We start from the raw sequence: 57,329 nt of genomic DNA on the forward strand, positions 1-57,329 counted from the left end.
AAGAGCAGGACGCATACGGGATCGCGGCCGAGTAGGCGCGTCGCTCACCTCCCCTTCCGAATGAACAGCCGCCGCCAATGAAGAGCACTGGCGGCGGTTTTGTTTTCAAACCATCAAATTCACGGAGATCAACATGTCGGCACATCTCGCATTTCTGGCCCCAATCGGTTCCATCCTGGCATGGTCTGACGGCCAGCCACGTCCGCCTGAACGCCATCGCAAGAAACTGTCAACCTGGCAGACGAACAACAGCAGCGGCCGGCTAATCCGAAGGGATGATCAACGTGATGGCGGCCACTTCGTCCTTCCGCCCAGCTTCACTCTGCATGAAGGTGACTATGGCGGCGGCGGTGTGATCGCGATCCGCGTCCATCGCAAGTTTTCGCTGGACACCAGCCTGATGTTCACCCTCGTCAAACGCCCGCCGGTCGGCAGTTGCCGCGTCTTCGACCGTCCCGGCGACTATGCCAAGCTTGTTCACTTGGCAAGCCGTCAGGCTGCGGAGCACTGGTGGACGACCCATAGCTATCCTTCCGCCGTTCGTCAGGATGTCACAGCCGATGAAATCGCCGCCGATGTCGTGGAAGGGAGGGCCGCCGCATGATTTCGCCATACAATCAACAGGCGGAATTGCGCCGAAGGAAGACGCTCTCCGGCAAACGCGTCATCAGCTCGCGATGATCGAGCGTCAGATTACCGCCAGGATGACAGCGCTGATCCCGCAACTGGGCCGGCGCAGATCCGGCTATCGTCGTGGCAGGCCGCACGAGTCGAAGGCCTTCCTGGCCCGCTATCGTTCCAATCTTGCCGCGATGACCGCAGAGCGTCAGCCGGAGATCGACGCGCTCTCACGCAAACTCGCGCGTCAGGAGGATGCGATCGCATCATTGCGCGCGCTCTGGTCTGCGGGTCTGATCGAGCCGGACTGCAGGGAGCTGAAACGATCGGAGGTCCTGACTGTCGAACAGGGGCGGGCGGGATGACGGAGATCTGGCGCGTAGCTTGCGTGACTTCCTTTTCGGCTTCGGCATCCGGGATCAGCCTCTGGCTGTTCCGTCCTTCGGTTTCGTGCGGTCTGAACCAGCGCCCGTCCGGTTCAAGGCCGCTGTCGCGCCGCGGGGCGGCCGGTCATGCCGCTCGTCGCAAAGCAGGCACGCGGACTGCTCAGGGCTTTTGCCCCGCTTGCCCGCGCACCGGCTTTTCTCGATCTGGCCTGCCCGGACCCTGAACCGCCCGGCTTGCGCCGGTTCCTTTCGACCGCACCGAAGGACAGAACGGCCAAGGGGCCGAACGCTTCGGACAAACCGAAAAGGAAGCCATCATGGCAAAGCCCGCAACCTCTCCCCGACAAGCAGCCCGTGTCGTCCAGCTCCGCAAGGGCGCCACCATCGAAATGGTCCGCCTGACATGCCCCGATGAACCGCAGGCGCTGCGGATCGCCGAAAGCTTCGGAACCGTCATCCTCGACAGCGACGGCATCCTCGACATGCACGAACGCCTGATCGTCGAGACCGCAACCGGCCTCTCCGATGGTCTTGGTGAACGAGCGATGCAGATCCATCTCCAGCGCATCGTCGGCGCCTATGTCGGATCGGCCCATGGCGCGGGCCAATTCTACAGCAAGGCCGTCACCGAAGCACGCGATGCGACCGCCAAGAGTGCCGCCGATGCCCGCGATGAGGATCTCGACGGTCCGGTCGGATACGACAGCACCGCCCAGCGCAAGCGTGAGTTCGCAGCTGACATGGGCATCCAGGCCCATGCGCTCCGGATGGCGGCTGAAGGCGCCGTCGCAGCCTACGAACAGATTGTCGGCGAACAGTGGAAACCTTTCGACCGGCCGGTCGACAATCCCGGCCAGACACTCGACCGCAAGGCGGCCGAAGCACAGATGGACGCTCTCGGCTGAGATTGATCCGGCGGAGTATCTAGCTCCGCCTTCTCCGTGACATGGCCGCCTCAACGTGAGGCGGCCTCTTTTCGTGTCACGGTCAGAGCGAAGCTCAACGCGAATAAGGAGCAAAAGCGAAAAACGACGGAGCGCCCTATCGCAGCCCCGTCCCGTTCGTCGGTCCTGCAGGAGCCGGTGGCAAGGCGCAACGGCTTCGCCGTCCTCCACTTAGGTTTCGGCCGTTCCGGTGCACATGCCCCCTGAACACTCCTGCTTTCGGCCCTCCGCGACGGGGCCGCGATAAGCGCGGCCTCCTGAAACGGAGGTTTGATAATGAGCAGGAAAACAGCAAACACGCGGACCGACATTTACGCACGGATCACCGACAGGATTGTCGCCGATCTGGAAAAAGGCGTGAGGCCATGGGTGCAGCCGTGGAGCGCGGCCAATTTGTCCGGCCGGGTGAGCCGGCCGCTTCGCCACAACGGACAACCCTATACCGGCCTCAATGTTCTCTTGCTCTGGTCGGAGAGCGTTGCCAGCGGTTTCGATTCAGTGACGTGGATGACGCTGCGCCAGGCGAATGAACTCGGTGCCCATGTGCGAAAGGGCGAAACCGGTGCCACCGTCGTTTATGCCAGCCGCTTCACCAAAACCGAGACGAATGCGGGCGGTGACGCGGTCGAGCGCGATATCCCCTTCTTGAAAGCGTACACCGTTTTCAATTGCGATCAGATCGATGGCCTTGCCGATCATTATTACAGTCGCCCCGAACCGATCGCGAAACCGCTCGAGCGTATCGAGCACGCTGATCGCTTCTTCGACAATACAGGTGCTGTCGTTCGCTATGGCGGTGACAAGGCCTATTATTCTCCCGTCTCCGACCACATCCAGTTACCACGCCCCGAACAATTCCGGGACATGGCGTCTTTCGTTGCCACGAGAGCGCACGAAACCTTGCATTGGGTCGGCGGTCCCGCCCGGCTGAACAGGGACCTCAGCCGCTACCACAAGGATCGGCGAGAAAGGGCATTCGAAGAGATGCTCGTGGAGCTCGGGGCAGCGATGATCTGCGCCGATCTGGGTATCGTGCCGGAACTGGAGCCTCGCCCCGATCACGCCGCCTATATCCAGAGCTGGGCCGAAATCCTCGGCTCCGACAAGAGGGCGATCTTCAATGCGGCCGCGCATGCACAGCGCGCCGTTGCCTATCTCCATGATCTCCAGCCGCAGGCGGCTTCCGGTCAGGAGGCGGCCTGATGCTCCAGATGTCAAACTCTGCAGGGCAGGGCGCGCCCTCGCGGATCCGGCTACGTGCACTTTCGCTCGGCGCCGGTGTCCAGTCCGCCACCATGGCGCTGATGGCAGCGCATGGTGAGATCGGACCGATGCCCGATTGCGCGATCTTCGCCGATACCGGCTGGGAGCCAAAAGCTGTCTACGAACATCTCGAATGGCTGAGGTCGCCGAATGTTCTTCCGTTCCCGGTCCATATTTTCTCGGCTGGAAGCATTCGCGACAATCTCATGGACGCCGCAGCCGGCAAGCGCTGGGCTTCCATTCCGACCTTTGCAAAGACAGTGATGCCGGCCGGGACTAAGCGCCCGGTTCTGGATCAGGACGACGATGGTGAACTCGTCCAGATCGGGTCCCGCGCGACATCGCGTGATACCGTGTCAACCGGCATGATGCGCCGGGCCTGCACCACCGATTTCAAGATCGTGCCGATTCGGCGGAAGGTCCGGGAGTTAGTGGGCCTAACGCGCAAGCGGTCGCCGGATCATGCGGTCGCCGAACAGTGGATCGGGATTTCGACAGATGAGGCCAGCCGGATAAAACCCTCGTTCGAGGATTGGCAGATCAATCGTTGGCCGTTGATAGAACAGCGCATGAGCAGGCGCGATTGCCTGGCCTGGTTGCGCAAAAATGACTATCCGACGCCCCCGAAGTCCGCCTGCATTGGATGCCCTTTTCACGACAACGGACGTCGGCGTCACATGCGCGATCATGATCCGGAAGCCTGGGCAGACGCGGTAATAGTCGATCGAGCACTGCGGACCGGCATTCGACGCATCCGTGGCGAGGTTTATCTTCATCGCTCATGCGTTCCGCTTGATGCAGCCGACCTGTCGACGGCCGCCGAACACGGCCAACTCGATCTCTAGCCCATCGAATGCGAAGGAATGTGTGGGGTCTAAGGCAGCGTTCTTGCGCTGCGGCAACGGCTGACCGCGCCATTTGGAGCGGAAGGTGTGCCGCCATACTGCGGAACTCTGCTGTAAAACGCGCCGGCACAGTCCGTCCCTGTCGTGCGCACACTTTCCGTGGCGGCCAGCAGGTGCGGTGTGGGCCTGAGGGCAAGTGATTGCAGCATAGCCGAGGAGCTCGCCGGTTGAGGGGAGATACCATCCACTCGACGATGGCTCGACTGTCCGAACGTTCGCTTGTGCAGAGTTGCCGACCAGCGATGGCATCGAAGGGATTGCTTGCCCCATACCCTAGGCGTGGTGTGAGCATGGTGCCAAAATCGATTGTGCAAGCGGCGCGGTGGTGGTGAGTACGCCGATAATTTTTGCGGCATGTCGTGATCCATCCGGTTGAGGCTGGCCACACCAACGCAGACCTCGATGGATCTGGTGTGACCGAAGGACGCCTTCGTCTCGATCGCCCTGACCGCAACGGCCGTCCGCAACTTTCTTCCCCTGCGAACAGGTTCGCATTCCTCGCGAGCCAAGAAAGCGGCTCCCGGCCGTTCTCCACGTACGTTCCGGCCCAAGGGTGCGGCGTCGACGCCCCCGGTCTTAACACCGTCATCGAGGACGCGATAGGCGCGGCCCGAGCAAACCGGAAAAGGAACACGACAATGGCAGTCATCGGCGAATTCACCACCAACGGCAACAACTCCATCATCGGCAACGTGCGAACCCTCACCGTCAGCATGAAGGCCCGCTTGAACCCGATCGAACGCGTCTCGCGCGACGCCCCGGATTTCCGCATCACCGCCGGCAACGGCGTCGAGGTCGGCGCAGGCTGGAAGGCGGTCTCCAACGACGGCGAGGAATACATCTCGGTCAAGCTGGACGACCCGAGCTTCAACGCCCCGATCACCGCCGCCCTTTGGCCGAGCGAGAAGGAAGGCGAATACGCCCTCATCTGGAACCGCCCGAAGCGGGAGGCCTGATCACCGCAACGAGCTCCGCCGCAAGGCGGGGCTCTTCTTCCTTTCCCATGATTAAGCCGGAGGCGGGTATCGAGCCCGCCTCCGGCTTTTTAGGTGCCATACGGGGAGGATGTAAGCTGCTCAGTTCGTCCAAGGGTGCCATGGCGAACCGAAGGCGTCCAGCACGAGCGGCGCCTCCAATTTGCTCCTGCCGCCGATGGCGGCCTCCGCAAATCGGTTCCTCCACTCGCCGCCTCCGGCGGTCGCGTCCCGCGATGCTGGACCCCTCCGCCTCGCCATGACCCGCGACGTCGTCTTTCACAAACGTCAAGGAGACGACGATGACGATTTCTCTCGAAATGCAACGCGAAGAACTCCAGGCCGAACTCAGGAATGCTTGCGATCCGGCGGAGCGTCGCCAGATTGCGGCGGAACTGGAGATGGTGCAGGCGGAGCTTGCAGCGATCGAGGCCGAGCAGGACGGCCGCACTAGCTCGGAGCCTCCTTTCTAGGAGGCTCTATTCTGCGTTCCCTATGCGGCTCTTCTGCCTTAGCCGTTCAGCGCGTCCTTGACTGCCTTGCCGGGCGTGAACGTCAGCTTCTTCGAAGCTGCGATCTTGATTGTGGCGCCGGTTGCCGGGTTACGGCCTTCACGTTCCGGCGTGTCCTTCAGCTTAAACTTTCCGAACGAGGGGATCGACGTTTCTGCGCCAGCAAGCGCTGCGTCGGTGATCTGTTTGAAGACGCTTTCGACGATCGTCTTGGCCTGCGCCTTGGTTAAGCTCTGCTCGGCTGCGATCTTGTCGGCGATTTCGTTGGTCGTGGTCATGAACGACGGGCCTCTTTCGGTTTTCGATCCTTCAGCTTTGACAATGAAGATGTGGCGAAGAAAGGGGCAGAAAGGCAGGAATTTCGGCGATGTACGCGAAAACCACAGGAAAAGCAGGAGGGCCGTCGATTAACCCGGTTATTCGGCGCTGCCCGCATCCCGATACCCTCGTCGTCTCTTCGTTCGTTCAAGACGCAAGAGTGCCATGTTCGCATCGTCCGGATGATCGAAGGTCTCCATCATCGTCTGGCCACCCGCTCCGATCCGGCCCCAGTTGCGGATCACCGAAACACCACCGAACAGTGTCGGCTGGATCGCAATCCCGTAGAAGCGCCGCATGTTCTGCGCCGCATCGATACGGTGAAGATGAACCTGGCAGGTCTCCTTGTTTCCCATGCTCTCATTGTCGCTGTCCCGGCAGGCAGCGTCCAACGAGTTATATGAATCGATCCGGTGTCACCGATTCATCGTCGTGATGATTTCAAATGAAAGATTGGGCGAGGCGGCTTCGCCGGACGGCTCTATGCGCAGGCGCACCGAACCCGCGCCGCGGTTTCGTCCGATCCCGATTACGATCCATCTCGCATGGCCGGCAATGCCGGCATCTTTGGTATCACGATCCATCATGCGCGCACCAGTCGCGCCTTGGCCCATTCCATCTACGTGCTAATCCCTCCTGCACCAGCATTACGCCCAGCGATTTTCCATGCCGTGTCACCGTCCTGAGTTTTCGACCAAATCGATCCGTATCGCGCCACCCGGCAACGAGCGTGAAGCTTCCCCCATTCAACAGTTCCAGCAATCTGTCACGGGAGGCTTCGCCGATAGACCTTTCGTCGCGGCAGTGAGGGGAGAAGATTTCCGGCGCATCGATATCGGCGATTCTGATCTTTTCACTCCGAAACCAGATCGTATCGCCGTCGACAACGCAATTCACGCGGCTCGTTTCATCGCAAAGAGCAAACCGTGCAGCTAACGCATCTTCGATCGTCGGCTGGAACGAGGGGTGCGAACTTGTCGGGAAGCCGTGCGACATCTCTGGCGCCCCTGGTCCGTATGGCAAGCGGCCGATCACCAGAACGACGACGAACGCCGTGGCCAAAATGATGAGAGCCAAGCGGCGCAAGGTCACGCTTTTTTCTCCGGCTGAAACCTGTTTTCCCCGACACAGGCACTCATATCGTCACGTCGAAACCATATCGCGCGGCCGCAGCGGAGCGGCGGATTTCCCGAGGTGAACACAATCTGCTCATCACCGCGCATACGCAGCACTTCGTGCGGCAGTATGAGTGGGCGGCGGCTGAGCTGTTTCGATCGCGAGCGCGACGATCCTTTCATGCCGCTCGATCGGTTAGTCTGGTCGACCTCGACCGTGGTATCGCCGCAGCGCTTCGAGATGTAATCCGCTGTGTCGGGATCGTTGATGGCCGCAAACGAAATCCATGAGGCGCTCTCAAACCATTTGCTGGTCGCGTCGCGGCCGCCATAGGCTTCACGCGTCTGGCCGAGCGACTGGAAGATCATCGTCAGCGTGATGCCGTATTTGCGGCCGGCGTCGCGGGCGGTTTCGAGGATTCGCAGGTAGCCGAGGCGCGCGACCTCATCGAGCAGGAAGAGGGTGCGATCCTTCACATTGCCATTGCGGTTGTAGATCGCGTTGAGCAGCGAGCCAATAACGACGCGCGCCAGCCCCGGATGGGCTTCCAGAACCTTTAGATCGAGTGCAATGAAGATGTCCGTTCTGCCGTCTGCGAGATCGTCGGTGGAGAAACTGCTTCCCGAGACGAGACCAGCATAATTCGGATAGGACAGCCAATGGGTTTCCTTCACCGCATTGGCGTAGACACCGGAAAACGTCTCCGGCGTCATGTTCACGAAGACCGACACGTTCTCCTTCACAAAGTCGGACTCCGAGCCTTCATAGATCTTCGTCAGACGCGCCCGCAGCTTCGGTTCCGGCTCCGACAGATTGGCGCGAACCTGGCGCAGGGTCTGGTCTTTTTCCTCCGTGTGACCTGACAGGCAGACATCGGCAATCAGTGCCGTCAGAAGCTGCATGGCCGACGCCCGGAAGAAATCGTCACGCGCGGACGCGGTGCGAGGATTGTCGGTCATGATCCACGTGGCGACGGCGACGATATCCTCTTCCTTCGTATTGCCGTGTCGGCCGATCCAGTCGAGCGCGTTGAAGCCGACACCGCCTGCCGTCGGATCAAGCACTATGACTTTTCGGCCAGCTTGACGCCGGTGCTCGCTGACCATCGGCGCGACTTCGCTCGACGGATCGAGCACGACGAGGCCACCACCCCATTTGAGTGCGGTCGGGATCGTCACCGAGGTCGTCTTGAAACCGCCGGAGCCGGCAAAGACGATGCCATGCGACGAGCCGAAGGAGCCGTCGAAACACAGCAGCCGCGATTTCCCGCCCACACCCCAGCTTTGTTTCTCATCGGCTCGAAACGAGATAGTGGCAACGCTGTCGCGATCAACGCGATAGCGCTCGCCGATGACGATGCCGCCGGCGTCTGGAAACAACTTTTCAGCCTCCCGCATCTTCATCCAGTCAGCCTCGCCATGCACGGCGCGCTTGCCGCCAATCCGCTTTGGCGCTGAGGCCACGAAGGCAGCGTTGCCCCTGATCGCGACACGCAATGCGAACACGCCGCCGATGAGTGCGATGCCTGTGCCGGTCATCGTCGCTGGATCCACATAAGCCAGAACAGGTTGTCCTGCTGGAACGCGGCTGGAGATGCCGTTCAGGCGGATTGTCTCGCGCGCAATTGCGATGATGACGACCGCAGCACTTCCTGCCAGCACGCTCAGGCCGGCCGCCTTGATATTCGCCGAACCGTTGGCAGCGAACAGGGCAATCACGCCGATCGCGGCTGCCGCGATATAGGGCAGGGCGAGCCCGGCACGTCCCAGCATCAGCTTTGCTGGCACACTCGTGCCGAGCGCGGCCAGTCGATGTTCCATGCCTGATGTCAGGACCATCGCCGCGATCATGATCGCCGCCGGCATGATTACCAGGAGCAGCCTATTCGCCGTCATTGCCAAAGGCCTCCGCGCCGATTGCCGTCAGTCGGGATTTCTCCGCCTCGTCGCCCTTGAGCCGGCGCCCGGCGTCGATCAGCAGCCCGAGCAGAAGCGCACGCTTCTCGTAGCGCAGGCCGGCCTTGACGATCAGGCCGCCGAGTTCGATTTTTTCGCGCGTATCCTTCTTGCGCGCCTCTGATGTCGTTGCCTTCGACATGCGCTCAAACCTCGCCAGTCCCGCCCGCATCCGCGCCAGCTTGCTGCGTCGAGGACGGCTCACTGCTGGTCCGGCTGTCTCCGGTATTCTTCTTCCCGGTTGCAGTACCCTTTGTTCCCCCTTGGCCTCCGCGAAACCGTTTGGCGACGTCCTCCAGGGCTGCCTGAAGCTCGGCTTCGTCAATCTCGATTTCTCCAAGCCCGGCCTTGAGCGCGATGCGGCCGATGCGCTCGGCTTCGCGTGTCTCGGCCTGTTTCAGTTGATCCTGCAATCTGGCGATTTCTTCCCTGATCTTCGATGATGGCTTCTTCATTCCGTTTGCGTCTCCGTGAGGTTCTGGCGTTGCATTCGCGACGCCAGAATCCTTCCGGATGTCATGAAATGGAATGTGCAGATCTGCACATCGGCAACGCCGATGCTTTGGAGCATCATCCCGGCCGTTCCGAAGGAGCGGCTTCCAAGGGCGCAATTATACGTCGCAATGCGACGTGCTTGCTCAGCACCCTTGGCGGGGCCGCGTGGCGACCACCACTCCCGACGAACACAGTTCCAATCGGGAGTTTTTCGCGCCGTGGCTATTGCCCATTTCTCAGCCAGCATCGTCAGCCGCGGCTCAGGCCGCAGCGTGGTGCTGTCTGCGGCCTACCGGCACTGCGCGAAGATGGAATACGAACGCGAGGCCCGGACCATCGACTACACCCGCAAACAGGGGCTGCTGCATGAGGAGTTCGTGCTCCCTGCCGATGCCCCGCAATGGGCGCGCAGCCTTATTGCAGATCGCTCTGTTTCCAGCGCCGTCGAAGCCTTCTGGAACAGGGTTGAGGCTTTCGAGAAGCGCACCGATGCGCAGCTGGCGCGCGACCTCACCATCGCGCTTCCGTTTGAACTTACACCCGAGCAGAACATCGCCCTGGTCCGGGACTTTGTCGAGAAGCATATCCTTTCCAAGGGTATGGTTGCCGACTGGGTCTATCACGACAATCCCGGCAATCCGCACATTCACTTGATGACGACGTTGCGCCCTCTGGCCGAGGATGGTTTCGGGTCTAAGAAGGTCGCGGTCATCGGTGACGATGGTCAGCCGGTCCGCACCAAATCCGGCAAAATCCTCTACGAACTCTGGGCCGGCTCTACCGACGACTTCAATGTGCTTCGCGACGGCTGGTTCGAGAGGCTGAACCATCACCTGGCGCTGGGCGGCATCGATCTTCGCATCGACGGGCGCTCCTACGAAAAGCAGGGCATCGATCTCGAGCCGACCATCCATCTCGGCGTGGGCGCCAAGGCAATCGAGCGCAAGGCAGAGCAACAGGGTGTTCATCCGGAGCTGGAACGGATCGCGCTGAACGAAGAGCGCCGCTCGGAAAATACCCGCCGTATTGTCAAGAATCCCGCCATCGTGCTCGACCTGATCACACGGGAAAAGAGCGTCTTCGATGAGCGGGATGTCGCGAAAGTGCTGCATCGCTATGTCGACAATCCCGCTGTCTTCCAGCAGCTGATGTTGCGCATCATCCTAAATCCCGAGGTTCTCCGGCTTCAGCGCGACACGATCGACTTTGCGACCGGAGAGAAAGTGCCGGCGCGCTATTCAACACGGACGATGATCCGGCTGGAGTCGACGATGGCGCGGCAGGCGCTGTGGCTGTCGGGCAAGGAGACGCACGCCGTTTCCGCGAGCGTGGTGGATGCGGCGTTCCGGCGGCATGCGCGGCTTTCGGAGGAGCAGAAAACCGCGATCGAGCGGATCGCCGGACACGCCCGGATCGCGGCCGTCGTCGGACGCGCAGGCGCTGGCAAGACCACGATGATGAAGGCGGCACGCGAGGCCTGGGAACTGGCCGGATATCGGGTTGTCGGCGGCGCACTGGCCGGCAAGGCGGCCGAGGGTCTGGAGAAGGAAGCAGGCATTGTTTCCCGGACGCTGGCTTCCTGGGAACTGCGCTGGGATCGTGGTCGTGACGTGCTCGACAGCAAAACCGTTTTCGTCATGGACGAAGCCGGCATGGTGGCGTCGAAGCAGATGGCGGGGTTCATCGACGCGGTGGTTCGGGCAGGCGCCAAGATCGTTTTGGTCGGCGATCCCGAACAGCTTCAGCCGATCGAGGCGGGCGCCGCCTTCCGCGCCATCGTCGACCGTATCGGTTACGCCGAACTCGAGACGATCTATCGCCAGCGCGAGGACTGGATGCGCAAGGCGTCGCTCGATCTGGCGCGCGGCAATGTGGAGAAGGCGCTGAATGCCTACGGCGCGAACGCGAAGATCACTGGCGAACGGCTGAAGGACGAGGCCGTGACGAGCCTGATCACGGATTGGAACCACAGCTACGATCCGACGAAGACCACGCTGATCCTCGCGCATCTGCGCCGCGACGTTCGCATGTTGAACGTCATGGCGCGCGACAAGCTGGTCGAACGCGGCATTGTCGGTGAGGGTCACTCGTTCAAAACGGCTGACGGCATCCGCCAGTTCGACGCCGGTGACCAGATCGTCTTCCTGAAGAACGAGGGTTCGCTCGGCGTCAAGAACGGCATGATCGGTCATGTCGTCGAGGCCCTACCGAACCGCATCGTTGCTGTCGTCGGTGATGGCGATCAGCGCAGGCAGATTGTCGTCGAACAGCGGTTCTACAGCAATCTCGATCACGGCTATGCGACGACGATTCACAAGAGCCAGGGTGCCACTGTCGACCGAGTGAAAGTGCTGGCGTCGCTCTCGCTCGACCGGCATCTCACCTACGTGGCGATGACCCGCCATCGTGAGGATCTGCAGCTCTACTACGGGACCCGGTCCTTCGCCTTCAATGGTGGGCTTTCCAGAGTTCTTTCGCGAAAGAACGCCAAGGAGACGACGCTCGACTACGACCGTGGCAAGCTCTATCGCGAGGCGCTGCGCTTCGCTGAAAACCGCGGCCTGCATATTGTCCAGGTGGCGCGCACGTTGGTACGCGACCGGCTCGACTGGACGCTGAGACAGAAGGCCAAACTGACCGATCTCGGCCAGCGACTTGCCGCTTTTACCGAGCGCTTCGGCCTTGCCCAATCCCCCAAAACCCAGACGATGAAGGAGGCCGAACCCATGGTCGCAGGCATCAAGACATTCTCCGGCTCTGTTGCCGATACCGTTGGTGACCAGCTCGGCGCCGATCCCGCCCTGAAGCGCCAATGGGAGGAAGTGTCGGCGCGCTTCCGGTATGTCTTCGCCGACCCCGAAGCCGCCTTCCGCGCCATGAACTTTGATGTCGTTCTGGCCGATAAGGAGGCGGCGAAACAGGTCCTGCAGAAGCTTGAGGCAGAGCCGGCATCCATCGGACCGTTGAACGGCAAGACCGGTATCCTTGCCAGCAAGGCCGATCGGGAAGCGCGCCGCATTGCCGAGGTCAATGCTCCGGCGCTGAAGCGCGATCTTGAACAGTATTTTCGCATGCGCGAAATTGCGACGCAGAGACTGCAGATGGATGAACAGGCATTGCGCCAGCGGATCTCCATCGACATCCCGGCGCTGTCGCCGGCTGCGCGCGCCGTCCTCGAACGTGTGCGTGATGCGATCGATCGCAACGATCTGCCCGCGGCGATGGCTTATGCGCTCAGCAATCGCGAAACAAAGCTCGAAATCGACAGGTTCAACCAAGCTGTCACCGAACGTTTCGGCGAGCGCACACTGCTATCAAATGCGGCGCGTGAGCCGTCCGGAAAGCTCTACGAAAAACTCGCCGAGGGCATGCGCCCCGAGCAGAAGGCTCAGCTGAAGCAAGCATGGCCGGTCATGCGCACTGCCCAGCAGCTCGCGGCCCATGAACGCACCATCCAGTCGCTGCGCCAAGCAGAGGAACTGCGTCTCACCCAGCTTCAGTCGCCGGTGTTGAAGCAGTGAGGCGGCGGCGCGTTGTCATGTTTCTAGCAGGCTCCAGTATTGCCATAGGCGGTCTGGCGACGACCGCATACATGGGCGGCTATCGGCTGAACACGACGCCGAGCGAGCCGCTCGGGCTCTGGCGTATCGAGGCGCTACACCGCCCGGTCGAAGTCGGCGATCTCGTCTTTGTCTGTCCGCCCGTGACGGCCGCATTCGAGGAGGCGCGAGGTCGTGGATATTTGCGCCACGGGCTTTGCGTTGGCGGGCTGGCGCCGTTGATCAAGACAGTCGCCGGGCTCCCAGGCCAGCATGTCGAAATTACCGATCATGTCATCATCGATGACCGCGCTTTGCCAGCATCCAGCGTTCGGAGAACGGACGGAGAGGGAAGGCAAATCACACCCGATCCCGGTGGCGTCGTGCCGCCCGGAACCTTGTTTCTCCACTCTTCCTTTGCGAGCTCCTATGACTCTCGATATTTTGGCCCGGTTCCAGATGCGGGCCTTCTCGGCCTGGCGCGACCGGTACTCACCTTCGATCCGTAATCGCGGTGGCGACCATGTCTCTGATAACTGCAAGTCCATCCTGCTTCTCGCGGCCTCCATCGCTTGCGGCCTGATCGGCTGGAGCGGTGAGGTGCTTCTTCTTCCGGTCGCTATGGTCTTTCCAGCGCTCTGGGCGATGTCGCCGTTGCGTATGGTCGCAGCCTTCGTGTCGGCGGGGTATTTCCTCGCCGCCTCGCGTGGTCTGCCGCAGGGCGTCGCTAACTTCTACGCGGCCGATCTCTGGCCAGGCCTCCTGCTTTGGGTGGGCGCCTCCCTCTCATTCGTCGCCGTGCATGCGGCGGCCTGGACATTGCCGGTTAGGGGGCGACTGCTGAAGGGGCATCCGGAAAAAGGAAGGGCGGTGCGCTATCTGGCGGTGGGGGTGCTCACGGGGTTGCCGCCCTTCGGCATCACCGGATGGGCGCATCCGCTGACCGCGGCCGGCGTCTTGTTTCCGGGGTGGGGATGGTGGGGGCTCATCGCGACTGCAGCCGGCCTTCTCGTCATGACGACGCGAGTTTGGCCGGCTGCGGCCGTCACGCTTGGAGGATTCTGGCTCTGGTCCGCCGCAACATGGACGGAACCGAAACTACCGGACGGATGGAAAGCCGTCGACCTCGAACAGGGCCAGATGCTCGGACGCGACGGGTCGCTCGAGCAACACCGTGATCTGATTGCAACGGTGCGGGTTGCGGCGGCCGACGGAAGCCGTGTCTTCCTTCTCCCCGAAAGCGCGCTCGGCTTCTGGACGCCGACGGTTTCGCGGCTCTGGCAGGATGCAATTCGCGATCTCAATATCACCGTCCTTGCCGGCGCCGCGGTCGTCGATCCGCAAGGCTATGACAATGTCATGGTTGCGGTTTCGGCCGATGAGGTAAGGATCGTCTATCGTGAACGGATGCCCGTTCCGGTCTCTATGTGGCGGCCATGGCTTGCCTGGACAGGGCAGGGCGGCGGCGCTCGCGCCCATTTCTTCGAGAACACAGCCGTCGAGATCGGCAGCACCCGGATCGCGCCGCTGATCTGCTACGAGCAACTCATTCTTTGGCCGGTCGTGCAGTCGATGCTGCACCGCCCGAGCATCATCGTCGCAACCGGCAACGGCTGGTGGACCAAGGGCACGTCCATCGTCTCCATCCAGAAGGCGAGCACCGTCGCCTGGGCGAAGCTCTTCGATCTGCCCGTCGTCATGGCTTTCAACACTTGAAAGGGAAACCGGGATGGTCGACGCCGCCCTCATCCAACAATGCGCAGATCCCGGCCTGAAACCGGCGATCGTCGAGCAGTTCGTCGAGCGGGCAGGATCGCAGGATCCGCTTGCCGTCACGGTCCGATCCGGAAACCGCGTCGTTCTTGTGCCGAAACCGACGACCTCGGACGAGGCCATGGCACTGATCCGCCACAACATTGGTCGCAACACCATTCGGGTCGGGATCACCCAGTATCCGGCCGGTCTCGGCATTATGGAGGCGGGCGAACTCAAGCCGGACATCGTCGACGCCTGCGCTAATCTGAAAATGGGGACGGCCTTATTCGCCAAGGTCTATCGCGTCGTCTCCAAGTGGTACGGCAATCCGACCGGAGAGGAAGCCACGTCAGCAGTGTTCGAGGACGCAGTCATCGCCTGGCAGACCGGATATTTCGAGGGGACGGCGGTGTTTCGGACGCCGGACCCCGGTGAGGTCAAACCGCCTGAACCTGACAGGGAGCATCCTGCGAGCGATGCTGTTGAGCAGTCAGCAGATTCTGCCGGAGAGGAAGTGAGTGATCCTGCCAGGGATGAGGCCAGCGGCGGCGATCCGAACAAGGCGGGCATCCGTGTCGATCTTTCCGGAATTGGTGCTGAATGACATTGATATTCGCGAAACTCACCGCGCGACTCCCTTGATCATGTGCATGTTTGCACTGGCGAATTCAGCTTCCGCCATCTATAAGGGCGGATAGGGCAGTACGCGCTGCCCCGAGGTGTGGAAACCTCTATCTGGCGGTTGGTGCTGGCCGTTGCAGCACCAGAATCCTCTGACCGATTGGCCGGGGGCCTGTGACGTATGTCCAGGTGCTCCGGTACTAAAGGTCGCAGGACTGTCCAGGTACAGTTTCCAACCCCCGGCTTGGGATCAGGGATTAACGTTTGCGGGGGCGCACCGCGGACAAGCCGGAGACGAAATCGAATGACACCGGACGCGCCGAAATCGGAAGATAAACTGGAAATGCGTCCCGTGTATGGGCTGACGCAGGGTCTACCCAAGGCTGACCTGGAGAGCCTCACAGTAGATGCTATCCGAACCCACCGGCGTCTGGTGGATGCCGCCGACCGGCTCTTCCAGACACTGCCCGACGACTATAAATCCGGCAAGGCGACGGGCGGCGCTCTGCATCTCGCTTACATCCAGGCTTGCATGGAGATGCACGCGCAGATGTATGTGGTGAACACGCTGGTCACCATCCTTGGCTATATTCCGAAAGTGTCCGTGAACTGACGCTCAGATCATCTTTCTGCGAATGGCGACGGCGGTCAGATGGGTCAGTGTGTGCACGTCGAAGCGCTTCTTGGTTTCGGCGATCTTGACGCGCACGCTATTGTATTTGACGCCCTCCAGGTCCGCGGCTTCCTCCATCGTCTTGCCGACGGCGATCCAACTCAGATAAGCGGCTCCCTTGGGATCGAGACCGATCGGGTCGTCGACACTCGGGGTCGGATCAGCAAGGTTGATGCGGGCATGAAGCTGCGCAACCGCGGATGCGGCCTCGACAGGGTCGATTTCGCGATCGAGGTCGATTGCCGGCTTCTCCGAGGCAAGCGTGAACATCGCGATTGCGCCGTATGCGGCTTTGATGGGAATTGTAATGCCGGACCGAATCCCGAAGTCGGCCGCATGCGCATAGAAGGAGCGCTCGGCCTTTGAAGATCGCGGCATCTGCTCGCCGCTCCAGGTGAAGGCCCGCTTCAGCGATCTGGCGCGTCGAATAACCGGATCGATTGCGAGATACCCGCGCTTGAAATAGTCAGACTGCCACTCTTGGCGATAGTTCGAAATTGCAATGGAGCGACCTGGCTGGATGTTGAGATAGGCATATCCTGCGAACCCAATCTGCTCGGTAAAGGTCGCGAGGGCGAGTTTCAGGATGCTTTCGTCGCCAGGAATTGCGGCGAGATCGGTCAACTTGTCCAGCCAGTGCTGCATTCGAAATTCCTTGTGATCGTCAGGTGGAACAGATCATGCGATCCCTTTAGGAGTAGACGGCCTCAAAATGCAATCTAAAGTTGCATAACGCGGTTTATGGAACTGAGGCGCCCGCAGACTGGTCGCCACTAAGGGCTCCATTCGTCGGGATGCACCCTCGCCTAATTGATGACACTGGTTGGTCGACGTTCACTTCACAGGGCGGACCAGCGTCCCAAGGATCGCCTCACATGAGGTACACATCACAATCACGTCCCAAGGCGGCAATACTTAGCTCCCACGGAATGACGGATAACCGACTGAGAATACCGCAGGAGGTAACCGGTTGACCGACAGTGCTTTCGGACGGTTTACCATTGCTGTTATTGCTGAACATAAACCGTTTTCTAGGAAGCATAATCCACTTGCGCCCGGATGTCACGTATGTATCCTGAATTTCGTATTCAGTATCCTGAACACGAAAAGGTGCCGGTGGCGTTCGCCAGCTTGCGCCTCAGAGACGCGGTTCAATATATCGATCCACCGAATGCGCTTAGGCAACCGGAGTGAAATGCTATCCGGTACTGGCGGACATATGCTCGGTCCACTCCTCGGTCAGGCAAAACTCCGCCGTACCGACGATATCCGCGGAAGAGAACCCTACACGAATTTCGAACAAACCTGGTTCGGCCACCCAAGCTTTCCGGCCGACGTCAAAGAATGCCAGGCTGCGAGGAGCGATCGCACATTCGACCCGCGTTGTTTCGCCCGGCGCTAGTAAGACCTTCATGAACGCTTTCAGCTCCTTATCGGGTCTCTCCACACTTGAGCTTTGGTCATGCAGATAGAACTGAACGATGGTCGATCCAATTCGTTTACTTGTGTTGCGGACATCGAGACCGACACGGAGGGTTTCGCCAGCTCTGAGCTCACGGGCAGAAAGAGTGATGTTCGATATCGAAAAGTCGGCGTACGAAAGCCCATGGCCGAATGGGAAGGCGGGGGCAATTCCAGACTTCTCGTAATGTCTATGTCCGATGAAGACGCCTTCCTCGTAGCGAACCGTGCCGTCTGTTCCCGGGTAATTCGCATATGCCGGATCGTCCTCTATCCGTACCGGAAAGGTCTGAGGCAACCGGCCGGCGGGGTCGGCATGTCCCAGAAGAACATCAGCGATGGCGTTTCCGGCTTCCTGGCCGGGATACCATGCCTGCAACACAGCCGATACCTGTCCAAGCCATGGCATCAGAACGGGGCAACCACTCTGAAGGACCACGATCGTGTTTCCGTTGACCGCAGCGATGCGGCCGATCAGTTCGTCTTGTTGTCCGGGCAGGGAAAGCGACGGTCGATCGATGCCCTCACTGTCCCATTCGCCATTCAGGCCGACGCAAAGAACGACAGCGTCGGCGCCCCGAGCGGCGGCCACAGCTCTGTCGATTTGAGCTTTTCCGATCATCTGACCGACGCCAAATCTTAGAACGGAGATCCCGACATCACGCGGTGCGTCGACAGCTCGATAGGTGATTTCGAGATTGTATGGTTGCCCTCCTTCCAGTCCGCAGACTGCGCGCAGCTCAGTGCAGGAGCTTCCCAGAAATTCATCGCCGATTTCCCAGTTCGATCCATCGATCAGCAACTGGCCGTCTACGAAGACCTGCACCGGTCCCGAAGCGACCACGCCGAACTGGTAGTCGTCCGACTCGTCCGGTACGAACGTGCTTCGCATGCGAGCGGAGAATTGCTTCGTATCGAAGCCGGGTCCTGCATCTCCGTTGAACATGAATTCCCCGACCTGAGAGGTCGTCCGATGGACAGGCGGGCCGGACAGGGCCCTGTTGGCGTAGAATTCGGTGTCGACGTCGCCCGCATAAAGGGGAACGAGCCGATTGTTCGACGCACCGAGTTCGAAGACTATTTCAACAGTGTCGGGGAGCGCAGAGCGGAGGCCGTCGAAAGGGGAAATCTGGTAATGCGGATTGAGCTGGGCGCTTCCACCGCCCATGATCCGCGCGTTACGGGCATTCGGGCCGATCACGGCGATCCGCTTCAAAGCATCCGGGGCGAGCGGAAGCAGCCCCGCGTTCTTCAAAAGGACGGCGCCATCCGCTCCAGCCCTGCGAATCAGGGCTCGATCCTCCGGGCGGTCGATTGCGAGCTCCGTGAGTGTTGGCGGTTCTACGTGCGCCTTCACACGGTCGATAAGCCGAATGAGGCGCCTTGCGCTCTCCTCCAGACTGGCTCGGGTAACCAGGCCGCTCCGCAGCGCTTCCGAAAGCTTTGACCCGCGCTGGCGAGACGGGCCCGGCATCTCCAAGTCGAGCCCTGCCTTGACCGCCGCCACCGTCGAGCGGGTCCCGAACCAATCGGACATCACAACCCCGTCATATCCCCACTCTCCCTTCAGCACGTTTGTGACGAGCGCTGTGTTTTCTGATGTGAAGACCCCGTTGAGCCGGTTATAGGACGTCATGACCGCCCATGGATGGGCCTGCTTCACCGCCATTTCGAATGGAAGAAGGTAGATTTCCCGAAGGGTCCTCTCATCGATATCGGAGCTGATTTCCGTCCGCTGGTACTCGGACTCGTTACCGATGAAATGCTTGACCGTTGCGGCGACCCCTTCGCTTTGCAAGCCTTCAATATACGCAGCTGCGATCGTTCCGGCCAAGAACGGATCCTCTGAATAGCATTCGAAGTTCCGGCCGTTTAGCGTTGAGCGATGCATGTTGATCGTTGGTGCAAGAACGATCCGCACGCCCTTTGTCTTGGCTTCCCCTGCCAGTGCCCTGCCAACTTGCCAAACCAATTCGGTATCCCAGCTGGCGCTCAAGGCAATCGCAACAGGAAAGGCCGCGGCCTTGGTGCCGCCGATCAGCGCTCCTCCTCCCCGCGCGCCGTTCGGCCCGTCGCTCACCTTGAGAGCGGGTATACCAAGACGAGGTATTGCAGCAGTTGTCCACGGCCCCTCGCCTGCAGCGAACGCGACAAGCTCCTCGTTGGACATCGCCGCGGCAATTCGCTTAACTTCATTTTCGTGCACGATCGCACTCCATGCTTCTGCGCTGGTACTTTCGCCTAAAGGCGGGCTTGGGTCGTCGCGTCGAACAGTGAGGCGCGGGCAACGTCGAAATGAAGGTCGACCATCTCGCCCATCTTCACGGCGCAATCGCCATCAGTGCGGATCGTCATCGACTTGCCGCCGCCTTCGGTCCAGATCACTGTTTCCGCTCCCATTGGCTCTACGAGGCTGACGGCTTGTTGGAAGGTGTGTGCGGGTGTCGACAGAGGGTGGAGAGAGATATGCTCGGGCCGGATTCCCAAAACCGCCCTGCCCTCGGTTAGGATCTTTTGCGGCGCGTAACGGTCGAGCGCAATTTGCCCGATCGACGTGTCGATAAACCAGCCAGCAGAACCGCTCCGAAGATTGCCTTCGACCATATTCATCCCCGGCATACCCACGAACCCGGCAACGAACATGTTTATTGGGTGATGGTAGATGTCATGTGGCGAGGCAAGCTGCTGGATAACCCCGTCTCTCATCACCGCTATGCGATCCGCTAGCGTGAGCGCCTCCACCTGGTCGTGGGTGACGTAAATCATCGTGCTGCCAACCTCCGAATGGAGCTTCTTGATCTCTACGCGAAGCTCGTTTCGCAGCTTTGCATCAAGATTCGAGAGTGGCTCGTCGAATAGGAACACATCTGCATTCCGCACCAGCGCCCGACCGATTGCGACACGCTGACGTTGACCTCCCGAGAGTTCGGACGGCGTCCGCTTCAGGAGAGCTTCAAGGTGGAGGAGTTTGGCAGCCTTTTCGACGCGCTTGCTGAGCTCATCCTTGGGAACTCCTGAGATGCGGAGGCCGAACGAGAGATTGTCAGCAACGCTCATCCGCGGATAGAGCGAGTATGATTGGAAGACCATCCCAATGCCGCGCTCCTTTGGCTCGGCCCAGGTCACATTGTTGCCTCCGACCCAGATTTGTCCTCGCTTGATCTCGCTCAGACCCGCGATTGCATTGAGCAAAGTGGATTTGCCGCAGCCGGAGGGTCCCAGCAAAACGATAAATTCGCCTTCCGAGATCTCGAGGGATAAGTCCTTTATGATGCTGACGGTACCGGCTTCGATGTCGACGTTGCGGAGAGAAACGGAACCCATAGCAATCAACCTTTCACTGCGCCGGCGGCTACGCCGCGCACAAACCAACGTCCGGAGACGAGATAGACGATCAGGGGAACAAGGGCGGTCAGCACTGTTGCCGCCATATTCACGTTATAGGCCCGCTCCCCTTGGGTCGAATTGACGATATTGTTGAGAAGCACGGTCATCGGCATGTTGTCGCGTCCCGCAAAGGTGAGCCCGAAAATGAAGTCGTTCCAGATGCCTGTGACCTGAAGGATGGTCGCCACGATGATTACCGGGGCCGACATCGGCAGAATGATGTGGACGAAAATCTGCAGAAAGCCCGCACCATCGACCCTGCCTGCGTTGAACAACTCGACCGGAAGCGCGCTATAGTAATTGCGGAAGAGCAGCGTCATCAGCGGGAGGCCGAATATGACGTGCACGAGGACGATACAGAAAAGCGAGTTGTAGATTCCGACCGCAGCGAAGATGCGGATCAGTGGAAACAGGAAAACCTGATAAGGGATGAAGGCTCCGATGAGCAGAAGAGCAAACAAGAGGTTGGCCCCGCGAACCCGATAGAACGTCATCGCGTAGCCGGTCACAGAGCCGACAACGATCGAGCAAATGACCGACGGCACCAAAATCACCACGGAGTTCAAGAAGGCGCCGTGCAATCCTTCGCAACTCAATCCGGTGCACGCCGTCATCCAGGCCCGAAACCAAGGCTCCATTGTCGGAGCAGTTGGGATGGCCAAGATGGTTCCAAGCCTTACCTCGTCCATGGACTTGAACGAAGTGACGAGGGTCACCCATAGCGGCACGAGGAAGAAAGCAGCGGCGGCCACGAGAAAAGCGTAAACCCCTGCGCGACCCATGCTGAAACTTTTAGGCTTTGGCCCGTTGGGGATGACAGAAACGGTCATTTGCGAACACCTTTCCTGCGGAAATGCTGGGCATAAATAAACGGAGACATGATCGCGACGACGGTGACCAGCATTACCGTTGCGGCCGACGTGGCCAGGCCGACGTTCGCGCGTTCCAACAGGTTGTCCATGACGAACTTGGCCGGCACCTGCGAGGAAATCCCGGGACCGCCGAGTGTCATCGCCACCACAAGATCGTAGAGCTTGGCGACAGCAGTCGCGAGCAAGACGGTTGCGGTGACGACCATTGGCGAGATAGTGGGAAGTATGATGGACACATACGCTCGCCACGTTGGAATCGCGTCGATCTTGATCGCTTTCCAGAGATCGCTGTCGACGCCGCGAAGCCCGGCTAGCAGCAGTGCCATAACGAGACCCGAGGCTTGCCAAATTGCGGCTATGACGAGAGTGTAGATGACCATGTCCGGGTTCACGAGCCAGTCGAAGGTAAAGGCCGAGAACCCGAGGTCACGGACGATTTTTTGAACGCCGAGCTCTGGGCTCAGAAACCATTGCCATACCAGGCCGGTGACAACGAACGACATCGCGTAGGGATAGAGGAATATCGTTCGGAACACGCCTTCGCAGCGCACGTTTTGGTCGATGAATACCGCTAGAAGAAAGCCGAACACCAGGCTCCCGGCTATAAAGAGAACGCCGAAAAGCAGGATGTTCCAGCCTGAACTGGTGAATGTCTCGGTATTGAAGAGGCGGACGTACTGCGAAAGGCCGACGAATGTGTAGCTCGGCAACAGCTTCGAGTTCGTGAATGACAGTGTGACTGTCCAGACGATCGCCCCAATGTAGGCAACGATCGCTATTACGGCAGCCGGGGCGAGAGCCAATGCCGCGGGCGCCTGGGCGCGCAGCCTTGCTCGCCGGCGCGACTGAGGTGGTGATGATGACCTTGTCACATTGATATCCTTTATGGACGTGGACTGGCGCGACAGCGCCGCCGTCCGGAAACAGCTTTTCCGGCCGCCATCCCGCAGCATCAGTTGCCCTGAGATCAATTTGCTTTTGCAAGGGACGCCGCCGGGACGGAAATGGTCGATCCCGGCGCTCCGGATGAAGATTATCGTGACGCTGCGAGGGCAGCGCCAAACTTCGCGATAAACTCGTCTGCCATTTGGCTCGGCGTATTCAGGTACTGGGTGATAACGTCTTTGACCGCACCGGTCTGGTCGGCTGACAGGAGATAGTCCGTGCTGGGGAGTTGCTTGGCCCACCCTTTTGCGCGCAGGCATCCATTTGGGACGTATCCACGTCGGTGCGCACCGGAATCGAACCCTTCTTGGCATTGAACGCGACCTGGACCTCCGGCGACAGAAGCAGGTCCTCGAGCTTGCGTTGAGCCGCTTTGCCGTTCTCGTCCGAGAGCTTTGGAAACACAAAAACGTCGCCGCCCATCAGATAGACTGCATCTCCGGGGATCACGCAGCCGAGGTCTTTTCCCGGCATCCTTCCGGCGGCAAGAAATTCACCCTTTGCCCAGTCGCCCATCAACTGCATTGCGGCTTTTCCGGTTATGACTAGGGCCGTCGCATCATTCCAGTTGCGTCCAGGCGAACCGTCGTCCATCAACCCACGCATGGATTTGAACAGCTCGGCCACATGCTTGAATTTCGGGTCGGCCAGTGCGGTTTCCGGCTCTGTTCCATATACCCCCAGATAAAGTTCGCGTCCGCCTTCCTGTGCGAGGATGGCGTCGAACAGCAGCTTGTCCTGCCAAGCCTGACCACCGTGTGCGAGCGGAATTATTCCCTTCGCTTCCAAAGCCGGCGCGACTGCGACCACGTCGCTCCAATTCTTGGGAGGCTCAACGCCGGCATCAGAGAATACCTTTGCGTTATACCAAACCCAGCCTGCGCTATGAATATTGATCGGCAGCGCATAAACATGTCCACCGCGGGTGGAGGCGTCGATGATCGGCTGCGGAAGGATATCGCGCCATTTTCCGGCAGCCGCCGCGTCATCGAGGTTGTCCAGGAGGCCATTGCCCAGCAGGTCATCGAGCTGCTTGCCGGTATTGAACTGCATCATGGTCGGAGGATTGCCGCCGACGATGCGGTTTATGCCCGCCGCACGCGCGGCGGCATCTCCGGCGACGGCCGAGTCGACCCATTGGCCACCAGCCCTGGTGTACGCATCCGCGATCACTTTGAGTGCGGCCGCCTCCCCGCCTGACGTCCACCAATGCACCACATCTGCCTTGAGGGGCTGATCAGCCTGCACGTGACCCGCACTAGCAAGCGCGGCAACTGCAAGAGCCGCAAAACAACTAGCCTTGAACATTCCTCATCTCCAAAAAAGCGTTGCAATCGATTACAAACGGACATGGCCGATTCTGTAATCGATTACAAATCTATCTACCATATTTGTAATCGATTACAAGAGCTGTATATTCAAATTGAGTTCGGAGTTGAGTCTAAATGGAAAAACCTGTCAGAAGAGGTCGAGCGACCGAAAAAACAGCCGTGACAATTTCGGATGTGGCAAAGGCCGCCGGCGTGTCAACCGCGACTGTTAGTCGGGCCTTGGCCAATCCGGCCCATGTACGTGCGGACAAACGAGCAAAGGTACTCGAAGCCGTTGCGCGCCTCGGTTATGCCCCGAACGAAGTCGCTCGCACGCTGCGCGCCGGCTCGTCGCGCATGATCCTTATTCTGGTTCCCCCTCATTATAACACCTCTTTTTTCTCGACAATTTTGGATAGCATCCACAACGAACTGGCTTCCAATGGCTACACGATGATCATCGGAAGCTTGGAAAGCCCGACGGAGGATGGGAGGAACCTCACCAGTCTCGTCTTCACCCGTCAGCTCGACGGCATCATCGTTCTTGCCTGTACAATTCCCTCCAGGCTCCAGCACTCGGTATTCGATGCAGGCATCCCCGTCGTTTCCGTCTGCGCCGAAGTGGGTGGTCACTCGATCCCAACAGTGGTGCTCAACGATGAAGAGTGTGCGGTGCTGCAGGCCGAGCACCTTATATCCTTGGGTCATCGAAAGCTGATGTATGTGGCTGGTATCGACGGCGACTACAATGAGGTGCAGCGGTACTCGGGCTTTCGAAAGACACTTGTGGCGAACCGGATAGACCCTCAGCTTGCCCCGCGCTTTCAGGGCGACTATCGAATGCAAAGTGGCGCGGCAGCCGCGCGGACGTTTCTTGAAATGGCAGATCGGCCAACTGGTGTCGTGTGCTGTAGCGACGAGATGGCAATAGGGTTCATAAGAGGCATCACCGACGCCGGCCTTTCTTGTCCGCGGGACGTATCGGTAGTCGGGTTCGACGGCATTGAATACACAGACTACTTCGAGCCCACCATCACCACCATTCGTCAGCCACGCAGTGATCTCGGTTCGTCGGGCGCTCGTCTGATGCTTCGCGCTCTGGCAGGTGACAAGGTTCCAACTGACACCCGGATCGTTCTGCCGGGCGAACTCTTGGTTCGCCGCAGCACGATGTCTTTGGAGACAGAAAGCGTCTGACCTTTTTTCTGCCAGATGGAACCAATGCCTCGGCCCTCGGCGATTTCGTCGAGCGGCCTGCGGCCCGACGGACTCTTCTCGTCTGCAGCGGGCGAGTGCCAGACGCGGTCAACCCGCAACGGCAGAGGTGCGGAAATCGTCAGATCACTCGATGCGCGGAGGCCGCAATCGTCGAGCGGCGGAACGAGATCGCTGGAATGAGAAGGAGGGCGACGATTGCCAATATGCCGACGCCGGCAATTGCATTTGCAAGTCCAACTACCTCGGCAGCGTGGCCTATGAGTGCGGGTCCAATCAAAATTCCAGCATAACCAAGCGTTCCCGTTGCGGCGATCGCTTGGGGTGCCGGCATCGATCGCTGTATCGCGGCGAGCGAGAAGAGGATCGGGACAATATTTCCAGCAGCCAGCCCTGCGATAGTGATGGCTGTCAAGGTCATCAGGACCGTCTCGGCGTAGGCGGCGAAGATGATACCCAGAGCAGCCACTGAGATGCCGACGAAGAGCATCTTGGGCTCGCCGAGGCGCTCAACTGCCTTGTCGCCTACAAATCGACTGACGGTCATCGCGATGGCAAAGAGAGCATAGCCGCTGCCGGAAAATGAGACGTCCAGTTTCTTGGAAGTCAGCAAAATGGCTCCCCAGTCGAGCATCGCGCCTTCCGCTAAGAAGATGACCATCAACAGCAAACCGACCGGGAGCACGCCTCCTCTGGGAATCGCAAAAGACGCCCCATCCGAAGCTGGCTTCGTTTTGAGAAATCCAGGTACCGCGCAGACTATGCAGATGATCATAATCAATGATGCCACCGCGGAAGCGGCAAGTACCCCAGGCCCAACCGCAACAAGAAAAGTCATCCCTGCCGCCCCGACCAGCCCGCCAATACTGTAGACGCCGTGAAATCCTGACATCAGCGGCACACCTGCGAGGTCTTGAACTTCGGCTCCATGCATGTTGGTGGCGACATCAATCGCGCCAATTGAGCAACCAAAAAGAAGAAGTGCGATTGCGAGGGTTATTGGGTTCGCCAGCACCGCCATGAGCGGCAGCACCGTGGCTAGGCCTATAGCTCCAGCAATCAAAACTGGCCTGCTTCCTACCTTGTTAGAAACGACGCCTGCAGTCGGCATGCCCACTACCGCACCAAAACCAAGGCAAAGCAGCACCGATCCCATGGTCGCAGAATTTGCGTCAATGCGGCTTTGCGCGTATGGCACCATCGGTGCCCAGCATGCCAGCGCGAAGCCGGAAATGAAGAAGGAAAGCCGCGTTGCGCGCTTGCTGCCTAACAACCGCGCATCAGCCTCGGGGTTGATCGCAGAATCCCTGCGGGCCAGTTTCAATTTCGAATTTGTCATGGACCTATCTTTTGTTTTTCTTCGGCCCAGCCATGTAATCGCTGATCAGCGAACGAGTTTTCGATAAAATGCCGATTTGTGTCGCTATTCCGTCAAGGACGAGGTTCGGGCGCAACTAGGCACTTGTTCGCGGGTCAACCGACCAATGACGATTGCTCGATTCTACAAACCACCAAGTTCGCGAGTTCCGACGTGCCTCGGAGAGGATCGATACGCCGTAACCACTGCAGCGTCAGTCGGGATCGCGATGATCCGCCACGCCCTTCTTCCAGTAGCCGCTTGCATGAACCGCGCAGGTCTCAACAGATTGTTGTTTTTTCAGCCCGGCCCTGATCGCTGCAACCTGGCCTGATTCTGCTGTCACCCAAACCAGAGATCCCGATGGGATTGACAGATCTTTAGCGGCATCAACCAGTGTCTCACCGAGCTCGCGGCAGAGCCAGCGCACCGAAACAGCCGCCTCTGCGCTGAGGGGCTGCACCTCCTTAGCATTGGCGATCTCGATGAAGAGGCGCGCTTTCGCTGTTGCAGGAAGCGCCTCCACGATGGCCGCGACAGCCGGCAAGCCTGTCTCGTCTGCGAAAAGGAAATAGTTTTTGACTTCCGGATCGATCGTGATACCGCTCCGCGTGTTCGGCCTGCTTATTTCCAGGATATCACCGGCTTTTGCTCGAGACGCCCACCGGGAAACGTTGCCCTCATCGCCGTGCAGCACGAAGTCGAGTTCGAGTTCACTCGTCTGCGGATCGAATCGTCTGACGGTATAAGCACGCCCAGGCTGGCGGAATCCATCGGCGTCGCGAACGAAGACTTTCAGGTATTGACCGGGCAAATCCGCTCGCAGCCCCGATACCTCCTGCGCATCCACGCTTATGCGCTTCAAGAGTGGGGTTATCAGCGTCGCCTTTTTCACCGTCACGCTGAAGATATCGTAGGGAGGATTGACATCCGTTTTGCTCATATCCGCACGGCCTCGTCGCTGTTGTCCAATTCACCAGGCGTTCTCAAAACGCTTAAAGGACTTGCGCGACCACCGATATTGAGGAACGGACAGCCTTTAGCGATATCCTGACAACGGCAGCCGTTTGTGAATTTCTGGCGCGCATCGAGCGTCTTGCAGCCACGGAGCGCTGTGCTTCTCGAGGAGATTGGACGTCATCAAGCCGAGCGCCAATAGCTTCGCCTCATCGATGTAGAACATTTATATGACATCGGAAGGAGTAGTTCGCTAGCTGCGCACGTCGGTCGGCTGCGGGCCAATCTTTGTCCTTGTGGCATTTGCTACATGATAATTCCGCGCAATTGCTGAGCGGGCTTGCTTCAATGCCGCATTCGACGTCCAAGCACCTCGTTGTCGGAGTAGAAATGCACGGACAGGCTTAACCGCTCATCCCTCTGTGTACGATCTTGCTATAGCCATAAAATCACTGGCTTTGAGACTCGCCCCGCCGACCAACGCTCCGCCGACATTCGGTACGGCGCTGATAGAGAGAGCGTTGTCAGGCTTTACTGAGCCTCCGCACAGTATGCGGATTTCCCAACGGCGAAGTCCTGGTTAGAACGCTGCGCGGCGAGTTGACGCCCGCGGGGTGGCCCTCGGCGAACTAAGGATAACCTTAGCTAACGGAGGATATCCTTTGTTCGCGCCGAGGCGTCTGAGTTGTACGGAAAGGTCGGAAGAAACTTGCAGCACCGTGGTTGAGGATAGACCCGTAACCACGGGTACCGCTTCATGCCTCATATTTCCCATCCTATCCGCACGGCTTCCTACCCAGTTTGCGGGACCCTCGATTTTTGACGTGTCCCTGCTCGTTCAAAAGCTTCCGCGAGAATATCCGCTGTGGGACTTCAAGCTTGACCAACTCGTAGTGCCTGTCAGTGATACGATTTACACCCATTTCGGACTTCAGGCCTTGACCGTAATCGCCTGGAGCCAGATGGTCACGGCGACGGCTCCGCCGTCCGGGTAGCCAAGTGCGCGGTCTCCAAGATAGCTGGCGCGGCCCAGCCGAGGGCGCATCGAACTTGTTGCCTCAGCGCCCGCGACGCCCGCGGCGACAGCGCTGTTCCACGCCTCGTCTACGGATTTACCCGAGGCCAGAGCATCAGTGAATGACGTGGCGGCTGGCGCGAGAGCGTCGATCATCGTCCGGTCGCCTGGCTTCGCGCCACCGAGATCGGAGACAGCCTGTACGGCGGCCGCAAATGCCTCGGCCATCTGTGCTGCTGTTGGTTGATCTAGGCCTGTCAGGCTTCGCGATGCTCGCATCAACCCCGTCGCATAAAAAGGTCCGGAGCTGCCGCCGATTGCTTTCCGCATTGCGTTTGCCATCGCCATCAAACCGCTAGCGACGTCGGCGAATTCCTCGACAGGCAGCGCCAGAATGGCTTCCGCGCCACGCATCATGCTCGCACCGAGGTCGCCGTCGCCAGTAATGCTGTCCAGTTCTGTCAGTCTCGGTTCGGCAGCCATGAGCGCTCTCGCGACAACTCCAGAAGCCTCCCGCAGTCGATTGCCCGCTGCTGTGACGGCGCGAGCGGGAGCCGCTTCCTTGTCAGCTGCAACCGCTGGCAAGACCCGCGCCTTGCTGACTTCGCCGCCGCGCGGCCAAGCTATTGCATCGGTGGGAAAGTCGATGGCGGCGAGCGCCTCGTCATCGACATGCATCACTGACAACGAGAAGCCGGGCATATCCAGTGCCGAGAGGAAGGTACCCGCCCAAGCTCGCTCGACAACGACACCTTTTGCTTCGAGAAACTTGATGGCGGAGCGTGCGACGATCGAAAGTTCCATCGGTGGGGTCGATCCGAGGCCATTGACCAGAAGTGCGATACGGTCGCCGCTCTTCAGCTTTCCATCGGCCTCGATCGTTTCAAGCACCAATGAGGTAAGCTCTTCTGCGGATGCGATCTCCATGCGGCGGACACCCTGTTCGCCGTGGATGCCGAGACCGACCTCAATTTCATGTTCGCCAAGTACGAAGCCCGGTTTTCCGACAGAGGGGAGGGTGCAGGAACCCAGCGAGATTCCCATCGACGAAAGACCGTCGGCTGCGGCTCTGGCCACACGTGCGACTTCCGCCAACGCCAACCCTCTTTCGGCGGCCGCGCCGGCGAGCTTATGCACCAGGACGGTTCCGGCGATGCCGCGCCGGCGGTCGGCCGTGACCGTGTCCTTGAGGGCTACGTCGTCCGCCACGACAACGATCTCGACAGGGATGCCTTCGGCGCGAGCAAGCTCGGCAGCCAAACCGAAGTTCAGTCGGTCGCCCGTGTAGTTCTTGACGATGACGAGCGCACCCGCCGGGCCTGCTGACGCGCGAATACCCGCGAGGACAGCATCAGTGCTTGGCGAGGTGAAGACATCGCCGGCGACCGCGGCCGTCAGCATACCGTTGCCGACGTAACCTGCGTGGGCGGGTTCATGACCGCTGCCTCCTCCAGAAAGGATGGCGACCTTTCTTTTTCCGGCTTCGGGAAGGTCGGAACGGATAACCACGTTCTCGTCGGCGAGCAGGATCGTTGCCGGGCTGAGAGCAACGACTCCCTCCAGCATGTCCCGAACGACGGTCGACGGGTCGTTGATCAGCTTCTTCATAGTCATCTCCTCAGGAGTTCAGTTTGCCGGCGCAAGAACAGAGCGCTCACTTGCGGAATCGAACGCGTGGACGCTGTTGGGACGATGAACGAGGACGACGTCCCTGCCGACCTCGATGTCCGGACCGCGCTCGAACTGGGCGGAGATGAGTTCGTTTCCAACCGAAATCTGGATCATGACCTGCGAACCAAGCGGCTCGATCAGCTCGATGCGACCTTTGATCGTGCCAACGTTGCCACCGGCATCACCGACCAGGGGGGTAAGGTGTTCGGGACGGACGCCGGCGATGATGGTGCCTGTGCGGGCGCGGAGCGCGTCGGAGACGGCACCGGACGGAATGAGCGTAAACCCGCGACCCGCCAATGCGCCGTTGTCGATGGCGGCATTGATGAAATTCATCGGGGGGCTGCCGATGAACCCGGCGACGAACTTGTTCACCGGGGTGTCGTAGATGTTCTGCGGAGTATCGATCTGCTGAGCAACTCCACCCCGCATCACGACGATGCGGTGTCCCATCGTCAGCGCTTCGAGCTGATCGTGAGTGACGTAGAATGTCGTGATTTTGAGGCGGCGGCAGAGCTTGACGATCTCGGCCCGCATCTCGATACGGAGTTTGGCATCGAGGTTCGACAACGGCTCGTCCATCAAGAACACGCGCGGTTCGCGGACGATGGCTCGACCAAGCGCTACGCGCTGCCGCTGGCCGCCGGACAGGGCGGACGGCTTGCGTTCGAGAAGACTCTCGATGTCCAGAGCTTTAGCGGTCTTGCGGACCTGCGCATCGATCTTCTCCTTTGGCCATTTCCGTACCTTCAAGCAGAAAGCCATATTTTCGAAGACCGTGAGATGCGGATAGAGCGCATAGTTCTGAAAGACCATGGCGACGTCACGTTCCGACGGCGTCTGCTCCGTCACGTCCTCTCCGTCTATGCTGATCGAGCCGGAGGTCGAGCCTTCAAGACCCGCGATCATCCGCATCGTCGTTGTCTTCCCGCAGCCCGAGGGACCGACCAGCACAACGAACTCTCCATCTTCCGTGGTGAGGTTCAGGTTATCGACAGCGTTGAACGCGCCGAAGGATTTGTTCAGGTTTTCAATTGCTATAACGGACATGAAATCCTCCCTTTAATGGATGCGGTCGGCTTCAATTCTCGTTGGCCCGACCGTCGCTGGCGTCGAAGGACGCCTGATACATTTCCTGATAGAATTCGGCCCAGCGCGGGTCTGGATCGATCGTCTGTGTCGTCACTCCTGTGGTGAAATCCACGTCTTGACCCAGGCCTTCGGCCGCAAGGAGAGCGGCACCGACGACAGCAGGTTCCTGCTCGCTCAAGACGCCAACGGAAGTTCCGAAGATGCTGGCTCGCAGTTCCAGCAGGCTCAGCGAACGGCTCCAGCCGCCGGTCGCATAAATCGCGGTGTCACGGACACCCGCCCAGCGCATATGGTCAAACATTCTGCGCGCTGTGATGCTGGCCATTTCCAGCACCGAGCGGGCATCGGCATGGGCCGGGAGGTCCTCTGGCGTCGCGAAGAAGTTCGGTTCACCGGGCAACTTCGGCAGCGCCAGGATCGACCGGATGTCGACGCCACGGTCTTTCAGGTTTTGAACTGCGGACGAGAATTCGAAGACGCCAAGGCAGGCAACGCCGATCTTGGCCTGAACAGGGACCATGAACGCCAGGTACCGATCGAAGCGATCGAGGGGGAACGTTGCCGACTCGCCGTATACGACGTTGGCGGTGCCAATGGAGTCCACCCGCGCGGTCGAGTCGAAACGCTGGATCATGGCAGCGGCAACTGGGTGGTCGTGGCCGCCGGCCACGACGAGCGTGTTACCGCTTACCGCGCCGGAGGACTTCAATGGCCCCGCGACGATGGTGCCGACGATTTCCCCGGCTCGTAGAATCTCGGGGAGCTCGGGAGCTCCGCAGACCTGCAGAAGCCCATCGATCCATCTCCGGTCACCAACATCATAGCAGCCCGTCCGCGACGCAAGGGTCTCGCTGATGAATGGTCGACCCGTCCAGAAGACGGATGGGTAGTCGGTGAGAGCGATCCAGGTACTTCCGTCGTCAAACAGCGCTGGACAATGCCGACGCCGCCAAAGCCATTTCGCCCCCGTTCGCGTGTGCTCCATTTCAATGCCGGCACGTGTCGTCGCGGCGGCGCTTTCGCGGATTTCGGCGGCTTCGCGAATTGCACACCGGTCGTGCCAAGGGATGGCATAACACAGCGGCCGGAGCGCCCGATCGACGAGAATGCCATCTTCGCCGACACCAGTCGTAGCGATGGCGGACAGCGGCTTGCCCATGCCGACCGCTGTCCATCCTTCGACGATTAGACCTTCAATCGTGGAAACAAGCACAGTCGCATTGACGTCCGAACGCGAAGAGGCCGCAACACGGGGTGTCGGCACGGCCCGAGTCCACCTCGAGACGCCTGTTTCATCAACGATCGAGACCTTGAGATTGGTCGTCCCGATATCGACACCGCACACTAGCATTCAGCATTCCTCCCGAACGGACGCACTAATCAAACAAAACGAAGCTGTGTCTTGATCGACTTGCCCGCCTGCATGCTTTGCACGGCGTTTTCGAAGTCCCAGACCTGGAAACTTTCGCCGATTAGATGCCTTGCCTTCTCCTTGATGTCGGGCATCAGCTCGACGGCCGCGCCGAACTTGTCGGCACAGGAGTTCGAGCCGATGAAGCGGAGCTCGTGCTCATAAAGCCTGAACGGCACGAATGACGCCTCGGCGTGTTCGTCATGAACGCCCACCTGAACGAATGCACCGGTCTTCTCGACGAGCTGGAGACCCTGCTTCAGAGCGGCTGGAACGCCGGCCGCTTCGAAAACGACGTCAAAGCGTTCTTGCCCCAGTTCATTGGGATGTACCGCGGCATCGACGCCGACGTTCCGCGCGATGTCGAGTTTGGGGGAGGCGGGATCGGCCAGCGTCACTTTGCCCGCGCCGGAATGCTTGGCTGCGATGGCGATCAGAAGGCCCATCGTTCCACCGCCTAGAACCAGGACCTGGCGGTCCTTAACGCCCTGCGAGGAGTCGACAGCGTGGAGCGCGCAGGCCAGCGGCTCGATAAGGGCGGCGATATCCGCGCCGATGGACTCGCTCACCTTGAACGCGTTTTTGCTCGGCACTGCGACGTACTCGGCTGCCGCACCCGCCCGCCCGACGCCGATCGGTGTCAGGTGATTGCAGAGGTTCGGCCTTCCGGATTGGCACCAACGGCAAGTTCCGCAGACAACGTTGGGATCGACCGCGACAAAGTCGCCTGCCTTCACGTTCCGCACGTTCTTACCGACCGCTACAACGTGCCCCGCGAACTCGTGACCGGGTATCACCGGGTAGTTCGTGCCGACGAAACCGTGCTTGAGGATATGAAGGTCGGTTCCGCAAATGCCGCAGCAGGACGGCTTGACCAATACCTCGTCGTCCGTGACGCTGGGGACCGTGGTTTCGATCACGCTGATCTTGTGATCCTGGGTGATGCGAACGGCCTGCATCTTCCCACTGGGCGCGCCGCCAAACAGGCTATCCAAACTCATTTTACTGCTCCGAATGTTAGACCTCGGGTGAGGCTCTTCTGGGCCAACCATCCGGCCACAACGACCGGGACGTTGATCAGCGTTGCGACGGCTGCCACCTGCGCGGTGTAGAGTTGACCGAAACTCAGGAATTTCTGCAGGAAGACCGGAAGTGTGCTGACGGTCGTCGTCAAATTCACCGCGAGGAAAAACTCGTTCCAGGCGAAGATGGCACACAGCAACGCGGTCGAGGCGAGGCCGGGTTTGATAAGGGGTACGATGATCTGGACCATCTCGCGCAACCGGCCGGCTCCGTCGACTTCGACAGCGTCGAAGACGTCACGCGGAATCTCTACCATGAACGAGCGGATCATCCAGATTGCCAGGGGCAGGTTCATCGACGTGTAGAGGATGATCAGGACCGTCGAGGTGTTGAGCAGATCGAAGGCCCGGGCGACCAGGTAGATCGGCACGATACCTGCGGCGATCGGCATCATTTTGGTCGAAATGAAGAAGAACAAGACGTCTCTCCACTTCGGAACGGGCCGGACCGTGAGCGCATAGGCAGCCGGCACAGCGAACAGCATAACGATGGCGGTTGATACGACCGTAACGACGACCGAGACCGTGGCAAACGAGACAAAGTCGTTCTCGAATATCCGGCGGTAATGTTCGAGCGTCGGAGTGAAGAAAAACTTCGGCGGATAGCTTACCGCGTCCTGCTCCGTCTTGAAACTGGTAAGGATCATCCACGCGATAGGGGCGAACATGGTGAGTGTCCCAACCCAGGTGAAGATCGTCAGCAGCAGATCGATGAAACTGGTGCGTCTTCGGGTCATGCACGGCCTCCCTCTTTGAAGATGCCTGAGACGACGCGCAGCATCGGGATAGTCAGCGCCATCGCGAGCGCCAGCGATATCATGCCGAAAGCGGAAGCCCGCCCCAGGTCGAAGGCGCTGAAAGCCTCCAGATACACGTAATATGAAAGGTTGGTGGTCGCGTAAGCAGGACCGCCGTTCGTCAGGATTGCAATCGCAGCGAAGTTTTCAAGCACGTACATCGCCACGAGCAGACCGGTGAGCTCGATGAACGGACGAAGGTGCGGCAGCATCAGACGGCGGAACGTGTAGAAGCGGCTGGCCCCGTCCACTTCAGCGGCCTCGGCGACCTCATTCGGGAACGACTGCATGCCGGCGAGTAGAATAAGCAGGGAGAATGCGGACCACTGCCAGGTCGTCAAGATGATGATGGTGAGCTTCGGATATTGGCTGATCCAGTTGATGCGCCCGATACCCACATCGTCCGTAATCCAACCGAGAATACCGAACGTCGGATCGTAAACGCCCGTCTTCCAGAACAACGCGGCGGCGACGGGCATGATGAAGAACGGTGTGATGGCCAGCGTACGGGCGATCGTCCGTCCCCGGAACTCTCGATTGAGGCCAGCGGCGAGCAAACCTCCGACGACGATGGACGCGATTACGATCGAGAATGTGATGATGGCAGTATTGGCGATCGCTTTTAGGAAAACGTCGTCGCTGGCGGCGTTGACGAAGTTCCTGAACCACACAAAGCGAGGAGCGGTTGTGGAAACCAGGTTCCAGCGCTGAAGGCTATAGTAAAGGGTTATGACAAAAGGCAACTGCGTGACCAGCAGCACGATTATCAGCGCCGGAAGCAGAGGGAGCCTGTCCCACCAACCCTTGGCGACGTTACTGCGGGTACGCGTCAGGGTCCCGCTTGATGGCGAAGTCGATGTCATAATTTTCATCCGCGAGAACAAATGCCGAAGATTTGGCGGGCCGTCGGGAGGTGACGACCCGCCTGGGCTCAATCATTTGATGTAGCCCGCGTCCTCCATGATCTCCGTGATCTTCTCCTCGCTAGCCGCGATCGCGTCATCGGCGCTCATCTGGCCGCTGATCGCGCCGGCGAGTTGCTGCGAGGTGAAATCGCCGATCTGCTCGAACTCGGGGATCGTGACATACTGGACGCCCGTGTACGGAACCGGATCGACCGTCGGCTTCAACGGGTTGGCCGCGCTGATGGACTTGAGGGTCAGCTCCGCGTAGTCCTTCGTCGCCTTTTCATATTCGGCGAGCTTGTACGTCGACTGGCGAGAGCCAGGAGGAACGGTACCCCAACCGGCCTTCTCGCCGGCAAGCTTGATGTATTCCTCGCTTGTCAGCCACGAAACCAACTTCCAAGCTGCGTCCTGGTGCTTGCTGGTCGTCGGGATCGACAGGCCCCAGGCCCAGAGCCAACCGGAGCCCGGCTTTTCCTTGATCGGCGCGAGAGCAAAGCCAACGTTGCCCTTCACCTGGTCGTTCGCCTGGTCGATGACCGGACCGGCGAAAACCGTGTCGTCGTACCACATGGCGGTCTTGCCCTGTGTGAACAGCTGGAGGCATTCCTGCCACCCGTCCTTCGCCGCGTCAGGCTGGCCGTGTTCCTTCAGAAGGTTGACATAGAAGTTGATCGCTTCCTTGCTCTTTTCAGAGCTCAGCTGCGGCTCCCACTTCTCGTTGAACCAGCGCCCGCCGAAGGTGTTGATGACGGTCGTAAGCGGCGCGAGGCTTTGGCCCCACCCCGGAATGCCGCGGAGGCAAATGCCCGAGACATTGTTTGCGTCGTCATCGAGCTTGGCTGCGAACTCGGCGACCTGATCCCAGGTCGGCTGCTCCGGCATCGTCAGGCCGGCTTTTTCGAAGAGGTCCTTCCGATAGAACATGAACGACGACGAACCGTAGAACGGCGTTGCGTACATATCGCCCTTGAACGAAACCAGGTCACGGATCGGGGTCAGAAGGTCATCGGCCTTCCATTCGGTGTCCTTGGCGACGTACTCCTTGCTGAGATTGGTGATCCAGCCCTTCTCCGCCCAAAGAGGAACCTCGTACGCGCCGATCATGACGACATCGAACTGGCCGGACTTGGTAGCCACGTCCTTCAGAACGGTCGGGCGCAGCTGGTTTTCGGGAAGAGTCTGGAACTTCACCTTGATGTCGGGGTACTTGGCATAGAAGTTCTCGATGAGCTTCGCGGCCGTTTCCATCTGCGGATTCGCCGCGAGAGCGACCGTGAGGGTCACCTCTTCAGCATGCGCCGGACGGGCCGCCGACAGTCCAAGAGCGATCGAAAAGGCAAGCATGCTCACATGCGAACCGGCCACGGCCGTTCGCCACTTATTCGTAGACATAATGACTTCCTCCAAACATTCCGACACTATTGTCGGAACCAAACCCGTCGGCGAAGCTCGCCGAGGCCACAGCGCAGACCCTCTCCACCAGAATGCCGCACTGTATGTCTTGTACGTACAAAATGATTGCGCCGTCGTCAACGGGTTTGTTGTCGCTGGAGGCGGCCAAGCCGAAAAAAAGGACGATTTCGACAGGCAAAGGCCGGATTTCGGTGATGAATGTCGGTCCCGATCCGTCATACGCAGTGCGGGAGATGCTCGAGAAAGCCGTTGCTTTATCAGCACGGTCGAGCTTATTTCTTTATCGATTGGGTCGAATCAATGGACGAGGCGCACTCATACGTGTACGTTTCGTCCGGACAGGATGAAAGAGCCATGCAAAACATTGATCGAACCTCAGCCGAACCTTACTACCTTCAGCTCGCCCGAATAATTGAAGCGGATATCAAGGCGGGCAAATACACGGTCGGAGATCGCGTCGGCGAAACGGAGCTGTGCCGGTCGTTCGATCTTGCTCGCTCCACCGTACGCGAGACGCTCAGGGCGCTCGAGCAGCAGCGACTGATCAAGCTCGTACCGAGGCGCGGCGCGTTCATCGCCGACCCCGCCGAGAACCAATGGAAGCTGCAAGTAACCCAAGGATTTCTGGAAACCGGCGCACACTCGCCCGACCGAACCATTGAAACGTCGGTGCTGCGCGCGGATTTCGAGCCGCTCCCGGATTTCGCTGCCGAGGCCCTCGGCCTCCCGCGCGGGGAGAGCGGATTTGTATTGGAGCGCCTTCGCCATATAGACGGCAAGGCGGCCATGCACTCGACGAATTATCTGCCCGCGGATGTCGGCGGCTTCCTCGTCGGCAAGCCCGTCCTCGAGGGCAGTGCCTCGCTGAACCAGACCTTGGCCGCCGCTGGTTTCTCGATCTTTGCCGCAAGACGGGAGGTTGCTGCGATTGGCGCACCGGCGGACACTGCTAAGCATCTGGGCTTGGCCCGCGGTGCTCCCGTCTTGTTCGTGCAGTCTACTTCCCGCTCCGAGCTCGGCCGGGTTTTCGACTTCTATCGATCCTTTGTTCGAAGCGACGTCGTCACGATCTCCGTAGACGCCGAAGCGCAGCCCGAGTCGGTGCCTGGCTCCGTCGAAACCGAATAAGCCGGAACCCTGCGGTCCCGGCACTCCATCGCCGGACGAAAACGCTCCTCTGAATTTCCAGCCGATCGCCCGTTGGACCGCGCACGATTTCATGCGTGCGCCGTCGACGGCGTTCTGCCGCGCCACCGCGCCGTCTCGTCAGCATCCGCGGTCGGCATTTCCGCTTGACACCCCGATTGAACGAAGCGTAGATACGTATCGTCCGTCTTGTCCGTACAAAACGGCAGACGAGGGTGGAGCGCAAACAGGGCGGGAGTGCCCGTCCAAATTAGTAGGAAAAATCTCATGTCGATGGAATATCGTCTACGTCGCACGTTGCCCAGTGATCGCGCGGCAATCATCATGCCTGTTGACCACGGTCTCATCTTCGACCGTATCGAAGGCCTTGAAACGCCGTCAGCGCCTTTCGCAGCGTGGGCGAACAACGACGTCACCGGCTTCATGATGACGCCCGGCCAGGTAAAGCAGACTGAGAAGTTCTTTGCCGCCAATTCGCATCTCACACGCGTGTTGACGATCGACACCTATTACGAGTTCCGCGAACTCGACGGCGGCGGCTCGCACGAACTCATCACCACGGTCGAAGAAGCCGTGCGCATGGGCGTTGACGCGGTGAAAATGCTTTTCCCCTGGAACATGTCGCGGTACGAGCGGACCCAGATGTGCGCTCGCGTCGGAAAGGTTGTCGCCGCCTGTGACCGCTGGGATATTCCTCTCGTTCTCGAGCCGGTCATCATGGGTGCGCCGCGCACGCAGGAAGTTATCGTTCAGGAGGAGAAGGTTGCCCGCATCGCGTACGACCTCGGCGCGCACATCATCAAGATCGCCTTCCCGGGCGAAGAGCGCACAAAGCGCCTTTCCGAGGAACTGAAGGTTCCGCTGGTTATCGCCGGCGGCCCGCTGTCGGGCCCCCCGTCCGAAACCATCGACGCCGTAGCGCAGACGCTGCGTGGCGGCGCGCGCGGCGTCATCGTCGGCCGCAACATCTGGCAACGCGACCGCAAGTCGGGCGAAGAGACGATCGCGGAAATTGCCAAGCTCACGCGCAGCGTCAAGTTCCAGGACTGACCAGCCACTCAAGATCGCGAGATTTGCCAATCCGATCAATGGCCGCGGACATTCCGCGGCCATTTCGCTTTGCGCAGCCGACGCGTGAAGCTTGCGGCCGGTAACGTGAAGCCAAGTCCCTAGAATCCTCATTGACATCTATTTTAGGAGAACCTACCGTACGTTCTGTACGGACAAGAATTGGCGAGCCTGTTCTGTGATCCGGTTTCAAGGAGGAGAATCGTATGAGAAAGCTAGCATTGCTTGCGGCGGTCGCGGTCGTCAGCATTCCGATGTCGTCGTTCGCCCAGGACAAGCTTACCAACGCCGGAATCACGGTCGGGACGCTCGGAAACCCGTTCTTCGTTCCGCTCATCAAGGGCGCTGAAGATGGATTGAAGGCGAAAAACCCGGACACCGCGGTCACCGTCGTCGGGGCAGACTACGACCTCAATAAGCAGGCATCGCAGATCGACAGCTTCATCGCCGGCGGCGCTCAGATCGTCATGATCAATGCCGTCGACGCCGTTGCGGTAAAGCCGTTCGTCGAGAAGGCGAAGGCGGCCGGCGCGATAGTGGCGGCCATGGACGTGTCGGCCTCGGGTTCCGATCTCACCGTTATGACCAACAACGTACAGGCCGGCGAGCTCGCCTGCACCGATCTCGCCGAACGCCTCAAGGGAAAGGGCGACGTTGTTATCATCAACGGCCCGCCGATCTCCTCGATCATGGATCGGGTCAAGGGTTGCCAGCAGGCGTTCGCAAAATATCCGGACATCAAGATTCTGTCCGATAACCAGGATGGCAAAGCTTCGCGCGAAGGCGGTCTTGCCGTGATGCAGGCGCTCCTGACCCGCTTCGAAAAGATCGATGCTGTGTTCGGTGCCAACGATCCGACGGCTATCGGTGCCGACCTTGCAGCCAAGCAGCTGAACCGGTCCGAAATGATTATTGCGGGCGTTGACGGGTCTCCCGACATCGTGGCTTCGCTGAAGAGCGGCAATACGCTCATCGTTTCCTCGTCCTCCCAGGACCCTTACGGCATGGCCAAGAAGGCGGCCGAGCTCGCTGTCGATCTGTTGAACGGTAAGAAGCCCGACCAGGAGGTAACCCTCCTCGATACGACACTCGTTACGAAAGACAACGTGAACGATTACGTCGGCTGGGACGCCAAGCGGTGAATCAAGGGAGGGGCGGCGCGGTGGCGTCGCCCCTTTTAGTTGCCTGAGAGGGGAAAGGTTTATGGCCGTGCCACCTACTAGCGAAACTCCACTTCTGGAAATGCGTGGGATCAGCAAATCCTTCGGCGCTACGCGCGCGGTCAGCGACGTTTCGCTCACCGTCTACGCAAGCGAAACCCTCGCGCTGATGGGAGAGAATGGTGCCGGCAAATCGACTCTCATGAAAATACTGTCGGGCGCGTATACTCCCGACGCCGGTGGTGAAATCCTGCTTGCCGGCCGGGCGCTTTCCACGGGCAACCCGATCGCCTCCCGGGCAAGCGGGATCGCGGTCATCTATCAAGAGCTTTCACTGGCTCCCAATTTGACGGTGGCCCAGAATATCTTTCTCGGAATTGAGCCTCGGCGGTTCGGCGTCACGGACAATCGATCCATGCTCGAGCGGTCGAAACCGATCTTGCAGCAGCTTGGCGCGACTTTCGCTCCCGCCGATCGGGTCTCAAAGCTGTCGCTGGGCGAGCGGCAGATCGTCGAAATCGCGCGAGCGCTTGCCGCAGACGCGCGGATCATCGTGATGGACGAGCCGACCACGTCGTTGACGTCGCGCGAAACCGAACGGCTCTTCGAGGTGATCGCCGCTTTGAAGCAGCGCGGAATAGCGGTGATCTACATCAGTCACCGCATGGAAGAGATTTACCGTCTCGCAGATCGAGTATCCGTGCTTCGGGACGGAAAGTACGTCGGCACCCTGACCAGAGCGGATTTGTCCGCGGAACGCCTCATCTCGATGATGGTCGGCAGGGACCTGACGTCTTTCTACAAAAAAGTCCATGACCATTCACGTCGTGGCGATCTGGCCTTGAGCGTAAAGAACCTCGGCGACGGCGCGAGAGTCATCGACTGCTCTTTTGACGCCTTCAAAGGGGAAGTCCTTGGCATCGCAGGGCTCGTCGGTTCCGGGCGCACCGAGCTGGCTCGGATGATTTTCGGCGCAGACGCCAAGAGTTCCGGCAGCGTCGAGATCGAGGGGCGAAAGGTCCAGGTGAAGAGTCCACGGGAGGCCCTGGACGTCGGTATCGCGTACCTGACGGAAGACCGAAAGGGCCTCGGCCTCTTTCTGGATATGTCGATCGAACAGAACATCAATATTTCCGTCATTGCGCATGACGCGCGACGCGGTGGAATCTTGAATTCGATCAGGTCAGGCGCACGGGCCGAAGCCGCCGTCAGCGACTTCTCGATCAGAACGAAGTCCACAGCCGTGAATGTCGGGTCGTTGTCCGGGGGGAACCAGCAAAAGGCGCTGATCGCGAGAATTCTCGCCGGGAATCCGAGGATCGTGTTTCTCGACGAGCCGACAAGGGGGGTTGATGTCGGTGCCAAGTCTGAAATCTACCGGATCATCGATGAGCTTGCCGCCACCGGCGTCGCCGTCATCGTCATTTCGAGCGATCTACCCGAGATTATCGGCATCAGCGACCGCGTGCTCGTCATGCGCGAGGGCCGGATAGTGGGCGAGGTCGTCCCCAACGTGTCGGATGAGATACCCCAGGAAGCAATAATGGCGCTTTCGACGGGTTCCTCGAAAGCAGCCTGAAGAAGACGTATTAACGGAGGAGGAGACGATGTCTTTGACAGCGAGCGAAACCGGCGACCTGAAGCGCGCCAACCTGCGTGCGACGATGACCGCCCTGGGAATGCTGCCCGTCCTTGTATTGCTTACGGTGGGTTTCCACCTGATGACCGGGCGCTTCATCTCGGTCAACAATCTCTCGATTGTTATGCAGCAGGCTTCGATAAACACGGTCCTTGCAGCCGGAATGACGTTCGTCATCCTCACTGGCGGGATCGACCTGTCCGTAGGCTCAATTCTGGCCGCGGCTGCGATGGTCGGTGTCATCGTATCACTGGTCCCGGATATCGCGATGCTTGGGATACCAGCCGCCTTGGCGGTAGGGCTTGTCTGCGGCATAGCCAACGGAGCTATCATCGCAGGTTTGCGGCTGCCCCCTTTCATCGTGACGCTCGGCTCGCTGACGGCCATCCGCGGCCTCGCTCGCCTGCTCGGCAACGATACCACAGTCTTTAACCCCGACTTGCCGTTCGACTTCATCGGAAACGGCACGCTGTTTGGAATTCCCTGGTTGGCTGTGATCGCGCTCCTCACGATCGTGATCTCGTGGTTCGTATTGAAGCGGACGGTTCTAGGGACCTGGATTTACGCCATCGGTGGCAACGCTGAAGCCGCTCGGCTCACCGGTATCAAGGTGCCTCTGGTCCTTTTGTTCGTTTATGCGACATCCGGTCTGCTCGCCGGGCTCGGCGGTGTGATGTCCGCCGCTCGTCTGTATGCCGCCAATGGACAGCAACTCGGGCAAGCTTACGAACTCGACGCCATTGCCGCAGTCATCCTCGGCGGCACCAGCTTTGTGGGTGGCGTCGGCTCGATCTGGGGAACGCTTGTCGGCGCGCTCATAATCGCCGTGCTGTCAAACGGTCTCATTCTCGTGGGGGTCTCCGACATCTGGCAGTACATCATCAAGGGCCTCGTTATCGTCATAGCCGTCGCGCTCGACCGCTTTAGGCTCCAAGGCGGCCGCACATAACTTTCCAACGTCATAATCAGGAATTTCGACATGGCCCTGACTTCATTGAGGCAGATACTCGATCACGCCGCCGAATACGGCTACGGAATGCCCGCCTTCAACATTACCAACTCGGAGACCCTCCAGGCGGTCTTGGAGGCAGCCAAAAAGACCGGCAGTCCCGCTATCGTCCAGGTGAGCCAAAGCGCGCGAAAATACGCCGACGATATCTTCCTCGCGGCGATGTTCGAAGCGGCTGCCAAGCGATATCCCGAAGTACCCCTGTGCATACACCAAGACCACGGCAGCTCTCCGTCGGTCTGCCGCGATGCAATCGCGATCGGCTGCTCCAGCGTGATGATGGATGGGTCTCTGCGCGAGGACGGAAAGACCCCATCTGACTTCGCCTATAACGCCGATGTAACGCGCGAGACCGTTCAGTTTGCCCATGCGCGCGGCGTTTCGGTCGAGGGGGAAATCGGGGTCCTCGGCTCTCTGGAAACTGGGGGAGGCGAGCAGGAGGACGGACACGGTGTTGAAGGCGTCCTATCGCGCGAGGAGCTTCTGACTGATCCGGAAGAAGCGGCGAGATTTGTCGATGCCACCGGTGTCGACGCCCTGGCGGTCGCCATCGGGACGTCACACGGTGCCTACAAATTCTCCCGTCGCCCGACGGGCGATTTGCTGGCTTTGGACGTGATCGCAGCGATCCATGCTCGTCTGCCGAACACGCACCTAGTCATGCACGGGGCTTCGACGGTTCCGCAGGAACTGCAGGATCAGATCAATGCGTTCGGCGGCAATATTCCCCAGACATACGGTGTTCCTGCTGAGGAGATCGTAAAGAGCATCAAACACGGAGTGCGCAAGGTCAACATCGATACCGACCTCCGCATGGCGTTCACAGGAGCGATCCGCGAAAACCTCGCGCGCAACCCGTCGTCTTTCGACATTCGAAATTTACTCAAAGCCGCTTCCGTGAACATGTCCAGACTTTGCCAGGAGCGGTTCGAACAATTCGGCGCTTCGGGCAGAGCAGCCTCGATCAAGCCGATTTCCTTGGACGATATGGCGGCGCGCTATCGGGAGGGCAGCATCCGATGACGGATATCCGCGAGTGGACGTCCACGGTCGGACTGGAAAACGAACTTGGGGAAGTCCTTTCGGGGCTGGCGAACGCGTGCGCGACCATAGCCCGAACGTTGCGTACAGCCCCGCTGGCCCAGCTCTCCGGGTCGGCGGGCAGCCTGAATGTTCAAGGGGAGGCGCAGAAGCCTCTGGACATCATTTCGAATGAGGTCTTCGTCAACGCCTGTCGGGAACTCGCACAGATTTCCCTGGCAGTTTCCGAAGAGGAGGAAGACCCGATTCCGATCTCCGCGACCGGCAGTTACGCGGTCGTGTTCGATCCGCTCGACGGATCGTCCAATCTTGACGTCAATGTCACCGTGGGTTCCATCTTCTCGGTGGTCTCGGCCACAACGCCGAAGCACATTTTGCCGGGAGGGCGGCCGCAACACATCGCCGGCTTTGCATCCTATGGGCCGTCCACCGATCTGACGGTCCTGGCAAAGGGACGAGTGGCGCGCTTCACCCTGGATGCGAGCGATACTTGGCGGCTCGTGGAACTGGACATGCGTCTACCTGATCGCTTCCCCGAAATCGCCATCAATGCCGCGCGTGCTGATAGCTGGGACGATGTCATCCGCGGCTTCGTGAACGACGCCTTCCACGGGAACGAGATAAGGTACAATGCGAGGTGGGTTGCGTCGCTCGTTGCTGAGACGCAACGCATTCTCAGCAGAGGCGGGCTGTTTCTGTATCCGGCGGATTCATCGGGTAGGGGACGCCTTCGGCTTCTCTACGAGGCTCGCCCGATCGCCGCAATTGTCGAGGCGGCCGGAGGAAGGTGCTCCACGGGGTTCATGCCAATCCTCGAGGTGAACGCTGAGACACTCCACGATCGCGTCCCCCTGATCTTTGGTGGAGCGTCGCAGGTTGAAGCGCTCGAGGCGGCATATCGGGCAGACAAGGAAAACTGAGGCGGCCCCCTCGAGGGCCGGGCAGCGGCTTGGGAAAAGATTGCGTCGGAGCCTTTCTCGACCTTTGAGCATGCGCAGCGTCGGGGCGCGTTTTGGAGCAAACGTGACGCTGCCCGTCTGGTTCGTAGTGTACGCCTACTGATCAGCACCCATCTAGGGCCTTGATCCTGGACATCAGGGTCTACGCCCTTCAAGCGCAACTGGCAGCTTCGATCCATCCGGGCGGCCGAACTGCCCTGTCACTCCATGGCAAGGCCCATTACCTTGAACTGGGGGCGGCCAAGGGTTTGTCTTTTTGGACAACCGGGTGAAAGGCTGCCGACCTGGTTCAGGCAACATGGATGGGGTGCGGACGTCGAGTACAAATCTCCTGCCAGCTGGCGCGGGCGTCGATACGGTGGAGCTCAGCGGGTTCTCAATCAAAGCGCGCTGCACTTCCATCTTCCAGGCGCGCTCCATTGGTGGACCCGAGACGTTACCGACCATCGCCGCGTGCTGATCTGCGCCTTCAACAACATCAGCGCTTGGCGAAGGACCTGCCCTTTTCGGCATACCGTTTTGGGGAAAGACCGGTGACCCGACGGAACATGGTGGTGAAGGCGCCGATATTACGATAGCCCGCCTCCAGCGCGACTGATGTCACCGGCTGTCCCGCCGAAAGACGAGGCAAGCTTGCAAACACGATTGCCTGTTGGCGCCAATCGAGAAAACTTACGCCCGTCTCTCGGCGGAAAAACCGAGTGAAGGCTCTGCGGCTCATCCCCAGCTTTGCCGCCCAGTCATCAATATGATCATTTGGCGTAGGAGCTTCCAAAAAGCCTCGGCATAGTCCAGCCAGCCTTAGATCTGACGGGAACGAGAGCACGAGATGTTCTTCTTGCAGATTGGTGATCTCTTCGAGCAAGAGTTCATGCACGAGAGAAGACCTTGTGTTTGCGATGGCAGCTTCTTGAAGTTTAACGGCTTCGAGCACCAGGCTACGAGCGAGGTCCGTCACCTGAAAAACGAACGGCTCTTTCCGCCCGGCGCTTTGCGCCGGCTTCAAATAAACGGAAACCATCGCAACGTCGCTGACGACGATGTGAGAATGCGGCAGCCCAGCAGGCACTAGGAGGCCATGACCGGGTGGCGTCATGAAGCGCCCATCGTCGGTTTCCACAACGACCACGCCGGCAAAGACGCAGACAAGCTGGACACGGGCGTGAAGATGGCGGGAAACAACGTGCGCCGAGGGGTAATGATGCCATTGGAAAACCACACGCTGGTCGCCAGGGGCCTCATCGCCATCATTAAGCGTTTCAAGTGTCGTATTCGACACCGAAATCGCGGGATCATGATCCATCATGACATTCTCTGATTTGCGCCGTGTGCGAAAGGAAGGGCCTCTTCAGGATATCTGCTTTCGTCCTCCCCGGGCTTCTGCCGCATGCAAAAGCTGCCCGAGGCCGCATTTTGGCTGTCCGGTCACCAATAGACGCGCTCGACATGATCCGTTGGCTGTGGAAGCAACCGCCCGCGTCGCAGGACCATGCAGCCCGCGCGTTGCGTCTGTCGTACTGGACCCTTGGCAGATTATCAGCCGATTCAGCGGGTAAATATCTGCCGCCGGCCAATGTATATCGATGACACGACACCTCTGAGGTCGGAGCCGCGATCGGCGCCTGAAACCGCGGCGTCAACAAGGATGGATGGCGCGACGATTTATCGATATAATCTGCTCCGATGTTGCGCGCTCGTCAAAACGACTCCGATCCTGATTTCGCCGCCGCTCCTGTTGTGGGCCGGGTCGAAAGCTGGTCGTCAACAGAAGCATCGTTCCACAATCACCGGCGCCATCAACTCATTTACGCGATAAAGGGCGTGATCCACGTCTCGACACAAGGGAGCCGATGGGTGCTGCCGCCGACACGGGCATTGTGGATACGCGCGAATACGGACCACAAACTGAGCGTGGCGAGAGCAGCCGAAATTCGCGTTCTTTACGTCGATCCGGCGATTGGTTGCGCACCCACCTCATCGTCTTGCGTTGTTGTCGAGGTCACGCCGCTCGTACGTGAACTGATCTCGTCGTGCGCGGGTCTGCCGTGGGATTACCAGCCGGGATCGAAGGAAGCCCGGCTTTGCGAGGTATTGCTCGATCAGATCGCGACGCTCGACCGCTCGCCTGTCGATCTTCCCATTCCCACCGATCCACGGGGCCTGCGCATAGTGGACATGCTCAAGCGCGAACCTTCCAGTCGCGAACCTCTCGCCGCACTGGCTGCACGCGTGGGGGCGAGTTCAAGGACCATCGAGCGAATCTTTGTCCGGGAAACCCATCTTGCGTTCGGGGCCTGGCGTCAAAGGCTCCGCCTGTTGGCGGCGCTTGAACTTCTGGCCTATGGAGAGGCCGTGACCAATGTCGCATTGGATGTCGGTTACGAGTCCGCCTCGAGTTTCGTGGCAGCCTTCCGCGAAACGTTCGGAACGACACCCGCCCGGTTCTTCAAGTAAGTCGTCCAGCTTAAGCGGCACCCGCTTGCAGCGTCTCATCCGATCGCCGGCTCGCTATCTTCCTTAAGCTCCGACCACAAGCGCAAAGGTCATTCTGCCGCAGATGAGATGGCGAGCCGGCGAGCCGGCTCCGTCTCGGGAACGTCGATATCCTCAGCGCGGATCAGGTGTTCGAAGGCGGACAATGATGCCTTGGCGCCCTCGCCCATTGCCACGACGATCTGCTTGAAGGGAACCGTGGTGCAGTCGCCGGCGGCGAAACCCCCGGGAGCGATGTTCGCCCGTGCCGATCGACGACGATCTCTCCAAGCTGCGAGAGTTCGATCGATCCCTTGAGCCAATCGGTGTTCGGCAAAAGACCGATTTGGACGAAAATGCCATCAAGCGCGATATGGTGTTTAAGCCCGCTCGCGCGAGAGAGGTAGTTCAGGCCCGTGACCTTTTCGCCATCGCCGAGTACGTCCGTTGTCTGTGATGACAGGATCACATCGACATTCAGCAGGCTCCTCGCGCTGAAGAACATCGTCGGCTTTGAGCTTGCCGTCGAATTCGATCAGTGGTGACGTGGGAGACGATTCCGGACAGATCAATCGCCGCTTCGACACCGGAATTGCCGCCTCCGATCACCGCGACGCGTTTGCCCTTGAACAGGGGTCCGTCACAATGCGTGCAATAGGCTACCCCTCTGTTGCGGTATTCTTCCTCTCCCGGTACCCCCATCTGGCGCCAGCGAGCCCCAGCGGCAAGAATGACCGTCTTGGCCTAAGGGACCCGCCACTTGCAAGTCGGAGCTCGTGGGCGCGCCCCGTTGATACGAGCTTCTCTACCCGCTGCGCCTTTACGATCTCGACCGGATATTCCTTTACATGCGCCTCGAGCGCGGATCTGAAGGTCGGGCCTTCCGTCTGCGGTACGGATATGAGGTTCTCGATGAGCATCGTTTCGAGCACCTGGCCGCCAAGTCGATCGGCAACCATTCCGACCGCGAGCCCTTTGCGTGCAGCGTAGATGGCCGACGCCGCGCCGGCAGGCCCGCCGCCGACCAGGAGATCGAAAGTCGCAAGATTGCTGATCTTCGCGGCGGCGCGCTGGTCCGCCTTGCTATCCAGCTTTGCCACGATATGCTGCAAGTCCATGCGCACCTGCGCAAACAAGGCGCCATTCAAATAGACGGCTGGAACCGACATGATCTGGCGCTGGCACACCTCCGACTGAAAGGCTCCCCCCTCGATCGCGACATGGCTGATGCGGGGGTTGAGAATGGCCATCAGGTTGAGCGCTTGCACGACATCTGGGCAGTTCTGGCAGAAGAGCGAATAATAGGTCTCGAAATGGTAATCGCTCTCAAGACCAACGATCTGCTCGACGACGCCCTGTTCGACGCATGGTGGATGGCCACCAAGCTGCAACAAGGCGAGCACAAGCGATCCGAAGTCGTGGCCGAGCGGAAGGCCAGCAAAGGTCAGTTTGATATCGCGTCCTGGGCTACTCAAAGAGAAGGAAGGGGCACGATCCGCCAATATCGTGACGCTGCTCGAGCGTGATTTGGGGCGACAGGCTGGCGATTTCGGTCAGGAGATCGATCATCTGGAGAGATGTCGGGCTTGCGTCGACCGATGCGATGATCTCGATCGGTCGGGCAATTTTCTCGAAATGGGAGGAAAGCTCGCTTTTGATCGCGTCGTCAAGCATCGGATTGCTGTTCCTGGAAGCATCTCTGACAGAATGAGACCCCAACCTGAAACTGGGGTCTCGTCTTTTGCGCTCAAATCTTACCGACGAGAGCCAAAGACGGAGCGAGGGTCTTTCCGCCCTCCTCCCATTTAGCGGGGCAAACCTCGCCGGGATGTGCGCGGACATATTGCGCCGCCTTTACGCGGCGCAGTAGGTCGGCTGCATTTCGACCGATGCCCTCGGTGGTGATTTCGATCGCCTGAATGATCCGTCCGGGTCGACGATGAAAGTTCCACGGTCGGCAAGGCCTTCCGTTTCCCGCATGACCTCGAAATTGCGGGTAACGGTCCCGGTTGGATCACCGATCATGGTGTACTCGATCTTCCTGATCGTATCGGAGCTGTCATGCCACGCCTTGTGCGTGAAGTGCGTGTCGGTCGATACCGAATAGACCTCGACATCGAGCCGCTGCAGTTCTGCGTAATGGTCAGCGACGTCGCCCAGTTCCGTTGGGCATACAAAGGTAAAATCCGCCGGGTAGCAAAGCAACGCAGAACGCGCACTTGGCTCATCTCGGATCCCGGTTTGATGGGACGGCAAGGCCTGTGATCGATGGCGATCGCGTGAGGTCGACATGCCGATAAATTTCACTTTGATCGAACGCGTGTCACCGTGCTGCAAAGAGAGCGGGGCTTCCCCCCGTATGCACGAAGATCACATCGCTGCCTGCAGGGATCGTCTCACCGACAGCGGCGATCAGTCCGGCGCAGACCTTTCCCGTATAAGTCGGGTCGAGGAAGACCCCTTCGGCTTCTGCAACTTTGCGGATTGCGGCATTGCCTTCTTGGCTGGGGACCCCGTATTCGGGTCCGATATGATCGTAATTCAGCAACAGATCTTCGGCATCCCAACGCCGATCGACACCAGCGAGTCGAGCCGTGTCATTTAGCAAGGACGCCGCGCAATCGCGCGAAGCAAAGGCCGCAGTCGTAATGACGATGCCGAGAACTTGCGTGTTGGGCAGATATCGCGCGCATCCTGCGACGAGACCGGCATACGTGCCGCCCGAGCCCATTGCGACAACGATATAGTCCGGATGCCTCTGCCGCCGGGCATCGAACTGCTCACGCATCTCCTTGGCGCAATCGACGTAACCAAGGGCTCCCAGAGGGCTCGATCCGCCAATCGGGATGACATAGGCGCGCTCGCCCGAGGCTTCGAGCTCCGCCTTGCGCTCCAGCATAAGGTCCACGACCATGGCGTTGAAGTCGTCACGATCATGAAATTCCAACTGCGCGCCCAAGAGTTCATCGAGAAGCAGGTTTCCCGAGGGGCTCGGCGGCAGTTGCCCACGAAGCAGGGCTAAAGGCCGCATGCCGTGTTTTCTGGCAACAGCCGCGGTTTGCCGGACATGGTTCGATTGCGTGGCGCCCGCCGTGATCAGCGTCGTTGCCTTTTCCGCTTTGGCTTCGGCAAGAAGATATTGCAGCTTCCTGATCTTGTTTCCGCCGCCGCCCAGGCCGGAAAGGTCGTCCCGTTTCGCGCTCAGCGAAATGCTGAGTTCACGCCCAAGGTTATCCCACTTGTCGATCGGCGTTGGAAAGAAGCCAAGTGGGACCAAATCCAGGTGATCTGTCATCGTGCTAACCTCTGAGGGTCTTGATTTTACGACAGGGCGGCCGCCGTGCAGGAGCCTTTGCAGGCGTGATCAGCTTCACCGGGAATGACGGCGACCGCCTCGATCTCGACTTGCGCGCCCATTGGCAGCGCCGCGACCTGGTAGGTCGCTCGTGCCGGGCATGGCTTCGGGAAAGCCGCTGCATAAATTTCATTCAGCTGCTTGAATTTCGAAAGATCGGTCACGAGCACGGTCGTCTTCAGGACATCGGACATCTTTGCCCCCGCCGCCGTCACGATCGCTTCGATATTTGCCAGCACCTGACGCATCTGCTCTTCCGCATCGCTGGCCATTTCCCCCGTCTTGGGGTCGAGAGGCAGTTGGCCCGAGACGAAAAGCAGGTTCCCTTGTCGTCTGGCCTGGCTGTAGGGACCGACAGCTGCAGGTGCGTTAGGGGTGGAGATTTCCATGATTTCCTCGCAAGAGTTTGAGGTGACCGTCTGATGCGACGCATCACGGTGTTCGAATATGAGCGGATCATCTGTCGGCATGATCGCGCGCCGACAGATCGTCGGGATGTCAGCCTGGGAAGGAACTGATCTTTAATGCCAGGATCATCCTTCGTGGCTGGACAATGCTTTCGCCATCCGCTCGATGCCTTGAGCAAGAATCGACTTCGGCGTGCCGATATTCAGACGGATATGTCCTTCACCGCCCGGCCCATAGTCTTCGCCGTAGTTGAGCACGAGGCCATGCCTTGTTTCGAACAGATCGAGCATCTCCTGGTGCGACATGCCGTAATCTGAAAGGTCGAGCCACATGAAGTAGGTGGACTCTGTCGGGCGTATGCGAATGCGCGGGAGTCTTTCCTTGAAGAAAGCCTCGGCGAAGGCATAGTTGCCGGCAACATACTTCATGAGATCGGCAAGCCACCCATCGCAATCTCGGTATGCCACCTCGGTCGCGACGTGGCCGAACAGAGAACCGCCGTAGCCCGAGGTATCGCGCTTCAGCCCCTCCAGGTATTCATTCATAAGCCTTGGATTAGCGGCGATGACTTGAGAGTGCTTCAGTCCCGTGAGGTTAAACATCTTGCTGGCAGAAAGCAGGCTCACGGAATTCATAAGTGCATCTGACGACACGCTCCCAAAAGGCGTGAAGTGAAAGCCGTCGTGCAGCAACCCACAATAGACCTCGTCGGAAACGACGACGATGTTGTTCTGCTGACAAAACTCCGCAAGCTGCGCCAACTCGTCACGCGACCAGACACGCCCGACGGGGTTGTGAGGATTGCAAAGCAGGAGCAGCTTTGTGCGACTGCTGACGCAGCGGGCAAGCTGATCGAAGTCGAACTCATAGCGGCCGTTGCGAAGAATGAGCGGATTTGCAACGGGCACACGTCCAGCGGCGGCCACGATATTCCTGAATTGGAAGTGGACCGGTGGCTGGTAGATAATTTCGTCTCCCTCGACGCTCAGGCGATCGATCAACGGTCGCATGGAGGGGTAGATGCCGACATTGTGGGCAATCCACTCACGCTTGATCTCCCACCCGAAATGCCTCTTGTAAAAGCCGATCAGGGCTTCGTAGTAGCTGTTCGGCTTGTAGGGATAACCGAAGTGGCCAAGACGAGCAGTGCGTTCAAGAGCTTCAGCAATCGGCTTGGGAGAGCGAAAGTCCATGTCCGCGGTACCGAAACCGAGCAGGGATTTGTTGCCGGTCCGGTCAATTTCCATTTCCCACTTGACAGAGCTCAATTGCGAGCGGTCGAGGATTTCGTCAAAGTCGGTCGTTTCCGCGGCGGCATCAGCCGGCGCCCGGTGCAAATCGTGCATTATATTTCTCCGAATATCTTTTCGTCGGTGCCAGGCGGCTAGAGGACTTTGGCCAGGAACTCACGCGTTCGCGGCGATTGAGGATTGGCGATCATCTCGCGCGGATCGCCTTGTTCCATGACGGTTCCCCCGTCCATGAAGATCAACTGATCGGCGACTTCACGGGCAAATCCAATTTCGTGCGTCACCACGACCATCGTCATCCCGTCGCGCGCGAGATCCTTCATGACCGACAGGACTTCGCCTACAAGTTCGGGATCGAGCGCCGAGGTCGGTTCATCGAACAGCAGCACCTTCGGGCGCATGGCAAGTGCACGCGCAATTGCAACTCGCTGCTGCTGGCCGCCCGACAGCTGTCTTGGAAAGGCGGTCGCCTTTTCCACGAGCCCTACGCGGCTTAGCAACTCCATAGCGTGTAACCGCGCCTCGGCGCGAGGTTCGCCACGCACTTTGATCGGGGCTTCGATCAGGTTCTCCAGCACGGTCATGTGGGGGAACAGGTTGAAGTGCTGGAAGACCATGCCGATTTCGGCGCGTCGAGCACAAATTTGCGACGCTCTCAGTTCATGGAGCTTGTCATCTTTCAAGCGATACCCGACGAAATCCCCATCGACCAGCAGCAGCCCGCTGTTGATCTCTTCGAGATGGTTGATGCATCTGAGAAATGTGCTCTTGCCGGAGCCGGACGGCCCAATAATGCAGGCGACCGAACCGTTCGGCACCGAAATATTCACGCCCTTCAGAACTTCGAGACTGCCGTAGGACTTCCTGACATCTGACGCGTGGATCATCACGGAGGGAGAGATAGCGAACCGTTCAAAGTGATTGGTCTTCATTGTGCACCTCTCCATTTTTCACGCATCATGAGAATCGAACCCAGCCGCGACAAACCGCCCGGAGCAGGATTTGGTCCGGCTTCGTCCCTGGAATAATGACGTTCGAGATAACCCTGACCGATGGTCATGATTGAGACGACGACCAGGTACCAGAACGTGGCGACGAGCAGGAGCGGAATGGTTTCGAACGTCCGGGCATAAATCGCCTGGGCCGAGTACAACAGGTCGCCGACGGCAATGATACTGACGAGCGAGGTCGTCTTGAGCAGATTGATCGTCTCGTTTCCGGTCGGAGGAATAATGACGCGCATTGCTTGGGGAATGACAATCCGCCGCAGCAGCAGAGAGGGTTTCATTCCGAGACAGAGCGCAGCTTCCGTCTGCCCGCGGTTCACCGATTTCAACCCGTTTCGGATAATCTCCGCCATGTATCCCGCTTCATGGAGGGACAGGGCAACGACGGCCGCTACCAATGGCGTCATGACGGTGTTCGTTGGAATCGAAAAGACGGTGCCGAGCCCCGGCAACCAGAGCGTAATGTCCTTGAAGATAAGCGACAGATTATACCACAAGATGAGCTGGACGAGTGCCGGCGTACCGCGGAACCACCAGATGAAGGCCGCGGCCGGGACCGACAGCATTTTGCTTGGAGAGAGCATCATCAAGGCAACGATCATGCCGATGATGCTGGCAAAAAACATGATGGCCAGAGTCAAGCCGACCGTCACCCAAAGACCCTGCACGATGATAGGGTTGAGGATATATGAGGCGACCACGGGCCACTGAAGATTGGGATTGCTGACGACTGCCTGGAGCAGCAAGAGCAAAAGAATCGTGACGATTGCAGCAGCAGCCCAGCGCCAGGGATGACGGAGCGGCACCACCGTGAACTGCGCGCGCTTGGCGGCGACGCTGTCGTCTTTTAGGGGGAGAACGTTCAAGTCCTCGACTCCTTTTTCGGGTGATATGATGACTTTTCGCAAACGCGTTGCAGCTCAATTACGCGCCCCCGCTCTGCCGAGATGCGGCAGAGCGGGGGCATGAGATCAGTTCTTGAGCTGAGACACGTCGGTATAGATCACCGGCTTCGCAATTGCGGACGAAGTCATTCCGTATTTGGCGAGAATGGTGTTGTAGGTGCCGTCGTCGATCAGCTTCTGAATCGCGGCAGCAAGCATGGTGGCGGTTTCAGCGTCACCCTTCTTGATGATGTGGCCGATGGGCTTCTTGTGGAAGACCTCGCCCGTCAGGACAAGCTTTCCCTTGCTGACCTGTGAATAGTATCCGGCGGAGGTCGAGTCATCCAGATATGCGTCCGCCCGACCGGTAATCACGGCCTGAACCGTGTCCTGCTGGGACGGGTAGATATCCTTCTTGAATTCCTTCAGGCCGGCGGCCTTGCACTCCTCGTTCACCTGATCGGCAGAGAAGTCCGCTGCCGTGCCGGACTGGACGGCGACGGTGGCGCCACACAGCTCTGTGCGCTTCGCGTATTTGTCTTTGTTCTCAGGCAGAGTCGAAATGATGGTGCCATCTTCCATCCAGGAGACGAAATCGGCCTGCTTCAGGCGCTCTTCGGTCACCGATGCATTGAGCCAGGCGATCTTGATCCGGTCAGCACCCAAGGACGGAATGAGAGATGTGAAGGGGACCTGGTCGATGGTCAGCTCGACACCGAGCTCCTTGGCGGCCGCCTGGGCCAACTCGACGCTGAGGCCGACCTGTTTGCCGCTCTCGTCGATGTAGGAGAAGGGAGCATAAATGGTGGTCGCGATCGGCAGCTTGCCGCTGTCCTTGACGTAGGACGGAAGCGCGATATCGCCAGCCAGCGAAACAGTGGCGCTCGCAACCAGCGCCACTGTCGAAAGAATTGCAGATTTAATGGCAGTCATTTCATGTTCCCTTTTTCGCGTTGTCTTGATCGCTCTGTTTTGCGCGCAGTTCACCGATCGAAGATGCAAGCATGACCTTGCATCTGCGTTGGAAGGTGGCGCTATAACGGGCTTCTCCAGGTGCATCCTCTCTGCACCCGCGATAAAAATGATAGCCGCAGGTGAGCCAGACTGCGAATGAATATTCATAATGTTAATATGATCCAAATTCATTATACTGGCATGGAAATGAGAGAGAGGACCTCCGCATGAGAAGCGATTTCACTCTGAATCAGATCGACCTCAACCTGTTGAGGGTATTCGATCTGCTCATGCAGGAGCGTAGCGTTACCAAGGCGGCGGACCGCGCCGGCCGCACCCAATCAGCGATCAGCCATTCGCTGAACAGGTTACGCGAGATTTTCGGTGACGAGTTGTTCGTCAAGCGTGCGGGGTCGATGAATCCGACAGCGCAGGCACGGGAACTGGCGACCGTGATCACGCAGGCACTTTCAGATATCGAAGGAGTGGTGTCCCAGCGCATCAACTTCAAACCCAGCGAGAGCCATCGTCAATTCCGGATCGGCGTGACCGACTACACCAGCGCGCTCTACTTGCCCACGCTGCTGGAAGAATTCAATTCGAAGGCTCCCAATGCGAGGCTTCGCATCGTACCGGTCTACCTCTACGAGGCCGCAGAATTGCTCAGCGATCCCGATCTCGACTGCGTGTTGATCGGAAATCCGATCATTCGTGAATCCCATATCGTCGAAACGGTTCTGGCACGGCACGAAATGCTCTGTGCTGCCTGGAGCGGGAACGCGGTGATAAAAGATCTCACGATGGAGAAATATCTGGCGATGCCTCACCTGCAGATTTCGCCGGATGGCGATGAGTCCGGCGTAAGCGATAAGGCACTGGCGACGATCGGTTTGTCACGGCGCGTTGCCGCTACAATCCCGTATTACATGGTTGCACCCAAAGTCCTCAGAGGGACGCAGATGATTGCCGCGTTTGCGGACGGAATGCTATCGCTCATCGATGAGAGCAGCGAGATACTCGTCACACGCCCTCCCCTCGCTTTGCCTGATGTTCGCGTATCGCTGATATATGTCCGAACAAAACAGACGGACGCGGGCCATATCTGGTTGAGAAGTTGTATCCGCTCCATTGTGACGGCGTGTGAGGAGAGGAAGCGCGCATTCCTCCATCAAATCATCCCTCTTCCCTAAGTTCGCGCCGCCGACTGGTGCTGGCCTGCGAGTTTCTCGCATAGCTCGGCAATAGCAGCCAGCACCTGAAAAAAAGCGCCCGGCACTTAGTGGTACCGGGCGGAGATGGGCAGCGTTTGCGGCCTTGGGAAACTCGTTACGAACTGTAGACGATCAGCAGATCCTTGGCGTCGATCTGGTCGCCAGCACGCACCAGCACTTCGGCAATCGTGCCGTCCTTCTCCGCATGAAGCGCCGTCTCCATCTTCATCGCCTCGATCGAGAGCAGCACGTCGCCGGCCTTGACCGCCTGGCCGGCGGCAACCGCGACCGTCGAGATGACGCCCGGCATCGGTGCGCCAAGCTGGGCGGCATTGCCGCCCTCGGCCTTCCGGCGCACGGCGCTCGTCGCACTGCGGTTGCGGTCCGGAACCTTGATCAGGCGCGGCTGGCCATTGAGTTCGAAGAACACCTTGACCATGCCCTTCTCGTCGGGCTCGCTCTTGGCCTGGTGCAGGATGACGAGCGACTTGCCCCTCTCGATCTCCGGCTGCAGTTCCTCGCCCGGCGCAAGCCCGTAGAAATAGGCCGGCGTCGGCAGCACGCTGACCGGGCCATAGGTATCGGCAGCGACCGCATAGTCGGTGAAGACCTTCGGATACATCAGGTAGGAAGCGAACTCGAAGTCGTCGACCTTGCGCTCGAGCTTGTCCTCGATGGCCTTGCGTTCCGCGTCGAGATCGGCCGGCGGCAGCAGCGAGCCCGGAACGGCGGTATAGGCCTTCTCGCCCTTCAGCGCCTTCTTCTGCAGCGCCTCCGGCCAGCCGCCCGGGGGCTGGCC

General features: G+C 59.5%; 55 protein-coding genes and 3 pseudogenes (2 of these 58 cut by a window edge). 25 read left to right on the forward strand and 33 right to left on the reverse strand.

Going from position 1 to position 57,329, the window contains the following annotated elements; all coding sequences use genetic code 11:
- From N2601_RS33740 to N2601_RS33775, 8 genes are all read left to right on the forward strand, one after another.
- Positions 1–35: the final stretch of a ParB N-terminal domain-containing protein gene (locus N2601_RS33740; RefSeq protein WP_260306234.1), read on the forward strand. 1,768 nt of this gene lie to the left of the window's left edge; only the last 35 of its 1,803 coding nucleotides appear in the window; its start codon lies beyond the left edge, outside the window; it ends in the stop codon at positions 33–35.
- 98 nt (positions 36–133) lie between these two features.
- Positions 134–604, forward strand: a complete 471-nt coding sequence (locus N2601_RS33745; protein ID WP_260306236.1) for a hypothetical protein — start codon at positions 134–136, stop codon at positions 602–604.
- Positions 576–983 (forward strand): hypothetical protein, encoded by a 408-nt coding sequence (locus N2601_RS33750; protein ID WP_260306237.1) that lies wholly within the window; start codon positions 576–578, stop codon positions 981–983. The genes N2601_RS33745 and N2601_RS33750 overlap by 29 nt, the downstream gene beginning before the upstream one ends.
- 338 nt (positions 984–1,321) lie before the next feature.
- A complete protein-coding gene (locus N2601_RS33755) occupies positions 1,322–1,909 on the forward strand; it encodes a hypothetical protein (RefSeq protein WP_260306238.1) in 588 nt (195 codons plus the stop codon).
- A gap of 315 nt (positions 1,910–2,224) precedes the next feature.
- On the forward strand, positions 2,225–3,151 hold the full coding sequence (locus N2601_RS33760; RefSeq protein ID WP_260306239.1) for an ArdC family protein: 927 nt from the start codon (positions 2,225–2,227) through the stop codon (positions 3,149–3,151).
- Positions 3,151–4,056 (forward strand): hypothetical protein, encoded by a 906-nt coding sequence (locus tag N2601_RS33765; protein WP_260306240.1) that lies wholly within the window; start codon positions 3,151–3,153, stop codon positions 4,054–4,056. The genes N2601_RS33760 and N2601_RS33765 overlap by 1 nt, the downstream gene beginning before the upstream one ends.
- A gap of 698 nt (positions 4,057–4,754) precedes the next feature.
- Positions 4,755–5,072, forward strand: a complete 318-nt coding sequence (locus N2601_RS33770; RefSeq protein WP_064334949.1) for a DUF736 domain-containing protein — start codon at positions 4,755–4,757, stop codon at positions 5,070–5,072.
- A 320-nt stretch (positions 5,073–5,392) separates the two neighbouring features.
- Entirely contained in the window at positions 5,393–5,563 is a 171-nt protein-coding gene (locus N2601_RS33775; RefSeq protein ID WP_260306241.1) for a hypothetical protein, read from the forward strand.
- A gap of 38 nt (positions 5,564–5,601) precedes the next feature.
- Here N2601_RS33775 and N2601_RS33780 read toward each other — a convergent pair whose 3' ends face one another.
- The 7 genes from N2601_RS33780 to traC form a co-directional block, all read right to left on the reverse strand.
- Entirely contained in the window at positions 5,602–5,880 is a 279-nt protein-coding gene (locus N2601_RS33780) for an HU family DNA-binding protein (protein ID WP_010891541.1), read from the reverse strand.
- Positions 5,881–6,018: 138 nt separating this feature from the next.
- Positions 6,019–6,276: a WGR domain-containing protein gene (locus tag N2601_RS33785; RefSeq protein WP_260306243.1), complete on the reverse strand. Its 258-nt coding sequence runs from the start codon at positions 6,274–6,276 to the stop codon at positions 6,019–6,021.
- Between the two features lie 60 nt (positions 6,277–6,336).
- Entirely contained in the window at positions 6,337–6,507 is a 171-nt protein-coding gene (locus tag N2601_RS33790) for a hypothetical protein (protein WP_260306244.1), read from the reverse strand.
- The gene (locus N2601_RS33795) at positions 6,494–6,916 is read right to left on the reverse strand and encodes a thermonuclease family protein (protein ID WP_260306254.1); all 423 of its coding nucleotides are present in this window, start codon (positions 6,914–6,916) and stop codon (positions 6,494–6,496) included. The genes N2601_RS33790 and N2601_RS33795 overlap by 14 nt, the downstream gene beginning before the upstream one ends.
- A gap of 92 nt (positions 6,917–7,008) precedes the next feature.
- Entirely contained in the window at positions 7,009–8,931 is a 1,923-nt protein-coding gene (gene traG, locus N2601_RS33800; protein ID WP_260306246.1) for a Ti-type conjugative transfer system protein TraG, read from the reverse strand.
- Positions 8,918–9,133, reverse strand: a complete 216-nt coding sequence (traD, locus tag N2601_RS33805; protein ID WP_260306247.1) for a type IV conjugative transfer system coupling protein TraD — start codon at positions 9,131–9,133, stop codon at positions 8,918–8,920. The genes traG and traD overlap by 14 nt, the downstream gene beginning before the upstream one ends.
- A 4-nt stretch (positions 9,134–9,137) precedes the next feature.
- On the reverse strand, positions 9,138–9,446 hold the full coding sequence (gene traC, locus N2601_RS33810; RefSeq protein WP_260306248.1) for a conjugal transfer protein TraC: 309 nt from the start codon (positions 9,444–9,446) through the stop codon (positions 9,138–9,140).
- A 258-nt stretch (positions 9,447–9,704) separates the two neighbouring features.
- On the opposite strand from traC, the gene traA reads away from it, so the two are divergent.
- The 5 genes from traA to N2601_RS33835 all read left to right on the forward strand — a co-directional run bounded on the left by traA (position 9,705) and on the right by N2601_RS33835 (position 16,014).
- Positions 9,705–13,007, forward strand: a complete 3,303-nt coding sequence (gene traA, locus N2601_RS33815; protein ID WP_260306250.1) for a Ti-type conjugative transfer relaxase TraA — start codon at positions 9,705–9,707, stop codon at positions 13,005–13,007.
- Between the two features lie 17 nt (positions 13,008–13,024).
- The gene (traF, locus tag N2601_RS33820) at positions 13,025–13,534 is read left to right on the forward strand and encodes a conjugative transfer signal peptidase TraF (protein WP_445945082.1); all 510 of its coding nucleotides are present in this window, start codon (positions 13,025–13,027) and stop codon (positions 13,532–13,534) included.
- A 40-nt stretch (positions 13,535–13,574) separates the two neighbouring features.
- Positions 13,575–14,741 carry a conjugal transfer protein TraB gene (locus N2601_RS33825; protein ID WP_260306255.1) on the forward strand — a complete coding sequence of 389 codons (1,167 nt, stop codon included), beginning with the start codon at positions 13,575–13,577 and terminating at the stop codon, positions 14,739–14,741.
- Positions 14,742–14,754: 13 nt separating this feature from the next.
- On the forward strand, positions 14,755–15,384 hold the full coding sequence (locus N2601_RS33830) for a TraH family protein (protein ID WP_260306121.1): 630 nt from the start codon (positions 14,755–14,757) through the stop codon (positions 15,382–15,384).
- A gap of 321 nt (positions 15,385–15,705) precedes the next feature.
- The gene (locus N2601_RS33835; RefSeq protein ID WP_260306122.1) at positions 15,706–16,014 is read left to right on the forward strand and encodes a transcriptional repressor TraM; all 309 of its coding nucleotides are present in this window, start codon (positions 15,706–15,708) and stop codon (positions 16,012–16,014) included.
- 3 nt (positions 16,015–16,017) lie between these two features.
- On the opposite strand, the gene traR is transcribed toward N2601_RS33835, so the two are convergent.
- The 6 genes from traR to N2601_RS33865 all read right to left on the reverse strand — a co-directional run bounded on the left by traR (position 16,018) and on the right by N2601_RS33865 (position 24,047).
- Complete coding sequence (gene traR, locus N2601_RS33840; RefSeq protein ID WP_260306123.1) at positions 16,018–16,719, reverse strand: autoinducer-binding transcriptional regulator TraR; 702 nt, start codon at positions 16,717–16,719, stop codon at positions 16,018–16,020.
- 553 nt (positions 16,720–17,272) lie between these two features.
- On the reverse strand, positions 17,273–19,867 hold the full coding sequence (locus tag N2601_RS33845; protein ID WP_260306124.1) for a beta-glucosidase: 2,595 nt from the start codon (positions 19,865–19,867) through the stop codon (positions 17,273–17,275).
- Positions 19,777–20,859: an ABC transporter ATP-binding protein gene (locus N2601_RS33850; protein WP_260306125.1), complete on the reverse strand. Its 1,083-nt coding sequence runs from the start codon at positions 20,857–20,859 to the stop codon at positions 19,777–19,779. The genes N2601_RS33845 and N2601_RS33850 overlap by 91 nt, the downstream gene beginning before the upstream one ends.
- Positions 20,860–20,864: 5 nt before the next feature.
- A complete protein-coding gene (locus N2601_RS33855) occupies positions 20,865–21,752 on the reverse strand; it encodes a carbohydrate ABC transporter permease (RefSeq protein WP_260306126.1) in 888 nt (295 codons plus the stop codon).
- Positions 21,749–22,747, reverse strand: coding sequence for a carbohydrate ABC transporter permease (locus N2601_RS33860; RefSeq protein WP_260306127.1), 999 nt, complete (start codon positions 22,745–22,747; stop codon positions 21,749–21,751). Before N2601_RS33860 ends, N2601_RS33855 begins: the two co-directional genes overlap by 4 nt.
- 148 nt (positions 22,748–22,895) lie before the next feature.
- Positions 22,896–24,047: an ABC transporter substrate-binding protein gene (locus N2601_RS33865; protein ID WP_260306128.1), complete on the reverse strand. Its 1,152-nt coding sequence runs from the start codon at positions 24,045–24,047 to the stop codon at positions 22,896–22,898.
- A 137-nt stretch (positions 24,048–24,184) separates the two neighbouring features.
- Between N2601_RS33865 and N2601_RS33870 the strand changes: the two genes are divergently transcribed.
- On the forward strand, positions 24,185–25,246 hold the full coding sequence (locus tag N2601_RS33870; RefSeq protein ID WP_260306129.1) for a LacI family DNA-binding transcriptional regulator: 1,062 nt from the start codon (positions 24,185–24,187) through the stop codon (positions 25,244–25,246).
- Positions 25,247–25,385: 139 nt separating this feature from the next.
- Here N2601_RS33870 and N2601_RS33875 read toward each other — a convergent pair whose 3' ends face one another.
- The 10 genes and pseudogenes from N2601_RS33875 to N2601_RS33920 form a co-directional block, all read right to left on the reverse strand.
- The gene (locus N2601_RS33875; RefSeq protein ID WP_260306130.1) at positions 25,386–26,603 is read right to left on the reverse strand and encodes an MFS transporter; all 1,218 of its coding nucleotides are present in this window, start codon (positions 26,601–26,603) and stop codon (positions 25,386–25,388) included.
- Positions 26,604–26,835: 232 nt separating this feature from the next.
- Positions 26,836–27,564 (reverse strand): siderophore-interacting protein, encoded by a 729-nt coding sequence (locus N2601_RS33880; RefSeq protein ID WP_260306131.1) that lies wholly within the window; start codon positions 27,562–27,564, stop codon positions 26,836–26,838.
- A gap of 426 nt (positions 27,565–27,990) precedes the next feature.
- Positions 27,991–28,137, reverse strand: a pseudogene (locus N2601_RS33885) (triose-phosphate isomerase); the annotation flags it as partial.
- A 372-nt stretch (positions 28,138–28,509) separates the two neighbouring features.
- Positions 28,510–30,201 carry a dihydroxyacetone kinase family protein gene (locus N2601_RS33890; protein ID WP_260306132.1) on the reverse strand — a complete coding sequence of 564 codons (1,692 nt, stop codon included), beginning with the start codon at positions 30,199–30,201 and terminating at the stop codon, positions 28,510–28,512.
- A gap of 18 nt (positions 30,202–30,219) precedes the next feature.
- On the reverse strand, positions 30,220–31,314 hold the full coding sequence (locus tag N2601_RS33895) for an ABC transporter ATP-binding protein (protein WP_260306133.1): 1,095 nt from the start codon (positions 31,312–31,314) through the stop codon (positions 30,220–30,222).
- A gap of 31 nt (positions 31,315–31,345) precedes the next feature.
- Positions 31,346–32,707, reverse strand: a complete 1,362-nt coding sequence (locus tag N2601_RS33900; protein WP_260306134.1) for an FGGY-family carbohydrate kinase — start codon at positions 32,705–32,707, stop codon at positions 31,346–31,348.
- A gap of 29 nt (positions 32,708–32,736) precedes the next feature.
- Complete coding sequence (locus N2601_RS33905) at positions 32,737–33,768, reverse strand: alcohol dehydrogenase catalytic domain-containing protein (RefSeq protein WP_260306135.1); 1,032 nt, start codon at positions 33,766–33,768, stop codon at positions 32,737–32,739.
- The gene (locus N2601_RS33910; protein WP_260306136.1) at positions 33,765–34,586 is read right to left on the reverse strand and encodes a carbohydrate ABC transporter permease; all 822 of its coding nucleotides are present in this window, start codon (positions 34,584–34,586) and stop codon (positions 33,765–33,767) included. Before N2601_RS33910 ends, N2601_RS33905 begins: the two co-directional genes overlap by 4 nt.
- A complete protein-coding gene (locus N2601_RS33915) occupies positions 34,583–35,509 on the reverse strand; it encodes a carbohydrate ABC transporter permease (protein WP_260306138.1) in 927 nt (308 codons plus the stop codon). The genes N2601_RS33910 and N2601_RS33915 overlap by 4 nt, the downstream gene beginning before the upstream one ends.
- A gap of 72 nt (positions 35,510–35,581) precedes the next feature.
- Positions 35,582–36,946 (reverse strand): ABC transporter substrate-binding protein, encoded by a 1,365-nt coding sequence (locus tag N2601_RS33920; RefSeq protein WP_260306139.1) that lies wholly within the window; start codon positions 36,944–36,946, stop codon positions 35,582–35,584.
- Between the two features lie 270 nt (positions 36,947–37,216).
- Here N2601_RS33920 and N2601_RS33925 point away from each other — a divergent pair, with 270 nt between their 5' ends.
- The 8 genes from N2601_RS33925 (at position 37,217) to N2601_RS34370 (ending at position 45,261) form a co-directional block, all read left to right on the forward strand.
- Entirely contained in the window at positions 37,217–38,095 is an 879-nt protein-coding gene (locus N2601_RS33925) for a GntR family transcriptional regulator (RefSeq protein ID WP_260306140.1), read from the forward strand.
- Positions 38,096–38,380: 285 nt separating this feature from the next.
- On the forward strand, positions 38,381–39,163 hold the full coding sequence (locus N2601_RS33930) for a class I fructose-bisphosphate aldolase (protein ID WP_260306141.1): 783 nt from the start codon (positions 38,381–38,383) through the stop codon (positions 39,161–39,163).
- Between the two features lie 224 nt (positions 39,164–39,387).
- Complete coding sequence (locus tag N2601_RS33935; RefSeq protein WP_260306143.1) at positions 39,388–40,323, forward strand: ABC transporter substrate-binding protein; 936 nt, start codon at positions 39,388–39,390, stop codon at positions 40,321–40,323.
- A 61-nt stretch (positions 40,324–40,384) separates the two neighbouring features.
- A complete protein-coding gene (locus N2601_RS33940; RefSeq protein ID WP_260306144.1) occupies positions 40,385–41,920 on the forward strand; it encodes a sugar ABC transporter ATP-binding protein in 1,536 nt (511 codons plus the stop codon).
- A gap of 28 nt (positions 41,921–41,948) precedes the next feature.
- A complete protein-coding gene (locus N2601_RS33945) occupies positions 41,949–42,929 on the forward strand; it encodes an ABC transporter permease subunit (RefSeq protein WP_445945083.1) in 981 nt (326 codons plus the stop codon).
- A gap of 30 nt (positions 42,930–42,959) precedes the next feature.
- Positions 42,960–44,012 carry a class II fructose-bisphosphate aldolase gene (gene fba, locus N2601_RS33950; protein ID WP_260306147.1) on the forward strand — a complete coding sequence of 351 codons (1,053 nt, stop codon included), beginning with the start codon at positions 42,960–42,962 and terminating at the stop codon, positions 44,010–44,012.
- A complete protein-coding gene (locus N2601_RS33955; RefSeq protein WP_260306148.1) occupies positions 44,009–44,950 on the forward strand; it encodes a fructose-1,6-bisphosphatase in 942 nt (313 codons plus the stop codon). Before fba ends, N2601_RS33955 begins: the two co-directional genes overlap by 4 nt.
- 161 nt (positions 44,951–45,111) lie before the next feature.
- Positions 45,112–45,261, forward strand: coding sequence for an AbiEi antitoxin N-terminal domain-containing protein (locus N2601_RS34370; protein ID WP_445945084.1), 150 nt, complete (start codon positions 45,112–45,114; stop codon positions 45,259–45,261).
- A 206-nt stretch (positions 45,262–45,467) separates the two neighbouring features.
- Here the strand turns inward: N2601_RS34370 and N2601_RS33960 are convergent, their stop codons facing one another.
- Complete coding sequence (locus N2601_RS33960; RefSeq protein WP_341850727.1) at positions 45,468–46,118, reverse strand: AraC family transcriptional regulator; 651 nt, start codon at positions 46,116–46,118, stop codon at positions 45,468–45,470.
- Between N2601_RS33960 and N2601_RS34200 the strand changes: the two genes are divergently transcribed.
- Both N2601_RS34200 and N2601_RS33965 read left to right on the forward strand, forming a co-directional pair.
- Positions 46,068–46,307, forward strand: coding sequence for a hypothetical protein (locus N2601_RS34200; RefSeq protein WP_341850728.1), 240 nt, complete (start codon positions 46,068–46,070; stop codon positions 46,305–46,307). The two genes, N2601_RS33960 and N2601_RS34200, sit on opposite strands and share 51 nt — an antisense overlap.
- 365 nt (positions 46,308–46,672) lie before the next feature.
- Complete coding sequence (locus N2601_RS33965; RefSeq protein ID WP_260306149.1) at positions 46,673–47,443, forward strand: AraC family transcriptional regulator; 771 nt, start codon at positions 46,673–46,675, stop codon at positions 47,441–47,443.
- A gap of 89 nt (positions 47,444–47,532) precedes the next feature.
- Here N2601_RS33965 and ahpF read toward each other — a convergent pair.
- The 8 genes and pseudogenes from ahpF to N2601_RS34005 form a co-directional block, all read right to left on the reverse strand.
- A pseudogene (gene ahpF, locus N2601_RS33970) lies at positions 47,533–49,135 on the reverse strand (alkyl hydroperoxide reductase subunit F).
- A gap of 73 nt (positions 49,136–49,208) precedes the next feature.
- Positions 49,209–49,663 (reverse strand): annotated as a pseudogene (locus tag N2601_RS33975) (redoxin domain-containing protein); the annotation flags it as partial.
- 121 nt (positions 49,664–49,784) lie between these two features.
- Positions 49,785–50,756 carry a 1-aminocyclopropane-1-carboxylate deaminase/D-cysteine desulfhydrase gene (locus tag N2601_RS33980; RefSeq protein ID WP_260306151.1) on the reverse strand — a complete coding sequence of 324 codons (972 nt, stop codon included), beginning with the start codon at positions 50,754–50,756 and terminating at the stop codon, positions 49,785–49,787.
- A gap of 26 nt (positions 50,757–50,782) precedes the next feature.
- Complete coding sequence (locus N2601_RS33985) at positions 50,783–51,205, reverse strand: RidA family protein (RefSeq protein WP_260306152.1); 423 nt, start codon at positions 51,203–51,205, stop codon at positions 50,783–50,785.
- 144 nt (positions 51,206–51,349) lie between these two features.
- On the reverse strand, positions 51,350–52,570 hold the full coding sequence (locus N2601_RS33990; RefSeq protein WP_260306153.1) for a MalY/PatB family protein: 1,221 nt from the start codon (positions 52,568–52,570) through the stop codon (positions 51,350–51,352).
- Between the two features lie 38 nt (positions 52,571–52,608).
- Positions 52,609–53,361, reverse strand: coding sequence for an amino acid ABC transporter ATP-binding protein (locus tag N2601_RS33995; RefSeq protein WP_260306259.1), 753 nt, complete (start codon positions 53,359–53,361; stop codon positions 52,609–52,611).
- Between the two features lie 41 nt (positions 53,362–53,402).
- Entirely contained in the window at positions 53,403–54,347 is a 945-nt protein-coding gene (locus N2601_RS34000; RefSeq protein ID WP_260306154.1) for an amino acid ABC transporter permease, read from the reverse strand.
- Positions 54,348–54,452: 105 nt separating this feature from the next.
- The gene (locus N2601_RS34005; RefSeq protein WP_260306156.1) at positions 54,453–55,298 is read right to left on the reverse strand and encodes an ABC transporter substrate-binding protein; all 846 of its coding nucleotides are present in this window, start codon (positions 55,296–55,298) and stop codon (positions 54,453–54,455) included.
- 248 nt (positions 55,299–55,546) lie between these two features.
- Between N2601_RS34005 and N2601_RS34010 the strand changes: the two genes are divergently transcribed.
- Positions 55,547–56,509: a LysR family transcriptional regulator gene (locus N2601_RS34010; protein WP_260306157.1), complete on the forward strand. Its 963-nt coding sequence runs from the start codon at positions 55,547–55,549 to the stop codon at positions 56,507–56,509.
- Positions 56,510–56,645: 136 nt separating this feature from the next.
- Here the strand turns inward: N2601_RS34010 and pyc are convergent, their stop codons facing one another.
- Positions 56,646–57,329: the 3' end of a pyruvate carboxylase gene (gene pyc, locus N2601_RS34015; RefSeq protein ID WP_260306158.1), read on the reverse strand. Its footprint extends 2,775 nt past the window's final position; 684 of the gene's 3,459 nt are visible here — the last part of the coding sequence; its start codon lies off the right edge, out of view; the stop codon is at positions 56,646–56,648.

The organism is Rhizobium sp. CB3060 (assembly GCF_025200735.1).
Taxonomy (GTDB): Bacteria; Pseudomonadota; Alphaproteobacteria; order Rhizobiales; family Rhizobiaceae; genus Rhizobium.

Excerpts from the sequence above, each read along its gene's own strand:
- N2601_RS33980 (WP_260306151.1), bottom strand. The coding sequence starts at position 50,756 with ATGACAGATCACCTGGATTTGGTCCCACTTGGCTTCTTTCCAACGCCG.
- N2601_RS33865 (WP_260306128.1), bottom strand. The coding sequence starts at position 24,047 with ATGTTCAAGGCTAGTTGTTTTGCGGCTCTTGCAGTTGCCGCGCTTGCT.
- N2601_RS33770 (WP_064334949.1), top strand. The coding sequence starts at position 4,755 with ATGGCAGTCATCGGCGAATTCACCACCAACGGCAACAACTCCATCATC.
- N2601_RS33935 (WP_260306143.1), top strand. The coding sequence starts at position 39,388 with ATGAGAAAGCTAGCATTGCTTGCGGCGGTCGCGGTCGTCAGCATTCCG.
- N2601_RS33830 (WP_260306121.1), top strand. The coding sequence starts at position 14,755 with ATGGTCGACGCCGCCCTCATCCAACAATGCGCAGATCCCGGCCTGAAA.
- N2601_RS33990 (WP_260306153.1), bottom strand. The coding sequence starts at position 52,570 with ATGCACGATTTGCACCGGGCGCCGGCTGATGCCGCCGCGGAAACGACC.
- N2601_RS33835 (WP_260306122.1), top strand. The coding sequence starts at position 15,706 with ATGACACCGGACGCGCCGAAATCGGAAGATAAACTGGAAATGCGTCCC.
- N2601_RS33850 (WP_260306125.1), bottom strand. The coding sequence starts at position 20,859 with ATGGGTTCCGTTTCTCTCCGCAACGTCGACATCGAAGCCGGTACCGTC.
- N2601_RS34200 (WP_341850728.1), top strand. The coding sequence starts at position 46,068 with ATGACCGGGTGGCGTCATGAAGCGCCCATCGTCGGTTTCCACAACGAC.
- N2601_RS33940 (WP_260306144.1), top strand. The coding sequence starts at position 40,385 with ATGGCCGTGCCACCTACTAGCGAAACTCCACTTCTGGAAATGCGTGGG.
- N2601_RS33855 (WP_260306126.1), bottom strand. The coding sequence starts at position 21,752 with ATGACCGTTTCTGTCATCCCCAACGGGCCAAAGCCTAAAAGTTTCAGC.
- N2601_RS33945 (WP_445945083.1), top strand. The coding sequence starts at position 41,949 with ATGTCTTTGACAGCGAGCGAAACCGGCGACCTGAAGCGCGCCAACCTG.
- N2601_RS33955 (WP_260306148.1), top strand. The coding sequence starts at position 44,009 with ATGACGGATATCCGCGAGTGGACGTCCACGGTCGGACTGGAAAACGAA.
- N2601_RS33895 (WP_260306133.1), bottom strand. The coding sequence starts at position 31,314 with ATGTCCGTTATAGCAATTGAAAACCTGAACAAATCCTTCGGCGCGTTC.
- N2601_RS33785 (WP_260306243.1), bottom strand. The coding sequence starts at position 6,276 with ATGGGAAACAAGGAGACCTGCCAGGTTCATCTTCACCGTATCGATGCG.
- N2601_RS33910 (WP_260306136.1), bottom strand. The coding sequence starts at position 34,586 with ATGACCCGAAGACGCACCAGTTTCATCGATCTGCTGCTGACGATCTTC.
- N2601_RS33755 (WP_260306238.1), top strand. The coding sequence starts at position 1,322 with ATGGCAAAGCCCGCAACCTCTCCCCGACAAGCAGCCCGTGTCGTCCAG.
- N2601_RS33985 (WP_260306152.1), bottom strand. The coding sequence starts at position 51,205 with ATGGAAATCTCCACCCCTAACGCACCTGCAGCTGTCGGTCCCTACAGC.
- N2601_RS33880 (WP_260306131.1), bottom strand. The coding sequence starts at position 27,564 with ATGAGCAAAACGGATGTCAATCCTCCCTACGATATCTTCAGCGTGACG.
- N2601_RS33920 (WP_260306139.1), bottom strand. The coding sequence starts at position 36,946 with ATGTCTACGAATAAGTGGCGAACGGCCGTGGCCGGTTCGCATGTGAGC.
- N2601_RS33900 (WP_260306134.1), bottom strand. The coding sequence starts at position 32,707 with ATGCTAGTGTGCGGTGTCGATATCGGGACGACCAATCTCAAGGTCTCG.
- N2601_RS33775 (WP_260306241.1), top strand. The coding sequence starts at position 5,393 with ATGACGATTTCTCTCGAAATGCAACGCGAAGAACTCCAGGCCGAACTC.
- N2601_RS33915 (WP_260306138.1), bottom strand. The coding sequence starts at position 35,509 with ATGACATCGACTTCGCCATCAAGCGGGACCCTGACGCGTACCCGCAGT.
- N2601_RS33995 (WP_260306259.1), bottom strand. The coding sequence starts at position 53,361 with ATGATCCACGCGTCAGATGTCAGGAAGTCCTACGGCAGTCTCGAAGTT.
- N2601_RS33870 (WP_260306129.1), top strand. The coding sequence starts at position 24,185 with ATGGAAAAACCTGTCAGAAGAGGTCGAGCGACCGAAAAAACAGCCGTG.
- N2601_RS33890 (WP_260306132.1), bottom strand. The coding sequence starts at position 30,201 with ATGAAGAAGCTGATCAACGACCCGTCGACCGTCGTTCGGGACATGCTG.
- N2601_RS33930 (WP_260306141.1), top strand. The coding sequence starts at position 38,381 with ATGTCGATGGAATATCGTCTACGTCGCACGTTGCCCAGTGATCGCGCG.
- N2601_RS33750 (WP_260306237.1), top strand. The coding sequence starts at position 576 with ATGTCGTGGAAGGGAGGGCCGCCGCATGATTTCGCCATACAATCAACA.
- N2601_RS33780 (WP_010891541.1), bottom strand. The coding sequence starts at position 5,880 with ATGACCACGACCAACGAAATCGCCGACAAGATCGCAGCCGAGCAGAGC.
- traG (WP_260306246.1), bottom strand. The coding sequence starts at position 8,931 with ATGACGGCGAATAGGCTGCTCCTGGTAATCATGCCGGCGGCGATCATG.
- traR (WP_260306123.1), bottom strand. The coding sequence starts at position 16,719 with ATGCAGCACTGGCTGGACAAGTTGACCGATCTCGCCGCAATTCCTGGC.
- fba (WP_260306147.1), top strand. The coding sequence starts at position 42,960 with ATGGCCCTGACTTCATTGAGGCAGATACTCGATCACGCCGCCGAATAC.
- N2601_RS33905 (WP_260306135.1), bottom strand. The coding sequence starts at position 33,768 with ATGAGTTTGGATAGCCTGTTTGGCGGCGCGCCCAGTGGGAAGATGCAG.
- N2601_RS33790 (WP_260306244.1), bottom strand. The coding sequence starts at position 6,507 with ATGATGGATCGTGATACCAAAGATGCCGGCATTGCCGGCCATGCGAGA.
- N2601_RS33965 (WP_260306149.1), top strand. The coding sequence starts at position 46,673 with ATGTTGCGCGCTCGTCAAAACGACTCCGATCCTGATTTCGCCGCCGCT.
- traF (WP_445945082.1), top strand. The coding sequence starts at position 13,025 with ATGTTTCTAGCAGGCTCCAGTATTGCCATAGGCGGTCTGGCGACGACC.
- traC (WP_260306248.1), bottom strand. The coding sequence starts at position 9,446 with ATGAAGAAGCCATCATCGAAGATCAGGGAAGAAATCGCCAGATTGCAG.
- N2601_RS33795 (WP_260306254.1), bottom strand. The coding sequence starts at position 6,916 with ATGTCGCACGGCTTCCCGACAAGTTCGCACCCCTCGTTCCAGCCGACG.
- N2601_RS33875 (WP_260306130.1), bottom strand. The coding sequence starts at position 26,603 with ATGACAAATTCGAAATTGAAACTGGCCCGCAGGGATTCTGCGATCAAC.
- traD (WP_260306247.1), bottom strand. The coding sequence starts at position 9,133 with ATGTCGAAGGCAACGACATCAGAGGCGCGCAAGAAGGATACGCGCGAA.
- N2601_RS34005 (WP_260306156.1), bottom strand. The coding sequence starts at position 55,298 with ATGACTGCCATTAAATCTGCAATTCTTTCGACAGTGGCGCTGGTTGCG.
- N2601_RS33860 (WP_260306127.1), bottom strand. The coding sequence starts at position 22,747 with ATGCTGCGGGATGGCGGCCGGAAAAGCTGTTTCCGGACGGCGGCGCTG.
- N2601_RS33765 (WP_260306240.1), top strand. The coding sequence starts at position 3,151 with ATGCTCCAGATGTCAAACTCTGCAGGGCAGGGCGCGCCCTCGCGGATC.
- N2601_RS33760 (WP_260306239.1), top strand. The coding sequence starts at position 2,225 with ATGAGCAGGAAAACAGCAAACACGCGGACCGACATTTACGCACGGATC.
- N2601_RS34010 (WP_260306157.1), top strand. The coding sequence starts at position 55,547 with ATGAGAAGCGATTTCACTCTGAATCAGATCGACCTCAACCTGTTGAGG.
- N2601_RS33745 (WP_260306236.1), top strand. The coding sequence starts at position 134 with ATGTCGGCACATCTCGCATTTCTGGCCCCAATCGGTTCCATCCTGGCA.